Below are 56511 nucleotides of genomic sequence, written 5' to 3'. Positions count from 1 at the left end.
GCGACGGCGGAACACCGCTGCGCGGTGGGGAACTGGTCGATCTCACCGGTGCGGGCCGGGTGCAGGACGTGACCATGGGCAAGCTGCTGCGGCAGCTGTCCACCACGGCCACCGACGTTTTCACCCCGCAGCTGGCCGAGCTGCTCACCGACTCCAGCGCGGATCTCGCCGCCTTCACCCCGCTGATCCGGGCCATGGTCACCGTCGGCCGAGCGGTCGCGGACAGTCAGCGCTACCCCTCGTCGTTCCTGATCGAGCAGTACGCGTCGTTCCTCAACGGGGTGGGCAAATTCGCAGACGGCACAGTGGAATTGGTGAACGACGTCTACCACATGGACGTGCTGCGCAATGATCGCGCCAAGTTCGACGTCGGGGTCGGGCTGGTGGTCGATCAGCTGTTCCCGATGATCGCGAACCTGGGCTGGACGGCCCAGAAGAACCTCAACGGCTGGAGCGACGGCCTCGCGCCGATCCTCAGCGGGTTGGCGGCGATGGTGCCCAATCCGCAGCAGAGCAGCGCGGATCTCACCGAGCTGCTGACCCGCCTGGACGCCTCGTTCCGCAACACCCCCGACGGACCGCAGCTCGGGCTCGACGTGGTGCTGCGCGGGGTGCCCGCGCTGTCGGTGCCGCTGCTGGGCGGTAGACCGCTGCCCATCGCCCAGGCGGGCGGCCACTGATGGGGGAGAAGACGTCGCTGCGCGGAATCGCCTGGCGTTTCGGACTTTTCGCGGTGATCATGATCGTGCTGCTGGTCGGCGTGGTGCAGGCCATCCAGCGGCCGGTGGCCGGTGGCGGGCGCACTTTCGAGGCGCTGTTCACCGACGCGGGCGGTCTGAAGACCGGTTCGGACGTGCGCATGTACGGGGTGGCGGTCGGCAAGGTCACCAAGATCGAACTCGCCGGTGCGAACGCCCGGGTCCGCTTCAGCGTGCAGTCCGATCGGCCGGTGTACGACACCAGCCGATTGGCCATCCGCTACCAGAACCTCACCGGCCAGCGGTATGTCGACATCCAACAGCCCGACAAGGCCGGGAATCCGGCCACCGCATCGACCATCATCGGCCTCGAGCACACCACCGGATCCTTCGATATCACAGCGCTTTTCAACGGACTCGAACCCGCGCTGAAGGAGTTCTCGCCCGAGGCGGTCAACCAACTGGCCGTCAACGCGCGCGCCGTGCTGGAGGGCGACGGCAGCCGCATCGGGGCGACCCTCGACGCGGTCGGCACGCTCAGCGCCTACGCCACCGATCGGCAGGCGGTGATCTCGTTGCTGCTGCACAACTTCAGCTCCATCGCCGACCAGATCGGCGGCAAGTCGCCGGAGGCCGGGATGCTCATCCAGGGTCTCTCGGATGTCTTCGTGAACCTGCAGAAACAGTTCGACGGGCTGATGGACGCGGTGAACGTGGCCCCGCCCATTCTCGGTGCGCTGAACAATCTGCTGGCGGCCCTGGGCTTCACCCAGCCCGGCAATCCCGATCTGGATGCCGATGTGCGGCAGCTGTTTCCGGATCCGCAGCAGGCGCTCGACACCCTGGGCAAGCTGCCGGCACTGCTGCAATCGCTGATCGCGGTCATTCCCTCGCGTACCGGCGGCGTCAACCTGAGCTGCGCGCACGGTGCGGCCGAGCTGCCGCCGATCGCGAATATTCTCGTTCGGGGGCAAAGGATTTCGGTATGCAAGAACGGCTGAGACCGGCCTGGCGGGGGTTCGTCGACTTCCTGCTGGGCAACGACCGGCACGAGGGGAACGTGCGTAGGCGGCAGCTGGTGCTCGGCCTCGGCGGCCTGCTGACCGTGCTGGTGCTGATGGCTGCCAGCGCCGTCATCTACTTCCTGCCCATCGGAAAGTCCACCTACACCGCGATGCTCACCGAGGCCGGAGCGTTGAAGACCGGCGACGAGGTCCGCATCGCGGGCATCCAGGTGGGTTCGGTGACCTCGATGGAGCTGTTCGACGACGCGGTGCGGATGAAGTTCACCGTCGACGACGGCATCTTCCTCGGCGACCAGACCACCCTGAACGTCCGCATGCTCACCGCCATCGGCGGTCACTACGTCGCCGCCTTCCCCGCCGGTCGGAACGCACTGGGCGACAAGCCGATTCCCGCCGACCACGTCACGCTGCCCTACAGCCTCGCGCAGGCGCTCCAGGATTCCGCGCAGCCGCTGGCGGCCATCGACGGAAACACGTTGCGCGCCAATATCGACGCCCTCTCCGCCGCCATGGCCAAGAGTCCCGGATCGATCGGTGAGGTCACCAATGCCATGGCCTCCTTCGTGGATGTGGTGAACAAGCAGAACACGGAGGTCAACCGGGCCCTGGACGTGGCCGACGAGTACATCGGGCTGCTCGGCGACTACCGCAAGACCATCGGCGCGATGCTGTCCAAGATCGGGATCATGGAGACCACGGTGCTCGACCGCCGCGCCGAGGTGACCGACGCGCTGCGCATCGTCACCGAATTGCTCTCCCGCATCGCCGCCATCGAACCCACCTGGCGTTCGCAGCTGGAACCGTTGCTGGACAAGCTCTTCGAGGCCAAGCCGCAGCTGGATCAGCTCGGGCAGCGGCTGGGGGAGGTGGCGGGTTCGATCCACGATCTCGGCGCTCGCATCCAGGGACTGGCCGCACCGCAGGGTGGTCTGTCCATCGACCAGTCGGGGCAGACGGTCTCGGCCGACGCCGCGTTCTGTATTCCGGTGCCGGGGAAGGACTGCTGATGCTGCGAAGATTCGTCGCCTCGCGCGCCTTCGTCTCCGTCCTGGGCGGTGCGCTCGCCGTGGTGCTGGCCGCCGTCGGCGCGGTGTTCTTCCTGAACCCCTTGCAGAGGACCGTCGGCTACTGCGCGCTCATGCCCGACGCCATCGGCCTCTACACCGGCAATGACGTGAAGGTGCGCGGCATCAAGGTCGGCACGGTCACCGCGCTGCGTCCGGAAGGCACCGGGGTGCGCGTCGACTTCACCGTCGACGCCGCGCATCCGCTGCGCGGCCAGGTCAGCGCCACCACGGTTTCGGACACCATCGTCGCCGACCGTGATCTGGCGGTGCTCGGCACCAAGGGCGCGGACTGGAATCCGGGCTCCTGCATCACCAAAACCGTGACGCCCAAGAGCCTTACGCAGACCTTCAGCGCGCTGTCGAAGGTGGCCGACGAGATCCAAGGCGGCGACGATCCGGCGCAGCGCGACCGCGTCAAACAGGCGATCACCCTCTTCGATCAGGCCACCGCGGGCACGGGTCCGAAGATGAACGACACCATCCAGCAACTGGCCGCCGCACTGCGCAGTCCGGACGCGGCGATCGGGCATATCGGCTCGCTCATCGACAAGGTCAACGATCTGACCACCAGCGTCGCCAACGGCTGGGGCGGCCTGCGCGAGATGCTCAACGGGTTCGCGCCCATCCTCCAGGTCGTCAACGACGTGTGGGATCAGGTGGTCGAGATCGTCAATGCGATCAAGACCATCCTGCCGTGGCTCAACGACATCACCGTCAAATACGGCGGGCCGATCCTGCGACTGCTCGACGGCAGCGTCCCGTATGTGCAGCTGCTCGGCGCGAATGTCGGCAGCCTGCAACAGCTCATCGACATGATCCCCTCGATCGGATCGATCTTCCGGTCCGTGACCGACCCGCAGACCGGGCGGGTGGCGGTGGCGTACGCGCCACCGCGTGTGGCATTGCCCGACGCGGAAGCCGAGCAGGTGTGCGCGGCATTGAACGCCCTCGCACCCGGGCACTGCGACGCCCCCGCGAACGGGATGACCGGCGTGGACCTGATGCCCATCGTGCTCGGATCGGCAGGTATGAAATGAGATTCGCCGTGAAGACATCGCGCCGTGGTCGGCGTGCGCTGGCCACGTTCGCCCTCGCGCAGGCCGCACTGCTCGGCGTCGCGGGCTGCGCGGTGGATCCGGCGCGGCTGACCCTGCCCGGAGCGGGTGTCACCGGACCCACCTATCGCATCGATATCCAGTTCGCCAGCGCTCTGAACCTGCCCTCGGGCGCGAAGGTGGTCGCCAACGGCGCGAAGGTCGGGCAGCTGAAGAAGATCACCATCGCCGACCCGACGGCGAACGGCCCGGGCTCGGCGACCGCCGAAGTCGAGATCCGGCAATCGATTTCGCTCCCGGCCGCGACACACGCGCAGCTGCGTCAGGACACCGTGCTCGGCGACATCTACATCTCGCTCGACACCAACGCGGCGGGCGCGGCCGGAACACTGCATCCCGGCGACACCATCCCGGTCGGGCAGACGGTGCCCGCCTTGCAGATCGAAGACATCATCTCCGGGCTGGCCACGTTCGTCTCCGGTGGGGCGTTGCGTTCGGCGCAGAAGATCGTCGATCAGATCAACTCCGCGCTGCCCGCAGATCCCGCCGACACCGCTCGCATCGCGGGCGTGCTGAAGGAGGACCTCATCGACGTCTCCGGACACCTGGATCAGTCCGACGCCTTCATCGCGGCGCTGGAGTCGAATATGTCTGCGGTGCAGAACAATCGGGACGCACTCGCCGAGCTGCTGACTCCGAAGGGCGCGCAGGATCTGACCGAGATCGCCAAATCGCTGATCCACACCGTCGGGATCATCGGCGCGATCGGTGGCGTCGCGCACGCACTGATCTGGCTCACGCCGCTCATCGAAGGCGGCAACAAGGCGGCCCGCGCCTTCCTGCCGCTGGTGCTCAACGCCGGACGGCCGCTGAATCTCAGTGCACCATCCAACCTCAACAACCTCGAACAGTTGTTGCGCGAGAAGGTGATTCCGTACTTCCAGCAGGGCCCGAAGGTGGGGCTCGACAACCTGTCCGTGGAGGGCGCGCCCGCCGCCACCGATCAGCAGGTGGTCTCCATGATCTCGACCCTGCGGATGATCGGGATGGTCCGATGAGAATACGCGCGAGTTCCGCACTGTCCCTGGGCGCGATCGTGGCGATCTTCGCGATCGGCTCCGTCTACCTGACCTTCGGGATCGCGAAGGTGCACTGGTTCCAGCACTACACCACGGCGTCCATGGAGATCAACGATGCAGCCAACCTGGTGCCGCGGTCGCCGATTCTGTTGTCCGGCCTACGAGTCGGTGAGGTCACCTCGGTCACGAACTCCGCGAGCGGGGTCCGCGTCGACTTCCGGGTGCAGAGCGACTACCGGATTCCGGTCGCCAGCATCGTCACCATCGAATACCTCTCCGCGCTCGGCGAACCGTACGTCGAGTTCCAGCCGCAGCGCGCGGGCGCGCCGTATCTGGAGGACGGCGCGAAGGTCAGCACGAAATCGATCCTGATGCCGGTCTCGATTCCGGAGATGGCCGACACCGTAACCCGGCTGCTCGGGCAGTTCGATCCGCAGGCCATCAGCTCGCTGGTGACGACGTTCTCGCAGACCCTGCGCGGCACCGACGCGGTGCTGCCGGACCTGACCCGCGCCTCGGATCTGCTGGCCGCGACCCTGCTCAGTCGCTCACCGCAGATCAGCAGCCTGCTGAACAACGCCCAGGTGCCGGGCCCCGATGTCGCCAAGGCCGGAGCCGATATGGCCGAGGCCGGACCGAAGTGGGGTGAGTTCGGCGTCAAGGTGCAGGGTGTCGTGGACTCCATCGCGCAGCTGCTCTACGCGCGGCCGGTTCCGGACGCGTACACCACCGGAACCGGTCTGCTGCAGTTCCTTCCGAAGGTCACCGACTACCTCGCCAAGATCGGTCCGGATCTCGGCGCGGTGTATCCGGTGGTCGCGCCGCTGCTCACCCAAGCCTCCGGGTCGCTGCCCGGAATCGACCTGTCGGCGTTGATCGCCCAGGCCCTGCAATCAGTGAAACCCGAGGGCGGTCTGCGCCTGCAAATCGAAGTCAAATAGGAGAAGCCATGACCACCCTCGAGAAGACCGAAGAGATCACCCCGGAGGAGAACGCCGAAACCGTTGTGGCAGTCCGGGATTCGAAGCGCAGGCCCGAGCGCCAGGCAGTGACCGTCTCGTTGCCCGCCTCCACCCTGATCGCCGCGGCCGTCGCGGTGGTCGCCGTGCTGGTGTCCGCGACGCTGGGCGTGCTGCTCTGGATGTCGCACGGCAGCCTCGCCGACCGGGACGCGGCCGCCGCCGACGACAAGCACGCCGAACAGGTCGCCACCGATTACGCGGTCGGCACCGCCACCATCAACTATCAGGACTTCAACTCGTGGGTGGCGAAGCTGAAGACCAATACCGTTCCGCAGTTGGCCAATACCTACGACGCCACCGCGTCGAAGTTGCAGCAGCTGGTGGTCCCGCTGAAGTGGATGTCGACCGCCACCCCCATCGCGGCCAAGGTCGACTCGGTGTCGGGCAGCAGCTACAAGGTGGACGTGTTCCTCAACCTCACCACCACCAACGCGCAGAACCCGGACACCGTGCAGACCACCGTCACCTACAGCATCACCGTCGACAAGAACTCGGACTGGAAGGTCACCGATGTCGGCGGGACCAATGCGGCCCTGCCGTTGAAGTAGGCGAGCTGCCCCTCATCGGCAGCCCGCCCGGGTAGGACGCTACGGAGCGCTGAACGCCTCGGTGCCGCTCGGTGTTTCGGTCTCGGTGACCACGTCGGAGCGGCGGTGCGCACCGGCCTTCGCCGACGACCGGCTACCTGCCAGGCGGCTGCCGAGGAATCCGACGTAGGCGAGCAGTCCGATCACACCGAGGGCGCGGGTGCGGCGGAAGAAGATGGCCAGGCCGAGCAGCAGTTCGGTGAATCCGTTGCTGTAGGTCCAGTTTCGGGTGGAGCGCGGGAACGCCTGCTTGGTCAGCGGGTCGAAGGCCTGCGGTGCGGTGAAGTGCGCCGCGCCCGATCCGGCCAAGCCGAGACCGAAGATCCGGGCCAGCTTGCTGTCGGGAGTGCGGGCGGTGATCACCACCGGATGCTTGGGGGTCTGTCCCGCGACCAGTGCCTGGCTCGCCTGCCGCTTGCGCTTCCTATTGCCCATTGTCGCTCCTGACGGTCCGGGATACGTTTGTCTGGGACAGTCTGTCACATTGCCGCTGTCCTCGGGAAACACAGCATTTGCACAGGTTAAGCGGGTGCAGTTGCACGGGTTTCCGACGTTGAATAGAGGAGTGCTGACGCGCAGCACCCGTGCCGCTGAGTCCCAGGAGGGCCCATGTACACCTCTGCTTTCGAGCTCGTAGACCCCATGTCCACCGGGATGGACCAGGGGCCGCGGTTGGGGGCCGTGGCGGGGGCGGCGGTGAGCCGGGTCGGACTGCGCGAGATCAATGCCGACGCCGTGGCCACCTTCACCGACGAGCGCACCGGACGCGCGGCCTTCGTGGTCGCCGACGGGGTGGGCGACCATCTGGCCGCCGCGCGGGCCGCGCGACTGGTGGCCCGCACCGCGGCCCGAGTAGCGGTGTTCGCCGGGGCCAAGGAGGGAATCCTTGCCGCGCAACGAGAATTGTTGCGCGAGCTCCCGGAAGCCGCCGCCGACAGTGTGCTCGTGGTCGCCGTGCTGCCCGCGGCCGGACAGCCGGACGGGCCCGTCGACATCGCCTGGGTCGGGGATTGCCGGGCCTACCGGTGGAACGGCCGGGCACTGCAGCTGATCACCACCGACCACACAGTGTCGGAATACTTCCGGGCCCGCGGCCACGAACCCCTGCCCGGCATGGCGCATCTGGTGACGACCTCTGCGCGGACGGTGAATCCGGACGACATCGGTGTGGCCGCGACCGGTTCCAGCGACGGTCGACTGCTGCTGTGCTCGGACGGCGTGGGCAAGCGGCTGGAGATGCCCGAGATCAAAGCGATTCTCGCCGCCGAGGGTTCGGCCGGGCACGCCGCCGAGGAATTGGTGACTGCCGCACTGGCGACTGGCGGCAGGGACAACACTTCGGCACTGGTGGTCGACGCCCACGCGGTGCGCGGCGTCTGACGACGAGAGTGCGCGGAGTCTGGCGACCAGAGTGCGCGGAGCCCCACGACTAAGGCGCGCAGCGTCCGATGACAGGGTGCGCAGAGCCTGAGGATCAGGACGCGGGGTCCTACGACCAAGGCTCACGGGGTCCGACGACAGGGCGCACGGCGTCTGAAGACCAGCGGTACTCGGAGTCCACGGGGCGCGATGGGTTGTGTCCGGCGGGGGTGATGCGTGGGGTCGTCGAGGCCATGTGCGCTGCGCGCGGCAGACTTGTCGTCGATGAAACTGCCCGAACTTCCCGATCTGCCAGTGCGCGCGGCCCTCGACGAGATCGCGCGGACGCTGCACGCGCGCGGTACCGCCGTGCTGGTCGCGCCGCCGGGTACCGGTAAGACGACGCTGGTGCCGCTCGCGCTGGCGGCGAGCACGTCGGGCCGGATCGTGGTGGCGGAACCGCGGCGGCTGGCCGCGCGGGCGGCGGCCGGGCGCATGGCGGCGCTGCTGGGGGAGCGGGTCGGCGAGACCGTCGGCTACGCGGTGCGCGGTGATCGCAAGGGCGGACCGCGCACTCGAATCGAGGTCGTCACTTCCGGACTGTTGGTGCGGCGGTTGCAGAACGACCCGGAACTGTCCGGAGTCGACGTGGTGGTCCTCGACGAGTGCCATGAGCGGCACCTCGACGCGGACCTGCTGCTGGCGCTGCTACTGGATGCCCGCGCCGGGTTGCGGCCGGACCTGCGGGTGCTGGCCACCTCGGCAACCGTTGCGGCGGATCGACTTTCGGTCTTGCTGGGCGGCGAGAGCTCGGCCGCGCCGGTCCTGGAGGTCCGGGGCCGCGCCTATCCGGTCGAGATGGCCTATGTGCCCGCCGCGGCCCGCGAGCGGATCGAAGCCCACGTGGCGCGGGCGACCCGAATCGCGTTGCGGGACAGCGACGGTGACGTGCTGGTTTTCCTGCCCGGTGCGGCGGAGATCCGGCGCACCGCCGAGCAGCTGTCGAATGTGCCGGGGGTGGATGTGATTCCGCTGCACGGCCGGTTGGCGGCGGCCGCCCAGGACGCCGCGCTGCGGCCCGGCACCCGGCGTCGTGTCGTACTGTCCACGGCCGTCGCGGAATCCAGCCTGACCGTGCCCGGTGTCCGGGCGGTGGTGGATTCCGGCTTGGCGCGGGTGCCGCGCATCGATCACCGTCGTGGACTGTCCGGCCTTGCCACGGTGCGGGTTTCGGCCGCCGTCGCCGAACAGCGGGCCGGGCGAGCGGGCCGTGAAGCGCCCGGCTGGGCCTGGCGCTGCTGGCCGGAGTACGAGCACGGCACCCTCCCCGCGTATCCCGAACCGGAGATCCGCACCGCCGATCTGACCCGGCTGGCACTGGAACTGGCCTGCTGGGGCACCGCCGACGGCGAGGCTCTGGCGTGGTGGGATCCGCCGCCCGCCGGTGGTCTCGCGGCCGGGCGGGCGGTGCTGCGCGCACTGGACGCGGTGAATGACGAAGGGGCCGTGACTGATCGGGGTCGCGCCATGGCGGCGGTCGGGCTGCATCCGCGCCTGGCCCGGGCCCTGCTCGACGGCGCGGCCGAGGTCGGATCCCGGTCGGCCGCCGAAGTGGTGGCCCTGCTCGACGACGATTCGCTCGCCTCCGGTGTGGACCTCGTGTCCGCCCTGCGGAGCCTGCGAGCCGAGCGCCCCACTCGCTGGTCACGTGAGGCCGAGCGCCTGGCGCGCCTGGTTCCCGGCGGCGGCTCCGGCGACGACCCCGCTCTTGTTGCGGCACTGGCTTATCCGGAACGGCTGGCCCGCCGTAGATCCCCCGGATCCACCAGCTACCTGATGGCGGGCGGCACCGCGGTGATGCTGCCCCCCGGCAGCGGCCTGACAGACGCCGAATGGCTGGCCATCGCCGTCGCCGCCCGCGACCCCGGCCAGGCCGAGGGCCGAATCCGCTTGGCCGCCAAGGCCGATGAGCAACTAGCCCGCCGCGCCGCCGCGAACCTCCTGGAACGAGCCGACGAAGTCGACTGGAGCAACGGCACCCTGGTGGCCCGTTCGGTGCAGCGGCTGGGCGCGATCACGTTGTCGGAGCGCCCGTTACCCAACCCCGACCCCGCCTTGCGCACCCGAGCCCTCCTGACCGGCCTGCGCACCGAGGGCCTGGACCTGCTGCGCTGGACCGACGACGCCCGCAGCCTGCGCACCCGCCTCGACTTCCTACACCGCACCCTCGGCGCCCCCTGGCCCGCCGTCAACGACGAAACCCTCCTCGAAACCGCCGAAACCTGGCTGGCCCCCGAACTTTCCATCGCCCGCCGCCGCACCGACCTCGAGCGCATAGACGCGGGCCAAGCCCTCCGGCGCCTCCTACCCTGGCCCGAAGCAGCCCGCCTGGACGAACTGGCCCCCGAACGCCTGGAAGTCCCCTCCGGCAGCCGAATCCGCCTCGACTACACCACCGACCCCCCGATCCTCGCGGTGAAGGTCCAGGAGATCTTCGGCTGGACCGAGACCCCCCGCCTGGCCTCCGGCCGCATAACCCCAGTCCTGCACCTACTCTCACCCGCCCAGCATCCGGTAGCCGTAACCGCCGACCTCCCCTCCTTCTGGCGCACCGGCTGGCCCCAAGTCCGCTCCGACCTCCGCGGCCGCTACCCCAAACACGCCTGGCCCGAAGACCCCACCACCGTCCCCGCCCACCGCGGCACCGCCCGAAACCCCCGCCGCGCCTGACCTCCGCCGAGGAGGCGCGGTATCAGGAGCCCTCGCGAAGGGAGATCAGTTCGCCTGCCCGCGTAGGCGGCTCGGCCAAGCCAACGCGGGTAAGGCGTAGCCCACCACCGAGACCAGGTAGAGGATCAGCGCAGCGATGGGCACAACCAGCCCTATCGCCGCGATGGCGGCGAGTGCCACGAATGCCACGATTGCCTGACGAGTCTCGCCCCGTACGACGTCGACCGGATAGCCAGGCTTCAGCACCAGCAGATTCCCGACCTGGAGCAGCCCATTCACCTGTCGGATACGGGCGAAGAAAGCGTGGTGAGACAGCCAGATAACCCCGATGGTGCCGAAGGATCCCAAATATGCCAGGTAACTCGGCCACAGCCCCAGCAGCTGCTTCAGCAGGTCGCCCTGGCTCTCCGGCAGCCGGATATCGATTACCAGCAGGGTGATCGCGATTGCCATGACGCCATCACTGAACGCTTCCACCCTGGAAGCGTTCAGCGGCCGAACGGGGACTTCCTCGGTCGACGCGTCGGTCATTGTCAGGACTCTACGAGAACCACTCCGCTCCGCGAGTCCAGCCGCGCCGCGCAGTCCAGCCGAAAGCCCGTTCGACCCTGTCCGCAAAGCCAATCCGAGGCAGTGCGGGCTCAGACGGCAGTCCCTTCTCCCACCACCGCCGGGCTGTTGGTCGACGTGAACGCGCACCAAGGATCGTCATCTGGCCGAACGCGCGGGTCGCGGGATGAGCGGACGATTGACGCCTACCCGTCTCTGGCGCTGTCCTGAGATGACTTGTGGCAGTTGCTATTTCTTGCCGCCTTCGTTCCGCTCCGCCGATGGGCGCGATACTCTACTATGGTTTGTAGTAGATGTTGCGGCATGGGGAGTGGCGATTAACAGTTACCGAAATCTTCGACAGCGAGTGCAGCCGCTGGTCCGGGCCACCGCGTGGTCGCACGCGGCAACGCGAACCGCAATCGGAATCGGTGCCCTCGCCAGCCCCTCCGTCGCGGACACTTGGGTAGGCCCGACCGGGGCCGGTTCCGCGACAGTGCTACGTCCCGCATTCGCGGTCCGCGATGCCGTTCTCGGCGTCGGTACGCTCTGGGCTCTGTCCACCGGTAAGCCCATTCGCCACTGGTTCGTGATCGGCACCGCGATCGAAGCTGTGGAACTCGCTGCGATCACGCGCAATCGCAGCGAATTACCGCCGACGATGACCAGCAAGGCCTGGTCCCTGGCAACTGCGGCAGGGCTTCTCGGCGGTGCTCTCGTTGCCACGTTGCTCGACGAGCGCATCTAGACGAGAAGGTAGGCACCGGCCGGTCGGTACCGGCCTATCGGCGGGCCGAGATGGTCTCGGCCCGTTGGGCTTCGGCTTCAGTCGAGGCAGAACTCGTTGCCTTCGATGTCCTGCATCACCAGGCAGGACTCGTTGACTCCGTCGGCGCGCAGTAGGTGCACGCGGGTCGCGCCGAGTGCGGTCAGTCGGGTGCATTCGGCCTCGAGGGCCGCGACCCGCTCATCGCCGACGAGGCCGGTGCCGACTCGGACGTCGATGTGCACTCGGTTCTTGACCTGCTTCTCCTCGGGGACCCGCTGGAAATACAACCGCGGTCCCACGCCGGAGGGATCGACGCATGCCGTGCCCTTGTGCTCGTACCCCAGCACCTCGGACCAGAATTGAGCAACGCGTTCAGGTTCTACGCAATCGAAGGTGACCTGAACCTCTCTGACCACTGCCATCGGTCCACCCTAAGGGTGAACCTTCACCGCGAATCGGTGCGGGGTCTAGAGCGATCCCGTCAGCCCACCCGTGCACACGAGTGGTCCGCCCATCCCCATGTGCGTCTGCCCACCGGCGAGTAGGCACACCATCCACGCCAGCTCGCCGACAATGGAACCCTGGTCCGCCACGGCCTGCTCGAAACTCCCGGTATTCGCGACCGAACCAACCTGTGGTGATGAGCTCGCCACTGCGGTACCCGGGATCGAGAGCGCAATCCCGGTCGAAACCAGCACTGCCGCAGCCAGTTTCAGTGACACCCGGACCATTTGACCACCTACGTTCGAGACAACTTGTCGGTCGGACAATACGCCTGCATCCACTCTCTGAAACACGATTACTTCATTTTCCTTCTGTGTAACTGGGCATGAGCCGTTCCATGGTTGCGCTAGCTGTACGAGCGGCTGATGAAACCGTCGGGACGCACCAGCACTGTCCCGTAGGGCCAGCCGTCCACGAAGTGCACCGGAACATCGGCTGCAACGCCGGGATCGGCTGTGAGGACGCACCATTGGGACTTCACGAGATCCAGCGTGGATACTCCGTCGGCAACCCACAGGTGCGGCAGGCGGGATCCCGGTGACCCGTCGAGGTCTAGGGCGACATCCTCGGTGGAGGGGAGCTCCGCGCCGCCGTAGCGGTAGCCCAGGTGTACTACCGGTGCGTTGATCGCCCCTGCGGCCCGGCGCGCGTCCGCCATGTCCTTGCCCCAGTGCAGGGTTGGATCGTTGAACCGCAAGCGGGCCTGTTCCATTGTCATGAGGGCGACGGGGTGGCGTTCGGTGTGATAGCTCTCCAGCAGTTCGGGTTCGGCCGCACCGCGCAATACGTGCGCGAGCTTCCAGGCCAGATTGTGTGCGTCGGCGATACCGGTGTTGAGTCCGAACGCGCCCAGTGGGGGAATGGCGTGGGCCGCGTCGCCGACCAGGAAGACTCGTCCCACGGACAGTCGATCGGCTACTTGGCCGCGTCCTCGGAACGTGAGCACGCTGCGTATCCGCACCTCGATCGACGGGTCACCGAGTGCGGTGCGGAGGAGGTCGGGGGTCGGTCGGGTGTCGGCGGCGGTGAGGAACACCCATTCGCGTTCGCCGTCGACGGTCACCAGCAGACCGGTCGCGTCCGGATGCTCGATATTGCACATGGCGAACGGCTCGCGTGGACGCAGATCGGCGTCGAACAGGACACTCGTTGTCTCCCTGCCCATTACGCCGGGCCCGGTGACGCCGACACCCAGGACTTGCCGAACCCGGCTGCGCACACCGTCGGCCGCCACCAGATAGCGCGCTCGCACGACCCGCCCGTCGGACAACGTCGCGGTGACGCCGTCGCTATCTTGCTCGAACGAATCGAGGGCGACGCCGAACTCGACATCGCCTGCCCTGGTGATGGTTACGCGATCGAGCCGGTTCTGTGCGCAGGTGCCGCGGAGCCGGGCCGGTGTGTAGGTGGGCTCGATGGCGCGGGTCGTCTTCCACTCCTCGGATTCGGTGAAGTCGGCCTCGGCGAGGGTACGGGCTCTGATCTTGCCCGCCCGCAGGTCGACCGCGGCCTCGTTGACCGCTTGCGCCAAGCCGACCTCGCGCAGGATCTCCACCGTCCGCGACCCGATGCCGGTGGCTCTGGGGTGGGGCGAGAGCTCCGGCTTCTCCTCGATGACGAGGGGTTCGACACCGTGGTGACGCAACAGCACCGCGAGCATCAGCCCGACGGATCCTCCCCCGACGATCAAAACATCTGTGGGTACAGTGTTCCCGTTCATGGGCACACTGTACCCAGTTCTGTAGACTCCTCGCCATGTCGCTGATCTGGGACCGTGACCCCTACCGGCCGAAAAGCCAGGCCTTGAGTGTGGAACGCATCGTGGACGCGTCCATCGCCATCGCCGACACCGAGGGCCTGGACGCATTGTCGATGCGACGCGTCGCCACCGAGCTGTCGACCGGCACGACCACCCTCTACCGCTATGTGGACAGCCGCGACGACCTGCTCGACCTGATGGCCGACGCGGTACACGAAAACCAGGTGCCACTGACCGGAGTGTGGCGCACAGACCTCGAGGCCTACGCCCACCACGAACGCGAACTGTGGCTGCGGCATCCGTGGCTGGCCCCGCTGCTGGCGACCCGTCCATTGCTCGGCCCCAACTGGCTGCGCGGCCTCGAACACGCGCTGACCGCTGCCACCCCGCTCACCTCCGATATCGCCGACGCCGCCGCGGCCGTCGGACTGATCAGGGACTACGTCCGTGGCGCGGTCATGCGCGAACTCGCCGAGAAGGAGACCCAGCGCCGCACCGGCCAGACCGAGGCCCAGTGGCGCGCAACCGTCGCCCCGTACCTCAGCAAGGTCATCGCCAGTGGCGCCTATCCTCAGGTTGCCCGCTTCGCCGAATCCGTCGATCTCAGTGCGGCAGAACAGTTTTCGAACGGCCTCCGTCGCATCATCACCGGGATCGGGGACTCCCACCCGGCGGGGAAGTGAGCGCCGAGCTTCCGTTGAGCCGAACGCTATTCGGTCGCAGCGGTGATCAGCGGTGCCATGGACGAACCAGGATCGGCGGGCTAGCGTCCGGCCAGCTCGGCGACGACCGGGGCGAATTTCTCGGCGAAGTCGGCGCCGAAGATGAAGTAGGAGAAGCCCATTTCCTCGTGTCGCCGCTGAATTTCCTCGGCGGCGGCTGCCGGATTGGCCGGAAGCACGGTCATCGCGTCGGCCTTGTGGAGGGCGGCGGTGTCGGTGGCCGGGTGGGCCATGTGCGCTGCCACGGTGTCACCGATCACCGGCACCGCGAGCGCGAGTTCGACATCCGCGACAGCACGGAAATCGCTTGCCATCCTTGCGACTTCGTCCCGAGGATGATCGCCGAGAACGAAGGTGACCGGATCCGCGACCTCGGCGGCCAATGCCCGGGCCTTCGGACCGAGTACGGCCATCCCCACCGGCGTATGCAGGTCCGGGCCGTCGAGTTCCCGTAGCCGCGTGACGGTTTCGCGAATCTGCGTCAGTCGCTCGCGGGGCGGTGGCACCTCGGAAACTCCCTTCTCGCGCAACTCGTCCTCGATGCCCGGCCTGCCGGTACCGATCCCCATCTCGAACCGTCCACCCGTCAACAGCGACAGCGAATGCGCTTCCCACGCCGTCAACCACGCCGGGCGCAGCGGCGACGCGTACACCCACGTGCCCACTCGCAGGTCGGTGAGAGCCGCGACGGTCGCGAGCATCGGCGCGGGTGCGGGCTGCGTCAGCGGGAAGTCGGGCACCAGCAGCGTCGAGTACCCGAGGTCGCCGATGCGTCGTGCCCGATCCCGCCAGTCCGGCACGTCGGTCATGAGCGGGGCAACAACTCCGAAGCGAAGCGGTCTGGTCATGCCTGAATCCTCTCGACGATGGCGAGATCATTCGACAGCTGCACCTGATGGAAGTACCCGATGATCTCGTTCGGTATCCGGAGACTTGGACGACGGGTCCGCGCGAAATTCATCGGCCGCGGCGAGATCGTGTCAGTGAAGCCCTTCACCTCGCCTATTCCTCCCTCGGTTCTCGAGCCATCGACGTGCACGGCAGACCAAGTGGCTGAATGTCAGGTGGTAGTGCTCTCGACAGTCAGATTGCCGCCGAGGGAGATCCAATAGCGCCGTGCCGGACCGTGTTCTGTGTCCTGAATTGCTTCGAGGATTCCACCGTTGCGCTCGATCGTGCTGGCCGAGGCGACATTGTCCGCGGCGCAGACGAGCAGAACACGGTTCATGTCCAGATCTTTTGCTTCGCTGAGCATCTCGCCCAATGCCCAGGTGCCGATGCCCTGTCTGCGGGCGCTCGGCCGGATGCCGAAGCCGATGTGCCCGAGGCGCAGCACGGATTCGCCGGATCCGTGGCGGAGCGCGATTCCGCCGAGAACCCTGTCTCCCTGGACAATCCAGCGGTGCCGGGTTCCGCGATCGGTCTTGTCGGCCAGGCGTGCGACCCAGGCGGCGAAACCGGTGGGCGAGTGGACCTCGTCGGTTGTCAGGAGGCCGAAACCGTCCTCGTGCAAGCCCGGACCCCATTCGGTGTGGGCCTCGAGCCATGCTGTGTGCAAATGCGTGGAGGGCGCGATCAGGTCGGGCACAATCCCACCCTATCGAGGTGTTCGCGGCGTTCGGGATGAGTGAGTGAGAAGTATCGCAACACCTTCTGGGCTCATCGATCGGATTGCGATGATCCAGATCAGCGGTAGCCGTATCCGGTCGAGAGAAGGGCCACGATGAGCACCTTTGTTCTGATTCCTGGCGCATGCCACGGTGGTTGGTGGTTCGAGCCGGTGGCGCAGCGGCTACGCGAACTGGGGCACACCGCCTACGCGGTGACGCTCACCGGGCTGGGGGACCGGGCGCACCTGCTCGGCGCCTCGGTGAATCTGGAGACCCACATCCGCGACGTGCTCGCACTGCTCGAGAACGAGCGCCTGGAGAACGTCATCCTGGTCGGCCACAGCTACGCGGGCATGGTCGTGTCCGGCGTAGCCGACCGAGCCCCCAACCGCATCGACGCACTGATGTATGTCGATGCCTTCGTCCCCGGCAACGGCGACGCCGCCTGGAACCTCACCAACGACGACCAACGCGCCTGGTACATCGACGGAGCCTCCACCGACGGAATCGGCATCGCCCCCCTCCCATTCTTCGACCCCCGCGCCACTCCCCACCCCCTCGCCGCGATGATCCAACGCCTCACCCTAACCGGCCCCGACCACACCTTCCGCCGCCGCGACTACGCCTACGCCGCCCAATTCGACAACAGCCCCTTCACCCCCACATTCCAACGCCTACAAGCAGATCCGACCTGGCACGTCCACGAACTGGCCGCCCGCCACAACGTCCTCGCCGACGGCCCCGACCTCTTCCTCAACCTCCTTCTGTCCACCATCCCCACTCCGACAGGTTCTTCCGACGACCGATAACGACGACACGTTGTCAGATGTCCATGCCGATGGCTCCAAGGCAGGTCAGGCAAGCGGCGGACGGTACCGTGGGCCGCATGATCAGGGCAGTTGTGTTCGACGTTGGGGAGACGCTCGTCGACGAGACGCGCGAATACGGGACCTGGGCGGATTGGCTCGGGGTGCCGCGGCATACGTTCGTTTCGGTGTTCGGCGCCGTGATCGCCTCGGGTAAGGACTACCGCGAGACCTTTCAGATCTTCCAGCCCGGATTCGACCTGGCTGAACAGCGTGAGGCACGAGCCAACGCCGGGCTGCCGGAGACCTACGGTGAGGAAGACCTGTATTCGGATGTGCGACCGGCACTTTCGAAGTTGCGTGACATGGGTGTGTGGGTCGGGATCGTCGGAAATCAGACGGTCCGATCAGGTCGAATCCTGCGAGGTCTCGACCTTCCGGCCGACTTCATCGCCACGTCGGACGATTGGGGTGTCGAGAAGCCGTCCACCTTGTTCTTCGAGAAGGTGGTCGAAGTCGCGCCCTGTGCGGCTGGCGAGATCGTCTATGTCGGTGATCGGATCGAAAACGACATAGCCCCGGCGAAAGCAGTCGGGATGCGGACCGCGTACATCCAACGAGGACCCTGGGGATGGATTCAGCGCGACAAACCGGAGGTCGCGGAGCTGTCCGATTGGAAGATCCACGACCTCAACGAGTTGTCTGAAATCGTTGTCGCAGTGAGCAATTAGACGGTAAGCGACTTGATCATGGTGTGCCAGTTGTAGAGTTGGTCGTCGAGTGCACGAACTGTGGGAAGTGAATCCCAGTCGCGGAGTTTCTGTCTGACCGCTTTCACTCTGACCATCGCCGTGGCGTACCAGTGCTGGCCGAGCAGCTTCAAGGCTTCATCCAGATAGCCGCACGCGGGTTCCGGCTCACGCTCCAGCACTGCGGCTGCCGCCAGATCCGCGAGCACAACAGCACGTTGCTTGATCGCCTCGGCGGGCAGATCGGCCAGCACGCCTAGCAGAGTTTCGCGTGCGGCTGCGCCCTGCCCAGCCGCGATTTGGGTGTTCCCCTTGAATCCGGCGAGCCGGGCGGGCGAGAACCAGTCCAATCATGCGGGGCTCGGGTCCTGCTCCGCGTCATGGTCTCGATAGGCGGCTTCGGCATGGTCGAGTAGTTGGAGGGCACGGCGGGTATCGCCGAGTCGGGTTTCCACCTCCGCCTCGACCGCATCGAGCCAGGCCATCATCTCCCCATTCGCGTTTCCGCGACGCGCGAATGTCCATGCTCCGCGGATCTTGTCGCGAGCATCCTCCGCGCGCTCTGGGTCGCCTTCGAATGAGAATGCGGGGGCAAATGCCATGTGCGCCAGCGCCGCAGCGCCCAGCAGTGCATCATCGGCCATGCCTGCTGCCTGCAGCGAGAGAACGAGGCTCGGCTTCGCCAAGTCGGGTTGTTGTAGGTCGAAGAACTCCAGACGTCCGGCCAACAGGCTCGACTCCGCAACAGCGCGTGCCATCACCGTTCTCGACGCGCCGGGCAGCTGGGGCAGGAGATCCCAACCCAGCCCTGCGTGCTCGGCCACCAACCGCTGAAGTCGAACAGCGGGAACGGACCAGTACATCCGTCGGTAGGCCGCGGTCGACGACGCGAAATCGAATGCCACAGAAGGAGGTAGCTCGCCTACCCCTGCTCCCGCATGTCTTGACGCCCAAGTCTCTCGACGGCTGCTCGACTGCACACGATGCGACTGCTCACCGCCGGATCTGCGTGCGGAACTGAAGCCGAGCTCACTGACTGGCCGTTGGAAGAAGTCCTCCAGCACCTGAACGTGCTCCGGTTGTGGAAAGGGTGGTGTGTCAGATTCCCAGCGCCGCACAGTTCTTGGGCTGATCGCAATTCGCAGTCCGACCTCACGTGCTGCCTTGGTCAGGGCTTCCGCCAGTGCGGCCTGCGAGTTGTACCCGAGCCCGACCCGGGCTGCCCGCAACGCATTTTCGTGGGGGGTCACAACAACCAGATTAACTCCGGCGGGACGTGAATGTCCTTGATAGGCCACAAAATGGCCGCACGATGTCCTATCAGATGGCCTGTTTTGGGACATCAATCGGTGAGACCGTAGTGATGGCACCCGATTTTGGGAGCTTTGCCCCACGGGCAGCTGGCCGCCGTCGAACTCGCGTTCGTGCCCAACGCTCCGATCGGCGGCGGCTTGTCCGGAACGCGGCAACCGGCGTGAGTTCGGGAGAGGTGAACCGTGACCAGGGTGGAAGCGCAGATAGTGCGAGCTCTCACATCGGGTGGGTGTCTCACTGTCAACCAAATCGCCTGTAGCGCACAAGTGTCCAGCGACTGCGCGCGAGCCAACGTCAGATCGCTCGCCCGGCGTGGGCTTGCTGTCAGCGGTACCGGTCTGCGGCGCGACGTTTGGTCGTTGACTGCCCGTGGCGCACGATTCGCAACCACCCGTCACGGCCGCGCGGTGCTCGACTTGGAGGTTCGATGACCATGCGGCGGGCGATCGGCTTCATCCTGCGCCCCGAATCCGGTGAGAACGTCAGTCGGCATGCCAATGAAATGGAACGAGAGGCGACGCAGCTCGGGTTCTCTTGGATAGCAACCTTCTACGCCGACCTCCGAGCCGAGGCCAATTACATTCGCATGATCAGCCGACTGATCCGCGAGGATGCGGACGCCGTGTTCCTGCCCAGCGCTGTGCATCTCGATGAGCGAGACATCCAGGTTCTCGCTACCCACACCGACGTCTACTGCCTCGGCGAGAGGCTGCGGCACACGGTTCACCGTGAGGATGACGCGGGGGCGGAAAGCTCCCGCCGCGTTGTCGCCATGGATAGCGGAACGGCGAGTTGATACCGATCGGAACTGCCGACATCGAGGTACTACCACCCCTGCGATGGATCGATGGGGCAGCTGCCCAGGATTGGCGATTGTGTTGTCGGGCGGGATGGTCGACGTTGTTCGGCTCGGCGGGTGATATCCGACCCGATTTGGCACATCTCGCCAATCCCGTTACGAGGCTGGCGGCAGGAACTGTATTCGGTGGTTCGGCGGATGGATCCGCCGGGCGGGCCGCCAGCGCATGACGCGGCGTTGGAGGCGCACGTCGGCACGTTCGTCGATGACATCGAAAGACTGGTCGGGACAACACGATTGGTTGCCCGGGTTTGGACTCAACCGGAGGGTTACTACGCGAACGTCTGGGATGACTTCGTTCTGATCTCGAACACGCATCTCGCGCGGCTGGCTTTGACCGTCGACGACTGAGGGGTCCGGGCCGATCGGGACATGAATAGGGCTACACGCCAGAAGAATTAGGGGATCGGGATCCACGGCCTTGATCGAGGTGTGGCGGTCGTGGCAGTGGAACCCGATCCCATGGTCGGGTGGCGGCAGGGAGTGTTGCCCCTATCGGGGGGGACTGCCCAGAGTTTGGTTGACTCGCGGGTGTAGTGGTTCAGGCCGCGAGCGCGGGCCGGTTTATTGTCTCAAACTCGATCGGGGTGAGCCGGCCGAGTCGGCGTTGCCGACGAGTGCGGTGGTAGGTCTTCTCGATCCAGACCACGATCGCCAACCGCAGTTCCGCGCGGGTCGCCCAGCGCTGCCGGTCGAGGACATTCTTCTGCAGCAGCGCGAAGAACGACTCCATGGCCGCATTGTCACCACACGCCCCGACGCGGCCCATCGAGCCTCGTAAACCGTTGACTGACAATGCATTCACGAACTTTCGGGAACGAAACTGACTGCCCCTGTCAGAGTGAACGACCGTCGCGTCTGGTGAGCGGAACGCGACGGCGTGATGCAGCGCCGATACCGCGATCGATGCCTTCATCCGAGAATCGATCGAGTAGCCCACGATCCGGTTGGAGAACACGTCCTTGATCGCGCACAGATAGAGCTTGCCCTCGCCGGTGGCGTGCTCGGTGATATCGGTCAGCCACACGGCATCCGGGGCGTCGGCGGTGAATTTGCGGTCGACGAGGTCGTCGTGGACCGGTGGGCCGGACTTGCGGTTCACCCCGCGTTTCTTGGCGAATACGCTCCAGATCCGTTGCTGTGAACACAATCTGGCGACTCGGTTCTCACCCGCGCGGATGCCGCGGGCGGGCAACTCATCGGCGATGAACCGGTAGCCGAACGCAGGGTCGTCGGCATGGATGTCGTAGGCGGCATTGATCAGATGCGCATCGTCCCAATCCCGTTGCGAGACAGGGTTCTTCTTCCATTTGAAGAATGCTTGGGTGGAGAATCCGAGTACCCGACAGGTCACCGCGACAGGAATCTTGTCTGCGGCCAGGTCCAGGACCAGCGGGTACATCATTTTGGGTTCACATCGCGCGAGAAGTAGGCGACCGCACGGCGCATGACCTCGGCTTCTTGTTCGAGTTGCCGGATCCGTTTGCGGGCCTCGCGAAGCTCGGCCGACTCATCACCGGTGACGCCGGGGCGATGTCCATCCTCGATGTCGGCCTGTTTCACCCAGTTCTTCACGCAGCTTTGCGAGATCCCGAAGTCCTTCGCGATCTGGGTCAACGGGATCTCGCCCTTGCGGGCGACCGCGACTACGTCGCGGCGGAACTCCTCGGGATAGGGCTTGGGCATGTCGGTGATCCTTCCACTGCGAGGAGGTCCTCACAGGTCAGGAGTCAACCAAACCGGGGGCAGTCCCGGGAGTTCTCACCTTGCGCTGCGCGCGTGCTTCTTCAGGTGTAAACCCGCGCGTTCCAAGGCGATTTCCTTCGGGTCGCCGAGGAAGGTGTTGGTTTTGACGATGTCCCAGCAGAGGTCGACGTAGGGCTGGTTGGGGAAATCCATGGCGAAGATGCCGAGTCTTACTGCGGGCTTTCTGTTTTGGATCCAGCCGTAGAGTTTGCTGTTGACGCCTTGGCCTACGGGGATGGTGCCGAAGCCGGGTAGGCCGAGGGCGCCGGTGGCCAGGGCTCCGGGGTAGCCCCAGGGGACGGAATAGGCGCTGGTGAAATTGATGTACCAGGTGGTGTCGGTTTTGTCGTTGTTGGCGGCGGTGAGGGCCGCTTGGGTGGCGGTCCATTTCTGGTTGGCGGCGTTGGGGATGGTGAGGCTGTCGTCTACGTGGTAGTAGTCCTGGACGTAGAAGGGGACGCCGCCGGGGGTGGTGAAACCGGCGGTGCCGTTGCCGGGCCAGTTGTCGTAGGCGTTGATGCCGATCGCGGTTTGGTCGGGGTTGACCCTTGCCGGATAGCGGCGCAGGAGAACGCATTTGCGGCGTACGGCGTCGAGGGTGGGGGTGGCGTCGGCCGTGTACCAGTAGTCGGGTTTCGCGTTGATGAGGCTCAGGACCGAGCCTTCGAAGGTGAAGCCGTCGGAGTTGACGGGGTTCGGGTCCTCCTTGATGGAGACGACGATGGTTTCCTTGGCGTGCTCGGCCAGCCAGTTGTAGACCTCGCCGAGCACATCCGCGAGCCGCATCGGCCCGGGGAGCTGGATGTCGCCGTGGTACATGTACAGGACCCCGCCGTCCAGACCGGCGCGCAGGTCGAGGAAGCGGATCCCGTGGTCGAGCTGCGAGGTCAGCGACGCGTTCTGGGTGCTGACCCAGAGACGATTGGAGCTGTAGGTGCAGGTGTCGTGGGTGCCGGGGATGGTGAGCGCGGAAAGCTTTGTGCCCCCGGCGATCTGCGACATCCAGTGGTCAGGGAAGACTCCACCCAGCGGCTTCTGCGCCCATTTGAGCTCCCCGGTGGTCTTGTCGGACCACGCGCAGTTGACGGTATTGGCCAGCGTCGCCAGGCCCGGAGCGGTGCCGGAGTACTGCCCGCCGATGTCGTTGTCGGTCTGATACCACTTGTTGTAGGCGAACGTGCTGACCAGAATCTGGCCGCTGCCATCGGATTTGAGGTAGCCCAGGTACGCCTGGTCGGCCATGCCCGCGGCGCTGATGGTGTCGCGGGCGCTGTCGGACGGCTGCGTCCCGGCGCGTGTCCAGCCCCGGTTCGCTTCGCTGTAGATCAGGTCGTACACCTTCTGGGTGCCGTACTCGCGGTAGAGCATGTGCAGCGCGCCGTTCAACGGGTACAGCGCGGGCGCACCGTAGCAGCGCGCGTCGACCTTGACCAGCGGCGACCAGTTGCTGGCGTAGCCCCCGGTCGGATCCCAGATCGTGTAGGAGATGTAGTCGCCGCCGCCCTCCGGGGAGAACGCGCAGAACAGCTGATTGTCGAAGGCGCACAGGGACACATACGCGTTGGTGTGCATCGTCATGCCGCCGCGCCAGGCCCACCGCTCCAGCTCGTCCTCGTAGACGTAGTGCACCAGATCCCGGTGCCCCTGCGCGGTCACGATGACGACGGCGTGCAATACATCGGAATCGTCATTGGCCAGCGCGACCTGTGTCGGGGTCTGCAACCCGGCCGAGATCATCCACTGCGGTTTGCTCCACGGTGCCGGATGGCCGGCCTCGTCGACACCGTCGCTCACCGAGTAATACACATTGTCGGCGGCGTTCTTGTCGACGAACGCGCACCACAGTTTTCCGGCGTGCATCGCCAGTGCGGGTGCGAATTTCGAGTATTTCTTGCTTTCCGGAAACATACTTCCGATGAAGGGCCACGGTGTAACGCCCTGGACCTGTTCACCATTGGTTTCCGAAATGTTCTCCATCATGATTCTCCTCGGGACATGCGTAATCACGCCACCGCGACCGAGCGCAATACCCAACGCTGAACCGCTGGCGTGGCCATGCCGTGAGAATTCTGTGAGCGGCCCGAATATGTTGACTGCCATTGCGTTTGCGGAGGCACCGTCGAGTGTATTGCTGTCCGGTGTCCACGTCAGCGATTTGGACGCACGTTTATTTCGAATGCGCCGAATAAATAGAAAACATTGCGGTCGGATTCTTCTGCGATCGGATCGTGCCGACGCATGCGAATACCTCCATTCGGAATGGCGTGAACGGTCTCCCGAGTGGCACGAACTGCTGCCTGGCGCAAGCGATTTGATCATTTACAATGCCGTGGCGCGTCCGGTCAGGTTGTTGTCGTGAATTGTCCCCCGGGGAGGGTGTGGCGCGACCCTAATGTCTAGCTGTGTCGACGGTCGGTGGGCCGTCGTGAAGTTCAGTGGAGAGGGATGCCATGTTTGCTCCAGTGCAGGATCATCCGTTGTTCGACGAGGTGCAGCGACGTATGGGCCGGGTGCCGAATATGACCAGGGTGATGGCGAATTCGTCTGCGGTGCTGGAGGGTTACCTCGGGCTGATGGGTGCGTTGAAGAAGGCTTCGCTGCCGGGGCCGACGTCGGAGCGGATCGCGTTGACCGTCGGGGCGTCCAATGACTGCGGTTACTGCGTGGCGGCGCATACGTTCGCGGGCAAGCGGGTGGCTCGGCTCAGTGATTCCGAGGTGGAGGCCGCCAAGGAGGGCACCTCGGCGGATCCGAAAGAGGCTGCGGCGGTGGCGTTCGCGCGTGAGCTGACCGAGTCGCGCGGTAAGGCCGATCCGGCGGCGGTGCTGGCGGCCGGGTGGAGCGAGGAGCAGGTGCTCGAGATCGTCGCACTGGTCGCGTTGCAGACGCTGACGAACTACGTCAACAAGGTCGCGCAAACCGAGAACGATTGGCCTGCGGCATGACCCGGGATGCCGGTATGCGCGCTTGAGAGGTTCGGTACGAAACCGAACGGTTTGAAATATTCGTTATGCTCCGGCGGTGATCGACGGCACCATCCCCACGCGCACGGCCGTGGTACTGCAACGAACGGCCTCGAGGCTCGGCGCGCCGCGCTGGCAGATCGACGGTGCCGTCGGCGTCGACGAGCGGCATCTCGGTGACGAGCAGGTGCGGATTCCGATCGAGTCGGCCTGGCGCATGTGGGAATTGATCGGATCGATCGGAGGCCCCGGCGCGGGTCTGTGCGCGTCCGCCACGGCCGCGCGCGGGGTGCTGGGCGTATGGGACTACCTGTTCACCAGTCGGCCGACGCTGGCCGACAGCCTGCGCACGGTGATGGAACTACGGTCGGCGGTCACCGATCCCACGGTGGTGTGGGAGGTGCTCGAGGACGGCGCGCTGCTCACCGTGCGGGTCGGCGTCGCGGTGGAGTCCGACCCGGTGTTCGTGCCGGTCGAGGAATTCGTGCTCTCGCTCATCCTGCGCCGCATCCGCGAGGCCACCGGTGCGGAGATAGTCCCGATGCGGGTCGCCTTCACCCATCGCGTCACGCACCGCCGACGTGAGCTCATCGACGAATTCGGCACCAGTCGAATCGATTTCGGCATGCCGTTCTCCGAAATCACCTTCCTGGACGCGGGCCGACTGCCCACCGGGGGCGACCCGGCACTGGGCGAAGTGTTCTCCGGCTACGCCAAACTGCTGCTGTCGACGTCCCGTCCGGTCGCGGGCTGGCGGGAACGACTGCACCTCGCGATCTCGGAAGCGTTGACGGACAACGACTTCGGTCTCGACAGCGTGGCCCGGCGGCTGTCGATCAGCTCACGGACCCTGCAGCGCCGCCTCTGCGAGATGGACAGCACCTGGAGCGACGAACTCGACCGGGTGCGTCAGGAGCAGGTCGACAACCTGCTGCGCGGCACCGAACTGCCGATCGAGTCGGTCGCCGCCCGGGTCGGCTACGCCGACGCCCGCTCCCTGCGCCGCGCCTTCCACCGCTGGACCGGTCAAACCCCGGCCGCCTACCGCAGGGACCTGGAGGACAAGCGCGCGGGCTGACCGACATCGATGGAATACCTGCCCGCCGCAGCGGGCTGCAAGGCGACAGGCCCGGTCTGCGGGCAATGGTTCGACCGGTCGAGGACGGCCGGGAAGTGGAGTTGGTTGGTATGAGAGCGATTCGGTTCCAGGAGTACGGCGGACCTGAGGTTTTGCTGCCGGTCGAGGTCGAGGTGCCGGAACCCGGTGCGGGGCAGGTATCCATCGATGTCGCTCACGTCGGCGTGAACTTCGCGGACCTACAGGCGCGGACCATCGGCTACCGGGTGCCCGCGCTGCCGTTCGTGCCGGGGCTGGAGCTTTCCGGGCATGTGCGGGCCATCGGCGCGGGTGTCGAGGGATTCACCGTCGGTCAGCCGGTGGCGGCGATCAGCGACGGCGGGGCGTACGCCGAGGTGGTGGTGGTGAACGCGGCGACGGTGTTCGCGGTGCCCGAGGGCGTCGATCTGCGCACTGCCGCAACGCTTCCCACCGTGCTGCCGACCGCCTACGCGCTGGTCAACACCGTCGGCAGGCTGCGGCAGGGTGAGACGGTGCTGGTGCAGGCGGCCGCGGGCGGCGTCGGCACGGTGGCCGCGCAGATCGCGAAGATCGCCGGGGCGGGCGCGGTGTACGGGGTGGTGTCCAGCCCGGCCAAGGCTGAGTACGCGCGTAAGTACGGGTACGACGACGCGTTCCTCAGTGCGACATTCGACACGGATGTGCGCACCGCGACCGGCGGACGCGGCGTGGATCTGGTGCTGGATTCCATCGGCGGCGACACGCTGCGACGTGGGCTGGATTCGCTGGCGCGATTCGGGCGGCTGGTGTCCTTCGGCAATGCGGGCGGGGAGGCGGCCTGGCAGGTCGGCGCGGCCGAACTCTTCCCGCAGGGGCGGACCGTATCGGGCTTCTCCATCCTGGGCTTGAGCATCGCCGCGCCGGAGGTGTTGCAGGACATCGCCGCCGAGGCGTTCGCGCTGACCACCAGCGGTCAGGTCGAGCTGCCGATCACCGCCGAGTTCGCACTGGCCGAGGCGGCCGACGCGCACCGGCTGATGGAGGGCCGGACCTCCACCGGCAAGCTGATTCTCACCGTCAATCCCTGAGGACCGAGAAGCTATCCTCACTGCCCCGCACGCAGGGGCAGGCGTGGGGTGATCGCCAGCAGCACCGGGCCCTCGGGTGCGCGGGTGGGGCAGGCTCGGGTGACGCAGGACCCGCAACCTGCTGCGGGGCAGCCGGATCCGAGCCGCTCCACCGACAGCCGGCCCTTGCGCTGCCAGTAGTCGACCATGGACCGGATTTCGTCGCGGGAGACCCCGACGCGGCGGGCGATCTGATCCAGATTCAGTTCGCCTCGCGCGCCGGTGATCTCGGCGAGCACCTGACGCAGCGGGCTGAGCGCGGCGGTCACCAGAAGACCCGGCCGATCTGGAAGACCGCGACCGCCAGCACCCACGCCACACTCAGTTGCAGGGCGACGCTCATCAGCGTCATGCGGGTGCCGATCGTATTGCGCAGCACCGCGAGGGTGGCCATACACGGTGTGTAGGCGAGCAGGAACATCATGAAGGCGAGGACCGCGGGCATGGCGTGGCCGCCGGACGAGTCGGTGAAGGTGTCACGCAACGACTGCGACAGGGGTTCGTCCGGTGTGTGACTGGCAGGCGCGTCCATGCTGTAGGACTGCGAAATCGTCGCCACCACAGCCTCTTTCGCGACGAAGCCACTGATCAGCGCCGCCCCGGCATGCCAGTCGTCGAAACCGGCGGGCGCGAAGACCGGAGCCACCACCGAGGACGCCGCGCCCAGCATGCTGTCGCCGGGCTCGACCTCCCCGAAAGTGCCGCCGTGCAAGGGAATCGAGGCGAGCAGCCAGATGGCGGTGACGGTGGCCACGATGATGCCGCTGGCCGTGGTGAGGAACCCGCGCATCTTCTGCCAGGTGTGGGTGCTCAGCACCCGCAGGCTGGGACGGCGATACGGCGGCAGATCCAGCACCAGCGGCTCGTCGGCCAGGTCGCGGAAAAGGATGTTGCGCAACAGGAATCCGACACCCACCACCAGCGCGATGGAAGCCAGGTACATGGCGAACACGACCGTTCCGGCATTGCTGCCGAAGAAGATCCCCGCCAGCAGTACATAGACCACCAGGCGCGCGTTGCAGCTGGTGAACGGGATCAGCAGGGCGGTGAGCATGCGGTGGCGCGGATTCGCCAGCACCTTGGTACCCGCGATGGCAGGCACATTGCAGCCGAAGCCGACGATCAGCGGCAGCACCGCCCGGCCGGGCAGGCCGATGGATCGCATCAGGCGATCCGCCACGAACGCCGCGCGCGCCAGATAGCCCGAATCCTCCAGTAGGGCGAGCAGAATGAACATGATCAGCATCAGCGGCACGAAGCTCAGCACCTGGCCGACGCCGTTGATGAAGCCGTCGTGCACCAGCCCGATCACGGGTATCGGCGCGTGGATCGAGGTCAGCAGGTGGGCGGCCGCGTCGGCGACCGGGCCGCTGATGAAGCCGCCCAGCGCGTCCTGCAACGGTTTCGCGACGGTGGTGGTCAGTTGGAACACGAGCCACATGACGGCCAGGAACAGTGGCACGCCCAACCAGCGGTGGGTCACCAGACGATCCACCCGGTCGCTCATGGTCAACCGGGCCGAGCTGCCGGAGACGGCGGCGGCGCGCACATCGTGGGCCCACGCGTAGCGGCGTTCGGCGATCAGAATGTCGGCGTCCTCATCGGAATCGATGGGCTCGCAACAGCATTCGGCCAGCACCGTGCGCGCCGTGACGGTGAGCTCGGCGGGGATCTCCGGCGGTGCTTCACCCGCCAGCAGGGTCAGCGCCAGCCAGCGTGCCGGATAGCGCTGCGGCAGTAGAGGTTCCAGCGTCGTGATCGCGACTTCGAGATCGTCACCGAGATGCGGTGCGATCGGCGCCGCATGGGCACTGAGTGCGGCATCGACGGCCTCGGCCAGCTCGGGCACCCCGGTGCCGCCGCGCGCGACCATGGGGATCACCGGGACGCCGGTCACCGCGGCCATCCGCTCGGCATCCACGTTCGCGCCCCGCGACGTCGCCACATCGGTCATGGTCATGGCGACCACGGTGGGCAGCCTGGCTTCGAGCACCTGCGAGAGCAGGTAGAGGCTGCGCGCCAGATTCGCGGCGTCGACCACCGCGATCACCACGTCGGGCCGGTCGGCCGCGGCATCGGTGAGCAGGGCGTCCCGCGTCACGGCCTCGTCGGGTGCGGCGGGCAGCAGGCTGTTGGTGCCGGGCAGATCGAGCAGGCGCACGGTGCGGCCCCGGCCGAGCCGCCAGGAACCCTCGGTCAACTCGACCGTGGTGCCGGGCCAGTTCCCGACCCGCTGACGCGCGCCGGTGGCGGCATTGAACAGAGTCGACTTGCCGACATTGGGATTGCCGACCAGCACCACGGTGCCGACCGCCGCGAGGGTGGCGGCCCCGCCGGAACTCACCGGCCCGCAACATGATTCATTCACGGGCCGACTCCCGTCGCACGCCGATGGATCGCGCGGTGCCCGCGTCCACCGCGATCCGCGCGTCCCCGATGCGCACGATGCGCCCGCCGAACGCGCCCACGCCCGCGACGGTGATCGCGGTGCCGGGCAGCAAACCCATCTCGAGCAGTCGTCGGCGCTGCCGCCCGAGCAGCCCGATGCGTCCGATGCGGAGTTTCTCTCCTGGTTTGCCGTCGATCAGCGAGCTCATCCTGCCTCTTCCATCAGGGTCACTGGAACCTCGCGCCGGGCCCGGTAGAACCGAACCGTCACTCGCGTGAGGGCAACCTAATAACTGATCTTAAGAGGCAACTGAGAAATAGCTAGATCACGCAAATCACGTCGGCCACGGGCCATTTGTCCCTATTCATCGGACTTGTCCCCGTCTACCTCGGAAGCCGCGTCGACCCGCCCGGACTCGATGGCCGCCAGCAGCGATTCATGGTCGGCCACGGTCTGATCCGCGTACGCGAGCGCGAATTCGCCCATCGCCCGGTCGAATACGTCGTTGCTGCCGAGATAGCTCGCGATCGCCACCCGATCGCCGGACCGCGCATGCCCGCGCGCCAGCGTATGCCCGCACAGCGCCGCGTATTGCTTCAGCTGCACCGCCGACATGTTCTCGATCGTCAACGAGCCCTTCATGTCTCGCAGCTGCCGCCAGTAGTAGAACAGCCCGTCCGGCCCGGTCGCCCAGCCCAGGAAGATATCGCCCGCCGCCTGCGTCAACCGCTGCCCGTGCACCACCCGGTGACCCTGATGCCGGAACTGGCTGGCCCGCAGATGATTCGACAGCACCGACGGTTCGGCCTGCTTGACCTGTAGGAACAGCGGGTCGCCGGTCGCGCCGCCGGTCAGCAGCGCGATGAAGCAGCGGGTGCCGACGCTGCCCACACCGACCACCTTCATGGCGATATCGCGCAGCTCGTAGCGGTCCAGCAGCACCCGTCGCTCCTCGGGCAGCGTGTTGCGGTAATCCGCGAGCACCGAGCGCAATTCCGGCACCAGGCCGCCCGGCACCGGCATCACCAGCGGCGGATCCGCCTTGATGCGCGGGTTCCCGTCCGGTCCCGGCTCGGTCAACTTGTCCAGCGCCTGCATGCTGGTGCGGCTGCGGGCCTTGTTCATCACCTTGGTGGCCAGCTTGCGATCCTGGCTGTGCAGCAGCTCTTCCACCTGCGCGGCGTCGACCATCTCGTACCAGACGTCGGTCTCGCCGAGCGCGGCCAGCCGTGCCATCGCCTCCCGGTAGGCGGTCGCCGCGGCCACCGCCGCCGTGTTCGCCTCCTCGTCGCTGAAGTCGTTGGCGCGCGCCGCCACCGCGACACTGGCCGCCAGCCGCTTCACGTCCCATTCGAACGGTCCGGGCAGCGTCTCGTCGAAGTCGTTGACGTCGAACACCAGTGAGCGTTCCGGCGAGGCGAACAGCCCGAAGTTCGACAGGTGCGCGTCCCCGCACAGCTGCACGTTCAACGCGGTGTGCTCACCGGCCGCCAGGTCCGCGGCCATGATGGCGGGCGCGCCGCGATAGAACGGGAACCGTCCGGCCGCCATCCGCGCGTACCGGATTCGCACCAGCTCGGGCACCCGGCTCTGCGCCTGCTGCTCGAGAATGGAGACCGGATCCGCGCGGTCCGCAGCCGGTTTCCACTCACCCAGTGACGTGCGAGTGACCCGCTTGCGCGCGGCCTTCCCGTTCTCCGCCGCCGAGACATCACTGACCGCTGACTCCGCCTCCGATGTCGACATAGAACGACTCTAGATTCCGGACCGATGGAGTCACAGCTTCCGCGATAGCTGTGTGTCGAGTCCGGACGGCGGCGCCGATCGAGGCCACCAGTTCGAGTGCCCCTGCTTCTGGGGGTGCGCGAAACCGACTGAAGGGAGTTTATTTCAAATACGCTCCGCGCCATGACACACAACTCGCTTCGCCTCACCGTCACCACGCTGGCCGCGGCCGCGGTGGTGACCGCCGGAATCGGCACTGCGACAGCCGATATCGCGTCGGCTCCCGCCGCTGGAACCGCCGTGGCGGGGGCCTGAGCACCGGCAGTCTCGACACCATGTCCAGTGCCGCGGCGACCGGCAGTGGGATGTACATCTGGGGGCCGATCGAGGACGCGATCTTCGGGGTGATCTGCGCGATCGTTCCCGGCAGCGCCGGATCTTTCATCTGCCCCGCACCGGGCGTCAAGTGACGCGGTGGCCGGTGCGGGACGTGCGAGTCCGATCGGGCTATCGCGTGGGCACGAGCGCGGGCTCGCCGAACCACCGGTGCAGAGCCGTGTGCAGGGAACCCTGGCTCTCGGAGGTGAAATCGTCTGTCGCCCAGGCGATATAGCCGTCTGGGCGGATCAGTAGTGCGGCTGCCGGAGGGGTCGCGGCGGTGGCTTCGACCACGGTGATGCGATCGGTCCAGCCGGTGGCGGCCGCTGTCGGATCGGCGGTGGCTTCGAAGACCAGCAGGACCGGGCGAGCCTCGTTCAGCAGTTCCGCGATACGGGTTGCGCCGCTGGCGGTTTCGATCGACACCTCGGGGGCCAGGTAGCCGGAGAGCGGGTGGGAATCTCCGGTGTCGTAGCGAATGTCGGAGCCCGCCAACAGGTTTGCGATGTGGGCCGTGACGACCGGGAGGTCCAGCAGTTCGCCGAACAGTTTGCGCAGTTCGGTGACATCCGGGCCGGGGGCGATGAGGGCCGACTGCGACAGTGAGTACATGACGACGCGTTCGGCGGCCGGGTGGCGCTCGGATTCGTAGGTGTCCAGCAGGCCCGGGGGAGCCCAGCCGTGGATCTCCGCGGCCAGCTTCCAGCCGAGATTGACGGTGTCCTGGAGTCCCAGGTTGAGGCCGGGGCCGCCCATGGCCGAATGCACGTGAGCCGCATCGCCGAGCAGCAGGATATTGCCTTCGCGGTAGCGCTCGGCGACCCGGGTGTGCTGTCCGACGGTGCGGCGCAGGGCATGTGGGCCGGGGCCGGTCGGCGCGGTCAGGGCGAGGGGCACGCCGAGTACGCGTTCGACGCTGGCGCGCAGTTCGTCGATGGTCAGCGGGGTGTCGTCGCCGAACGCGTCGCCGCCGTCGAATTCGACCGCGCCGACCATGGGGTTGCCGGGTTGGATCTCGGCGTAGACGAACATGCCGCGCTCGAGCCGATGGTGCCCGAGGCCGAAGCGACCGACGCCGGGAATGTCGATCCCGCCGTCGCCGGTGCGGTACCCGTCCGGCACCGTGACGTGGCCGACGCGGGAGACATGGCCGGTCGCGGTGACACCCGGGAAGTCGATCCCGATTCGCTTGCGCACCAGGCTCTTTCCGCCATCCGCTCCGACCAGGAAGCGGGTCCGTAGTCGATAGTCCTCGTCGGGGCCGGACACGCTGACGGTGACTTCGCCGTCCCCGGAATCGATTTCGGTCAGCGCGTGTCCCCACCTCAGATCCACGCCGAGGCCGATGGCGTGGTCGGTGAGCAACCGCACCATCTGCGGCTGCGGTCGCATGATGAGATTCACCGGATTCGGTTGCACAGCAGTGAGATCCAATGGCATCGCACCGAAGATGTACCGGTTCACCGGAGTCGGCGGACCGGGTACGCCGCTGAACGTGTCGTAGAGGCCGCGCAGATCGAGCACCCGCGCCACCTGCCCGACCAGGCCGTTGGCCTTGGGTTCGGGGCTGGGTTCGGGCAGTGCGTCCAGCACGATCGGGCGGAGTCCCGCGAGCGCGAGCTCGCAGGCGAGCATGAGGCCGTTGGGCCCGGCTCCGGAAATGACTATGTCGGCAAAGTTTTCGGGCATGGCGAAGACACCTCTTGTCGCTGAGGGGTTTTGGAGTATCCGGCGGCAGCGGGTCGCTACGGCGCCGGTTGCGGCAGCCCTGCCGCGAACGTGGCCAGGGCTTGGCGGATCAGAGTGTTGACGGGCACGGGCGGCTCTGCCCGCACATAGATTTCGATGGCGGCCTGCTGGGCGATGAACACCGCACCGGCGACCAGCCGGGGATACATATCTCGCTCGGGATCGGTGCCCGTGCGGGCCGCGATGGCGGCGATCAGGTCGTCCTCGACGCCTTTGGACAGCATCGCGCGCATTTCCGGTGCGGCGATCAGCTTTCGGGTCTCGCCGAGTTGTTCCGGGGTGGGTATGCGCAGTTCCGCATTGCCGTCCGCGAGGGCGTCGGCCTCCATCGGCCCGATCACGGCGGCCGTAATCGCTTCCCACAGCGGCTCTTCCGCCGGGCGGGATCCCAGGATCTCGATGGTCCGGCGCACCCGGTCGAGCTGACGGAAGGCCAGCGCGTCGAACTTGCCGGAGAAGTAGTTGTTGAAGGTCCGGACGGAAACCCCTGCGCGCGCCGCGATGTCCTCGCGTACCACGTTCTCGAGTCCGCGCTCGAACATGAGCTCGAGTGCGGCGTCGCTCAACGCCCTGCGGGTGTCGAGCTTCTTGCGTTCGCGAAGCCCGAGGGGCTGTCCGTCCGGCATGAATCAAGTATGAGCAAAAAGTGCCCGGCGGGCAATGTTTCTCGGTGGGAAAGTTTTTGAGCTAGTCGGCGCTCAACTGTTCGAGCACCCAGCGGGTCGCGTCGGGCTGCATGGGCAGGGTGGCGTGACTCGCCACTCCCGCACCGGGATAACGGTCCTCGAAGAAGTCGTTCACCACGCCGGGCTCCCGGATGAACGAGGCGGTCCCGACCGGCGTCAACACCTGATCACCCCGCGTCGCCAGTACCGAGTAGGTGACCCCGGGCACGGTGACCCCGCCGCGCAGCAGCGCCCGCGTCACCCGCGAACCGGCCAGACAGTCCAGCGCACCCTGCACTCCCCGGAAGACGCTGTCACGCAAGGGATCCGCGACATTGGTGAGCACCCCGGCCAGCCCCTCCGGCGACCCCGGCAGATCGAGTCCGCCGATCAAGGTCGCGGCCGTGGTCCCGGCGGTCACCGGCGCGAGATACACCGCGTGATCGACCTGCGGTCCGCCGTGCAGCATCTTCAGGTAGTAGTTGGCCACCAGCGCTCCTGACGAGTGCGCCACGATATCGACCTGTTTCGCCCCGGTCGCGGCGAGCACCTCGGAGACGAAAGCGCTCACCTGCCCGGCAGATTCGGCGACCGGCGCGGCGGCCTGCATCGGCCCGATGATCCCGTACCCGAAGATGAACGCGCAGCCGCCGCGATCCCGAATCCCGCCGGTGATCCCGGCCAGCTGCTTGTCCAGCGCGGCCCGAATGTCCCCGACCGCGCCGAAGCCGCCGAGCAGCACCACCGGATTCGGCTGCTGCGGTGCGGGTTCGCAGTCCAGCGCCGGTTCGAGGCTGCCGGAGGCGGGTAGCGGCCCGGCCGCCGGAGCGATGCCGGGCGTCGCGTTCGCGGACGGTGCGGTGAACACGGCCGGAGTCGCGCACAGCACCAGGAACACCACGGCCAGCGCTCGCACGAGTCCGGTCGCCTCGGGGCGCGGCGCCCGCGATTCGCGTTCGGACCTCCACCGTCGGCGCAGGGGACCGTGCCATATCGAAGTAGTCACCGAAATACTTCGAGCGCCGAGGGCGTTCGGACGACTCGTCCAGCGTGTCGGCGGCGTGGCATACGCTCCGGTTGGCTCGAAAGGAACCAGTCATGTGCTATCGGAACGATCGTGAGGTGCGGCGGTGAGCAAACGCGGCTGGCTGTTGTTCCTGGGGATGGGTGTCATCTGGGGCATTCCGTACGCGATGATCCGGGTCGCCGTGCGCGACTTCGATCCGGTGGTCGTGGCTTTCGGGCGCACCTTCCTCGGTGCGCTGGTGCTGCTGCCGATCGCACTGTGGACCAAGGTGCTGACGCCGGTGCTGAAGCACTGGCGCTGGGTGCTGGTCTACACGCTGGTCGAGATCACCGGCCCGTGGTTGCTCATCGGGAATGCCGAGACCACGCTGACCAGTTCGACCGTCGGTCTGCTGATCGCCGCGGTGCCGCTGATCGCCATCGTGCTCACCACCCGCCTGGGTCACGAGCGCCTCGACGTGCGTCGCGTGCTGGGCCTGGTGATCGGCTTCGCGGGCGTGGCCGCACTGGTGGGCCTCGACATCGACGTCTCGAATGCCGGTGCGCTGGTGGCCATCGCGGTGAGCGTGGTCGGTTACGCGGTGGGTCCCGTCATCATCGACCGCAAGCTGGCCGGGCTGCCGCCGATCGGCGTGGTCACCGCCTCGCTCATCATCGCGGCCGCGCTGTACCTGCCGTTCGCGGTGTGGAATGCCCCGGCGCACTATCCGGCCGGTGCGACCTGGTCGGTGGTCGGGCTCGGATTGATCTGCACCGCATTGGCGTTCGTGTTGTTCTTCGCGCTGATCGGTGAGGTGGGCCCGTCCCGCGCCACCGTCATCACCTACGTCAATCCGGCGGTGGCCCTGCTGATCGGCGTCTCCCTGCTGCACGAGCCGCTGACCGCGGGCATGGCGATCGGCTTCCCGCTGGTGATCCTGGGATCCGTCCTGGGTACCGCGCGGGCCCGGTCGGCGGTGCGCGAACCCGCTCCGGCCTGACTCACTTCGCGGCGCGGGACTGCTTGCGCTGCTTGCGGCTTCGGCTGCGCTCGATGCGCGGATCCTCGGTGACCTGGTAGCGGGGGACGTACTCGCCGAGGAAGGCCTGCAGCGTCGCGGTCGCCGGAATCGCCAGCAGCGCGCCCACCGCGCCGAGCAGCGCGCCGCCGACGATCACCGACAGCAGCGCCACCGCCGGGTTCACGTCGACGGTGCGGGCGGTGATCCGCGGTTGCAGCACGTAGTCCTGAATCCACTGGTACACCACCACGAAGATGACGATCCAGAGCGCGTCGATCGGATTGATGGTGAGCGCCACCAGGATCGGCAGGATGCCCGCGATGTAGGTGCCGATGGTCGGCACGAAGGACGCGATCACGCCGAACCAGACGCCCAGCGCCAGCGCGTTCGGCAGCCCGAGCAGCGCCAGGAACGCCCAGTGCGCCAGCGTGGAGATGATCGCGAGCAGCGCGCGCGAGTAGAGGTAGCCGCCGGTCTTGTCGATGGCCAGGTCCCAGGCATGCAGTACCGCACCCTGTTTCGCGGGCGGCAGCACCGAGCACAGCGCGCGCCGCAGCTTCGGGCCGTCGGCGGTCATGTACACGCTGAACAGTGCGATGGTCACGAACCGCGCGAGCCCGCCGAGCACCGTGCTCGACAGTCCCCAGACATTGTTCGCGGCGCGTTCGGCGTAGGAGCTGATCACGTCGGAGTCCTTGAACAGGCGATCGCGGAGCTGTCCGACGGTGAATTTCTGGTGGAAGGTGTGGTTGGCCCAGTTCACCAATTCGTCGAGCAATCGGGGTAGCTCGCCGACGACATTGGCCACCGTCTCCACCATGAGCACGCCGAGGGTGGCGAGAAAGCCCGCGGAGCAGGCGAACACGATGACGAAGACCAGTCCGGTCGCCAGGCCGCGATTCATGCCGCGCGCGGCCAGGCCGTCGACAGCGGGTTCCATGGCGAGGGAGATGAAGAAGGCGACGGTCATCATGACGGCGATGCCGATGAGCTGGTGCGCAGCCCAATTCGCCAGTTCGAAGAGCCCGAGCAGGGCCAGGGCCAGCACCATGGCACGCGGCAGCCACGCCGGCATGGCGGCGCGCGCGGGCGTGTCGGTGGTGTCGGGCGCTGCGGTCTGATCCTCGGATGTGGTGTCTTCGGCGGCCACGGGGTCAGTCTCGTGTACCGGTCGGCGTTTCCCGCCGCGACGCACCGGCGAGGGCAATAGCAGAACAATCTGGCCGGTTGGTTTTTATTAAGCGAAAGGAACCGAGAGCCTTTCGCAGAGAAAGGTTTTGCCCAGGATATTGTGCAAGCATGCGGGTGGGCAGCCAAGATATCCGAGTGCGCACGAAATTCTCCATCGAACTGATGGCGCTTACCGAAGAGCTCGCGCATATGGCGCGGCTGACGCACGAGGCGTCCGAACGAGCCTCGGCGGCATTGACCGGCAGTGACCTCACTGCCGCCTACGAGGTGTTCGCGCTCGAGGAACAGGTGCAGGTCGAGCACGCCAAGTGCGAGGACCGATCGGTGATCCTGCTTGCCCTGGAGGCGCCGGTGGCCCGCGACCTGCGGCACGTGGTGACCGCCATGCAGATCGCCGACGACCTGCTCGCCATCGGCGGTGCGCTCAGTCGCGTCGCCGACGCGGCGGTGCGGCGCTACCCGAACCCGGTGGGGCCACCGCAGGTGATCGAGCTGCTGGCGGAAATCTCCAGTGCCGTCAGTCATCTCGTCCACGAGGCCGTCGGGGTGATCGCCGCGCAGAACCCGCCGCGCGATCAGGTGCTGGTGCCGCGCGACGAGAACCTGGACCGGCTGCGACTGCGGCTGCTGGAGATCGCGGCCGACGACGCCTGGCCGCACGGGTCCGCCATGGCCATCGACATCGCGCTGCTGGCGCACCATTACGAGCGCAGCGCCGATCACTGTGTGCGGATCGGCCGTCTCATTCGCTTCTTCCACACCGGTATTCCGCTCTACGCACAAGTGGAGGCGTAACCACCACCTAGTTTTGGGGCCCCCGTCCAGCGGGAGTAGGCTGCCCGGAATTGCTTCATGGCGAGGTCTTTTCGAGTAGCACCGCACGCACGGGACACCGAAATCCGACAAGGGCCCCAAACATGACGAATACCTCTCTCAAGGCTCCGCTGGCCGCACCGGTGCGAGTCGCCCCCGCACCTGTCGTCGATCCTGACGCCGGAAAAGCGCTGTCGCACCGGCAGATCATGACGATCCTGTCGGGCCTGCTACTGGGCGTGTTCCTCGCCGCGCTGGACCAGAACATCGTCAGCGTGGCGATCGTGCGCATCGCCAACAGCCTGCACGGGTTCGACAAACAGGCCTGGGCCACCACCGCCTACCTGATCACCGCCACCATCAGCACCCCGCTCTACGGCAAACTCGCCGATATCTACGGCCGGAAACCCTTCTACCTCATCGCCATCGGGATCTTCGTGGTCGGCTCGGTGTGCTGCACCTTCGCCACCTCGATGTATCAGCTCGCGGGATTCCGTGCGCTGCAGGGCGTGGGCGCGGGCGGGCTGATGTCGCTGGCCTTCACCATCATCGGCGATATCGTGCCGCCGCGCGAAAGAGTCAGATACCAGGGCTATTTCATGATGGTCTTCGGTATCGCCACCGTGCTGGGACCGGTGCTGGGCGGCTTCCTGTCCAACGCCGACCACATCATCGGGCTGGCCGGATGGCGCTGGGTGTTCCTGGTCAACGTGCCCATCGGCGTACTGGCCATGGTGGTGGTGGCCAAGGTGCTGGACGTGCCCTTCGCGCGCAGCCGCCACCGCACCGACTGGCTGGGCGCGATAACCCTTGCCGTGGGCACGGTTCCGTTGCTCATCATCGCGCAGCAGGGTCGCGAATGGGGCTGGCACTCGCATCGCGCGCTGCTCTGCTACGGCATCGCCGCCGCCGGACTGCTGCTGTTCCTGCTGGTGGAATTCCTGATGAAGGACTCCGCGCTGATCCCGCTGCGACTGTTCCGCAGCGGCACCTTCAGCATCGCCATCGGCGGCGGATTCATCGTCGGCATCGCCATGTTCGGCGCGATCGTGCTGGTGCCGTTGTACTTCCAGGTGGTGCGCGGCTATTCACCCACGCGCTCAGGGCTTTTCATGCTGCCGCTGGTGCTCGGCATCATGGTCGGCGCGCAATTGTCCGGCCTGGTCACCAAATTCACCGGCCGCTACAAGGCGCTGCCGGTGGCGGGCTCGCTGGTCATCGCGGCCGGGTCGCTGCTGTTCGGGCTGGTGCACTACGACAGCCCGCTGTGGCAGCCGCTGCTGTACTGCGGCGTCATCGGATTCGGGCTGGGCGGCTGCATGCAGACGCTGATCATCGCCGCGCAGAACGCGGGCCCGCGCAGCGATATGGGCGTCTCCACCGCCGCGGCCACCTTCTTCCGGCAGATGGGCGGCACGCTGGGCGTCGCGGTCTTCCTGACCGTGCTGTTCAATCTGCTGCCGCACAAGATCATCGACGCGTTCGGCGGCACGCTGCCGCCGGGACTCGATCCCAGTCGGATGAGTCAGCTCGAGACCAACACCACCGGTATCGCCGCGCTGCCCGACGAGCTGCGCACGCCCATTCTGATCGGCTTCACCCACGCCATGGGCGGGGTGTTCTTCGTGGCCGCCGCGGTGGCGGTGCTGGCCGCGTTCGTGCTGGTGTTCATGAAAGAGATTCCGCTGCAGGACGGTCCGGCTCCCACCATGGAGGCCGAGGCCGAGGCGGAACCGGAGATCGAGTCGGAGCCGGAGGTGAAGCTCGAACTCGAACCCGAGCCGGAGTTACAGATCGTCAACCCCGCTGCCGTTTCACTCTCGGGCTGCGTGCACCGCGAGGACGGCCAATCAGTGCCCGACTCGGTGCTGACCCTGATCGACCAACGCGGACGCCAGGTTTCACGCGCGGTCGGCGAACCCGACGGGGCCTACCGGATCGGCGCACCGCGCGCGGGCAGCTACGTGCTCATCGTGTCGGCCTTCGGGTATCAGCCCGCGGCCGTCAGCGTGACCGTCGGCAGTCGCCCGCACCAGCTCGATATCGCCCTGCTCGGCTCGGGTGAGGTGTCGGGGGTGGTGCGGTCGGTCGGCCGCGGCGCGCCCCTGGGTGATGCCACCATCACCCTCACCGACGCGTTCGGCGACGTCGTCGGCTCCGCGATCACCAGCCCGGAGGGCGCGTTCGCCTGCCGCGGCGTGCTGGCGGGCACCTACACCCTGGTCGCGGTGGCCGATCACATGCGACCGGCCGCGACCACGCTCACCGTGCCGGACAGCGGAATGCTGCGTCACGACATCGAATTGGCGCCGCGCGCGGTGCTGGCCGGATCGGCGTGCAACGACCGCGGCCACGGTATCCCGGACGCTCAGATCACCGTGCTGGACGAGGCGGGCGATCTGATCGCGGTCACCCGCACCGACGACACCGGCCGCTACGTGGTGCCCGATCTGGCCGAGGGTCGCTACACCGTGATGGCGCGCGGGTACCCGGCCGCCTTCAGCCGGGTCGCGGTCGAGGACGGCGAGGTCGCGCACGATGTCCTGCTCAGCTACGACCGGATCGATTCGATGGAGCGGCTGGAGGCCGTGGATCGGGTCTGATCCCGTTGCGGAGTGCAGTCTTCCGGTTCGACGGGCGGTCCGGTGCCGGGAGTGTTAGTTTCGGCTCTGAAACCAGTCCAGCACTCGGTATTTGGGCTGCTCCAGGGGAAGACAAAGAACAATGAAGATCTCTCGCGCCCTGCTCACCGCCACCGCTTTCGCGACCCTGCTGCCCACCGCGGCCGCCGCCCACGCTGAGCCCGGAGACTCCGGCTCGATCAACGAGTATGTGGCGCTGGGCGACTCGTGGGCCGCCGACGCCACCCTGAGCCAGGTCACCACCGCCTTCACGCCGCTGCCCTGCGTGCAGAGCATTCGCGACTACGCCAAACAGGTCGCCGCGGCCCTCACCGTCCCCGTGTTCCAGGACGCCACCTGCGGTGGGGCCGAGACCAAGAACATGACCGCACCGCAGCACACCAGCGCGGGCGACAACCCGCCGCAATTCGACCGGCTCACCGAGAACACCGACCTGGTCACCCTCGAAATCGGCGGCAACGACGCGGGATTGGCCGCGACCGTCACCGACTGCCTCACCCTCGACCCGACCGTCAGCCCGTGCCTGAACGCCAAGATCGTCGACGGCGTGGATCAGATGTCGCAGCACATCGCCGCGACCGCGCCGCGGGTGCAGGCGACCATCGCCGGAATCCGCGAGCGCGCACCGCATGCGCGCATCCTGCTGCTCGACTACTTCGAGGGCATCGGGCTGGACGGCGGCTGCTGGCCGGAGATCCCGATCTCCGACGGCGACGCGATGTGGCTGGGGCACAAGCTGATCGAACTGCACGACATGCTCGCCGGAGTGGCGAGCGCCACCGGGGTGCAGTTCGTCGACACCTACAACGGCAGTTCGGGGCACGACGCCTGCAAGCCGATCGGCACCCGCTGGGTCGAGGGCCTGCTGCCGTATTCGGGCAGTCCGATCGGCCTGGCGGTGCCGTTCCATCCCAATCAGTTGGGCGCGGACTATCAGGCGCGACGCGTGCTCGAGGCGATCGGCTGACCGATTCGGCTCCGGAGAGATTTCTCGCCGAGGGTGAAAGGCGTGATCAGACCCCGTTTTCAAGGGCGACACGCCTGCCGCGTCATGTGACGACACGCGGTCCCGCTGCGGTACTCTCTGCCCCGCGGCTAACCAGCCGCAACAGGATTGCGGGGGGCGGAAGTGCGCGGTGGAAAGGGAGATTCATGATCGCCCCCTACCGGAGGATCGCCGGTGTCATCTCGGGATGCGCGGCGCTCATGACCGGCTGCTCCCATACCAGTGAGCCCGCTGTCGAGGTATCCGCCGCCGGCACCGCCGAAATGCAGCGCAGCGCCTTCGTGACCGGCTGCGCGGGCACCTCCGCGGGCTGGCAGGCCACCGCCGTGGTGAGCAACCGGGACGTGGTCGAGCACCGGTATCTGGTGGTGATCAGTTTCATGACACCGGAATCGACGGATCTGGAACGCACCCGCACCGAGGTGCTCGTCGCGCCGGGCACCACCCAGGATTTCACCACCGAGACCCGGCTGGATCCGCAGGACCGTCCGCAGACCGTCCGCTGTGTGCTGCGCGGGGTCGAACAGCTCTGACGCTTCGGGCGCGGGGCTGAGGCTGGTGTCCTCGAAATTTGGGGACAGGGGTGCACGCTTACAGCCTGTTTCGAAACCGCGGTTGATGGGGTTCGTCTACAGCACCCTTCTCGGGTGTCCCCCTCACACCCGGACCGGGTGCGAGGGGGTTCCCGCGTCATCCGCGATGGTTTCACCAACACCGGGGTGTCGGTCAGCGCCTTCGCGTCGGCGGGCATTGATGACCCGGCCCCCTGCTGGGAGGTCCGGGGATCGCAGAAAGTCTTGCTGGTGGGTGGCCGCCCACAGCGCCAGGTTCACCGCCGCGTTCAGATCACGATCGGTACGAAAACCACACGCGCACACGAACAGCCGGTCTGAAAGGGTGAGCTTCGCGTTGATTTCCCCGCAGGCACTACACCGTTTACTGGAGGGATACCAGCGATCGGCGCAGACCACGACCCCACCACGCCACCGCTGTTTATAGGTGAGCAGCCGCGCGAAATCCGACCATCCGGCATCACTGATCGCGCGCGCCACACAACGGTTACGGCAACGAGAAACGCCGACAAGCCTCGATCCAGCCCGACCCAACCATTCTGATCATGGGTATCACGGTGGGGATGCTGGCGGGTGGGATGCAGATCAGCGGCCTCACAGGTGAGGTTGATGAACCACCGGCCTGCCCGCTGCACAACCGTGACCGACAGAATTTTCGCGCGCCCGCCAGCGAGCATCCGCCGCAATCTACGGGTGTCCTCCCGCACCGCGATCACACCGAGACCAGGCAGGGTGATACTGCGGACACGGCCGCCGTCACCGACCCGGAGGGGTGGGCGGGCACCGGTTTTCGAGTGTTTGTTGCGAATCCGGAACGACGGCGTCGCCCGCTTCTTGCTTTTGAACTGCGGGAACCCGACCCGGCGGCCCTTGCGAATCCCCTTGCGGGAGTCAGTGAACGCCGCGAGAGCCCGCCCACAATCGACAGCGGCTTCCTCGAACACCTGCTGGCTCACCTGATCCCGCCACGCCACGCCGGTGACCTGTTTATCGGCGACCCCACGAGTATCGACGACGAACACGCGTCCAGCGGCCTCGGTTTTCTTCCACCGATTGAACTCGTTGATCAAATCAAAGCCGGTCCAGGGCACTTTACGTTGTGGATTCCGATCACGTTGGGCGAGAGCCGTCTTCACCATCGCCAGGCATTGGTTGTAGGCGAACCGAGCCGCCCCGCCATGACGTGCCAACCCCACGGCCTGTTCGGCAGTGGGGTCGAGGCGGTACCGGAAGGTGGTGTGCCTGCTCATCATCGGCGAGTATGCCAGCGGGCACCGACAAGAATATGACACACGCAACACTGCCTGCTCGGCTATCCTTGCCCACCGGAAACGATCAGTTCTGTCACAGGTATTAGGATCACCAGCGCCGGCCATGCTCGGTGGGCCGTCACAACGGGGCTCGGTGAGCCAGGCTCGAATAAGTTGCCAAAAGTTCACTGACCTGCGCGGCGGTGCTGGTGCGCTGTCTGCGGATGTGGATTTGTCGGTGCCATGGTGCATGCTCTTGGCACGCTGATGTCCGCCCCGTCCGCCCGGAGTGTCCCCATGTCGACCCGTACCAAGCCACAACCCTTGTCGGATACCGAAATTCGGCAGATCGCCGCGGCAATCGACGCGGGCCGGCCACCGATGGTGTGGTTCACCGCATCGGCGGTCGGCGTGCCGGAAGGTCGTTCCGGAAAGGTGATGTCCCTCGGTGATCCGTCCGAGGGAGATTTCCTGCAGGTGAAGCCGACCGGTTCGAAGGACGTGCTGTCCTTCGGCCCGACCGAGGTGACCCTGAACAAACCGGCACGACAAGGCGCACCGAAAGCGGCCGCCCAGACCGCGGCCGCCGCGAAACCCAGAACGGCAACCAGGAAGGAACCCACCGTGACGATGTCGTCGACCGAGACGACGCCGGCCGCCCCGCCGAGCGTTCCGAACACCCAGCCCTCCGCTCCTGTCGCGAATCCCGAAGCCGCACAGGCTCCGGCGGACCCCGCGGCCGACGCCGCCAAGGCCGCCAAGGCCGCGTCGCGTCCGGCCCGCAATGCCGCCAACGCCGGTGCCGCCGCCAAGAAGCCCAAGACCCCCGAGGTCGTCATCACCCTCAACGGCACCGCCGACGGCGAGTGGACCATGGATGTGGTCAACGGCAAGAAGCGCGCCCTGCGCGGTCTGGCCGTGCCGACATCGGCGGTCTCTCAGGCCGCCAAGCTGCTGCACCCGGAGGTCGCCGAGGTCGTCGACTCCATCGTCGAGTCGGTGCGCGCCAGCCAGCGCGCCAAGGTCGAGCAGCTGCAGGCCGAGCTCGAGTCCGCGCGTCGGCTACTCGACGACCTGGACTGATCTCACCCGCTGACCGGACATCCCGCGCTCAGGGCGGAGCTCCTGCGGATGTCCGGTCGTCCCGCGGATTCGGTGGTGCAGACTTCGAATTCGCGGTTCAGACCGCAGATTCACGATGCCAGGTGCGCGGCCCGGTCTCGGGCCGTCCCCGGCGGATATCGTCGTGGAAGATGTAGCCGAGTGAGTATTCCTTGGCGTGATACATCGCCGAATCCGCTTCCCGCAGCAGCTCGTACACGGTGGTGTCCGGTTCTCGTGCACTGCTGCAGGCGATTCCGATACTGGCGGCGATGCACACTTCCGCCGCACTGAGTTCGAACGGTTCCCCGAGCGTGGCCAGTAGTCGTTCGGCCAGCTGCCGAGCCTGCGGTTGCGCCAGCGGCGCGAGCACCACGAACTCGTCACCGCCATAGCGCGCCGCGGCGTCGTCCCGGCGGATCACCCGCCGAATTCTGGCCGCGGCGTTGGCGATCAACTCGTCACCCACCGCGTGGCCGTAGTTGTCGTTGACCCGTTTGAATCCGTCCAGGTCGATGAACAGCAGCGCCAGCGGCTGTCCGGCCCAGCGCTCCCGATTACGATGCAGCGCCCGCAGCAGTGCGGCGCGGTTGAGCAGTCCGGTCAACATGTCGTGATCGGCCTGGTACTGCGCGCGACGTTCGCTGCGGGCGCTGCGTTCGATGGCACGTTCGCTGCGTAGCAGCACGCCCGAGAGCAGCGTCGCGAACAGTGACGACACCACGATTCGATCCAGGGTGTCGAGACTGGAACCGACCACCGGCACCAGCGAGGCCACGATCATCACGATGGCGATGGCACTGGCACGCTGCCGGGAACGGTGCGCGTGGATGTCGCGCGGGCCGCCGAGGACCACCATGGTCGGATGCAGGGCGGCCGCGCCGATCAGCGTGAAGCCCAGTTGCAGTGGCAGCAGCTGGATCTGGCGTCCGAACACCGCCGAACCGGCCGTCTCCAGGTTGTAGGCCAGGTCACCGACGAGGATCACCAGCATGGCCAGATACACCAGGCGCAGTGAGGTTTCCGAGCGCGCCGAGGTGATCACCGAATGCACCACCACGGTGAGCAGCAGGGCGTCGACGATGGGATCGGCGACGGCGGTGACGGTCGCCAGGTGCACGCCGTGCGACATGTGCAGCACCGGCGAGATGAGGAAGGTCCACGACAGCAGCAGCGCGCCCAGTCCGATCAGGCCGGAATCCAGCAGCAGGTCGTGGTCGGTGCTGTTGTGGCGCGGGCGCAGCCACAGGAACGCGGCCGCGCCGACGCAGCAGTAACCGCTGAGGGTGAACAGATCGTCGAAGGGGTGCCGCTGCGATTCGCTGACGTGGCGCAGTGCGGTGCCGATGGCGAATTGCACGGCGGCGGCGGAGAGGAGATACCAGGGCAGCGGATGGCTGGGGCGATAGCGCCGCATGCCGATGCCGATCATGATCAGGCTGAGGATCACCGAGACGAACAGCGTGCCCAGCGCCACCGCGCGGGATTCGTCGATGAGGGGGAGTACCAGAATGAGGACCGCACAGCCGAACACGACGGAGCACATGCCGATCCTGAAGCGCGGACCAGACCGTTCGGCCGGTTCTGCGTCTGTTCCCACCAGCCCCCCTAGTCCGAGCAGTACTCGAAAAGACACCGCCGATCATCAACCGAGTATGTTGCCGTACGAGCATAGGTCGCCGTACAGCGGTGGCAGAGTGCCCGGTCGACAGAGGCGCTGCCACATATTGGGCAACCGATCCGATCATGACATGAACCACACCGCCGCGGAGCGGACTTCGATGAACCCGTAGGACCGCTTTCCGGATGACTCGCTATGCTCGCTGCGATTTCGAACCGTTCGGCCCGCACGACTCTTCGAACAGGAGCGCAGTGGAATCGACAGCGGGACGATGGTGGGCGCCCGGGCGAGTCAATCTCATCGGCGAGCACACCGATTACAACGAGGGCTTCGTGCTGCCGCTGGCCCTGCCGCTCGGCATGACCTGCACCGCCGCCGTGCGCCCGGATGGCCTGGTGCGGTTGCGATCTCGGCAGGCGCCCTGCGACGCGATCGACGCCACCACCATCGCGCTGGGCACCGCCGGATGGTCGGAACTGCCCGCCTGGACCCACTATCCGCTCGGCGTGATCCGGGAATTCGAGCGCCGCGGCCACCAGGTGCCCGGCGTCGAGATCGACCTCGACTCGACGGTGCCGATCGGCGCGGGCCTGTCCTCGTCGGCGGCGCTGTCGTGCGCGGTGGCCATCGCACTGCGGGACCTGTTCGCGCCCACCGTCTCCGCCGCCGAGATCATCGATATCGCCCGCACCGCGGAAAACGTCTACGTCGGCGTCCCCACCGGCATCCTCGACCAGTCCGCGTCCATGTTGTGCACGGCAGGCCACGTGCTGTTCCTCGACACCCGCGACAGCGCCTACGAACAGATCCCTTTCGACCTCGACCGCTTCGATCTGTCCCTCCTGGTCTTCGACACCGGTAGCCCACACCACCTGATGGACGGCGAGTACGCGCTGCGCCGCGCCGAATGTGCTGCCGCCGCCGAACAATTGGGCGTCGGATTCCTGCGCGACATCACCGATTCCGCGCTGGTCGACCGCCTCGCCGACCCCCTGCTCCGGCGACGCGCCCGGCACGTCGTCACGGAAAACGCCCGTGTCCTGCGAATTGCCGAACAATTGCGAGCCGGTGCCGACCCGCGTGTGATCGGCCCGATCCTCACCGCGGGCCACGCCTCCCTGCGCGACGACTACGACGTCTCGGCCCCACCCTTGGACACGGCGGTCGCCGCCGCCGTCGCCCACGGCGCCCACGGTGCCCGTATGACCGGCGGCGGATTCGGCGGCAGCGTCATCGCCCTCGTCGACTCCGAACGCGCAGACCGGGTGGACGCCGCCGTCCGAGAAGCTTTCGCCAGCAAGAACTTCGACGCCCCACGTACCTTCACCGTGACCCCCGTCGCCGGGGCGCACCGCCTGTCCTGACCGAATTATGTTGCTGCACAAGATAGTTCAGGAGCGCGGGCGGAAGGAAAGGCAGCGCACCTCTCGGGCGTCCGGCGTCCGCTGTGGGGCGCGAGAATGGGGACGACCGAAAGGGGCGCTGCCGGGGATCTGGATGAACGAGAACTGTGCGGTATTCGGTGCAGCGGCTCGGATGTCGGGGAACTAGTCGAGGACCGGGTAGTTGCTTCGGAAGAGGTTGTTCGGATCGCGGGTGTGTTTGATCCGCCGCAGTTCGGTCAGGGTTCCGGGGGTGAAGGCGTTGGTGGCGGATTGGCCTGGGGCGAGGAAGGTGAAGGGTGTGCGGGGGTCGAGGTGTGGGGCGAGAGCTGTCAGGAATCGCTGAATCCGGTCCTGGACAGCGGGTTTGGATTCCGGTGTGGGGGCAGCGCCCTGGAAGGTGATCTGGTAGGGCGCGGTGATGGCATCGGCGGGGCCGTTCCACGGGGTTGTGAACGCACCGGCGAGATGACGGATCTGCACTCCGATCAGAGGGTCGATCGGTTGCTCGAGCAGCATGTGTACGACGGAGTCGTCGAGCGTGTCGAGCAATTGCGTATAGGCGAGGCTCGGGGTTGGTGCGGTCGGTTCGGCGGTGATCGATCCCAGTGTGGAGACCGATTGCACCGCATGGGTATTGCTCAGGCAGCCGTCGATGGTTGCGAACGGTGCCAAGAGCCGCTCGGCTTCGGCCGTGCCGCCCAGGTACGCGGATTCGATGCCTACCAAAGGTTCTCGGCCGGGCGGTCGTGCGAGCTGGATCCAGACGGCGAGTTCGTCGGGGGCGGTGGACGTGATCTCCCGGTAGGCGGCGAAGACGGAGAGTGCCTGTTTCGCCGGCCACAGCATCCGTCCGCCGTAGATGTCGGGGGCGGGGACGAGTCCGAACTCGATTGCGGTGACCAGGGCGAAGTCGCCACCGCCGCCACTCAGAGCCCAGAACAGGTCCGGCTCGGCGTTCGCGGTCGCGCGCACCTGGTTGCCGTCGGCGGTGACGGCTTCGACAGCGGTGAGTTTCTTTGCCGCCCAGCCGTGTTTGCGACCGAACCAGCTCGAGCCGCCGCCGAGGGTGTAGCCGACGACGCTGACGGCGGGGGAGCTGCCCACCAGCCCGGTCAAGCCGTGTGGTTCGGCCGCGCGCTGCACTTGATCCCAGGCCACGCCCGCGCCGATGCGCGCGACGCGTGCGGCGGGGTCGATCGTGGTCTCGTCGAGGTGAGTCGTACGGACCAGGATCGTTCCGTCGACTCCCGGGGCCGCGCCGTGGCCGTTGGGCTGGACCGAAATCGGCAGGCCGGTCCGGCGGGCGTAGTCGACCAGGGTTGTCGCATCCGCCGCGTCGGCGAGCTTGACCACCGCGAGCACCGGCTGATCGACGGTGCGGTTCCACGGCATTCGCGCCGCCGCGAACTCCGGATCGTCCGGCAGCAGCACTCGCCCGCGAATGGCCTTGCGTAGATCGGTGCCGACGGCCTTCTGGATAGGGGTGGCGGCCGAGCACGAAGCCAGAACCGCGGTGACCATCAGCCCGCCGCCGAAGGCCAGAAACCGGCGGCGGTCGAACCCATCTTTCGGACGAATCTTGTTGTGGGAGATAGGAGGCGTCATGACTGGCTGTCCAATTCTCGTCCTGCTTCCAGCGGCGAACGAGCAGTCGCGGGTGGGTTCATCGGCTTGATCACGACCAGCGCGATGATGATGCACAGCACGTAGAGACCGGCGGCTGCCAGAAACCCGGCCGAATAGCCCTCGGTCAGAGCATCTTTCGGACTCGTCATGGCGGCGGCGTGCCGGGTCGCCGTGGTGGCGATGGTGGCGAGCACCGCCAGGCCGAGCGCGCTGCCGACCTGGCTGGAGGCGGTCAGCAGCGCCGAGCCGACTCCCGCCTCGGAATCATCTATACCCCGCACCCCGATGCCGGTGCTGATCACGGCGGTGATGCCCAGACCGATGCCGGTCGCCACACTCGCGGGAAAGACCAGCGTCCAGATGCTCGAATGCGGTGTGAGGAGACTGAACATCACGCTGCCGAGCGCGACGATGCCCAAGCCGATCGACAGCGCGGCCCGCTCCGAAGTTCGCGCCTTCAGCTGCGGCGCGATGCCTGCCGCGATCCCGAATCCGATTGCCAAGGGCAGGAACACCAGACCGGTTCGGATCGCCGAATAGTTCAATACCTGCTGGCAGTTGAGGGTGAGGAAGAAGTAGGTGGCGACCGAGCCCGAGTAGTACAGGAACGTCACGATATTCGCGCCGATACGTCCGGGATCCGCGATCACCTGTCGCGGAATCATGGGCTCCGCGCTGACCCTCTGAACGACTGCGAACACCGCGAGCAATGCGACGCCGACCAGGAGGAAGACGATGGTGAAGGTGTTTCCCCACCCCCGATCTCCGGCCCGATCGACGGCATAGACCAGTGCGCCGATACCCAGCGTCGAGCTCACCGCCCCGGGCAGATCTATCTTGATCCGAACCCGCGCACCCTCCCGGAGCACACCCAGCCCGACCAGGATCGCCAGCACCACCGGAATGTTCACGAACAGCACCCAGCGCCAATTGGCGTAGGTGGTCAGCACGCCGCCCAGCAGCAAACCCATCAGCGCCGCCAGACCGGTTGCGGCACCGTATATTCCGAGCGCCCGGGTGCGCCGCTTCTCGTCGGGGAAGGTGCTGACCAGTAGGGACAGTGCGCCGGGCGTCGCGATGGCGGCACCGATCCCCTGCACCGCGCGAGCGATGATGAGCTCGGTGCCGGAACCCGACAGGCCGCCGAACAGTGATGCGACTCCGAACAGGATCAGCCCCGCGCGAAATACGTTCTTACGCCCCAGTGCGTCGCCGACCCGGCCCGCGACCAGGAGGAAGCCGCCGAAGGTCAGCGCGTAGGCGTTCAGCACCCAATTGAGGTCGGCCGCCGAGATGTGCAGTGACCGATCGATACTCGGCAGCGAGACGATCATGATGGTGCCGTCGAGTACGACCATGAAGCGCGCCAGCGCGATGATGACCATGGCGACCGTCGCCTGCGCGCTGCCGGCAGACGAACCGGTGAGCGTGGTCTCGGATCTTTGATCTGACATGACGAATGGTTCCTTCGATGAATCGGTACTGCGCTACCGCGAGTTCTGCTGGGCGAGAAGCTGATTGGCCTGTTCGAGAACCGTTTGCAGCACCGAGATGGCGACGGCGATGCGCTCCTGATCGATGCCCGCGCTGGCCGCGTCGGTCACTGCGCGAGCGTGCGCGTAGACCTTCGCGAAGTGCTCGGATCCGGCGGCGGTGAACGCCACGCTGGTCGCCGGACCCTCCCCGTCGCAGGTGACGAATCCGTCCGCGAGCGCTCGTTCGAGCAGCCGTGCGGTTTCGGGTCCGGTCAGATCGATGCGCTGGTTCAGCTCCGTAGTGATGTCCGCTTCCGGTAGCGCGGAAGCGTTCTCCCGCAGCAGCTGGAACAGCATCCAGGTCGGAAAATCCACATCGAAGTCCGCGGTGGCGCGCCGATGCAGCTTCTGGACTCGGGAGGATGCCTCGCCGAGCGCGCGGCCGAGGGTCATAGGGGGAGTGGGGTTCGTCATGAGCGGTGCACCTCGATATGTTGGTGAGACCAATGTAGGTAGGTCCAACATACATCGCAATGATGGTGACACCAACACTTTTGTTAGCCTGGAGAGATGGACGACGCCGCCAACCTCCACCCCGCCCGCCTACGCGCCCTCCCGAGCTGGGTCATCAACCAGGCGGCGATCACGGCCAACCGCCTGACCGACCAGGCCCTCACCGGAACAGGTTCGCGCCGTTACCATTTCGCCATGCTCGCGGCGCTCGACGAGTTCGGTCCGTCCAGTCAGGCGGATCTGGGGCGCTGCACCGGGATCGATCGCAGCGACATCGTGGCGGCGATCAACGCGATGGTCGAGCAGGGCTATGTCCGGCGCAGTCCCGACCCGAACCACGGCAGGCGCAACATCATCACCCTCACCGACGCGGGCAAGAAGCACCTCGAGAGCCTGGGCGATCTGCTGGCCGAGGCCCAAACCGAATTGGTGCGCGGCCTTTCCGCCAAGGAGGCCGAAACCGTGATCGATCTGCTCAACCGGGTCCTCGACAACCACTGAGATCGGCGGTGTCACTGCGGCTGTCGAGGCCGGGGGCGGCTGTACTATTGCCCGTCACCAAGCGTGCCCGCGTCATCTCGTGATCGTTTCGACAGGAGAGCCGTATGCCGTTCGCCGCCCTACCCCCGACCGTGCGTCCCGCGACCCTGTGATCAGCGTCCAGGCCGGTGGCGAGGTCCTCCGGCTGGATGCCGATCCCGTCGACTATGCCCTGGTCGCACTGTATTTCGCGGTGGTGCTGGGGATCGGCTGGGCGGCCCGGCGGCGAGTGTCGACCAGCCTCGACTTCTTTCTCTCCGGTCGGTCGCTGCCCGCCTGGGTGACCGGGCTGGCGTTCGTCTCCGCCAATCTGGGCGCGGTCGAGATCATGGGCATGTCCGCCAACGGAGCCCAGTACGGCATGGCCACCATGCACTACTTCTGGATCGGTGCGGTCCCGGCCATGCTGTTCCTCGGGCTGGTCATGATGCCGTTCTACTACGGGTCCAAGGTGCGCAGCGTGCCGGAATTCATGCTGCGGCGCTTCGGGCCCGGCGCGCATCTGGTGAACGCGCTGAGTTTCGCGGTGGCGCAGGTGCTCATCGCCGGGGTGAACCTCTACCTGCTCGGCACGGTGGTGAATGTGCTGCTGGGCTGGCCACTGTGGGTGTCGGTGATCGTGGCCGCGCTGATCGTGCTGTCGTATCTCACCCTCGGCGGATTGTCAGCGGCCATTTACAACGAGGTGCTGCAGTTCTTCGTGATCGTGGCCGCGCTGGTTCCGCTGACGCTGATCGGCCTGCATCAGGTCGGCGGCTGGGAGGGGTTGCGGGTCAGGGTGATCGAGGGACCCGGCGGTGTCGACCAGTTGCACGCCTGGCCCGGTACCGAGCTGACCGGGTTCGGCAACTCGTTCCTGTCGATGATCGGCATCGTGTTCGGACTCGGGTTCGTGCTGTCCTTCGGCTACTGGACCACCAACTTCGTCGAGGTGCAACGCGCGCTGGCCACCAACTCCATCTCCGCCGCCCAGCGCACGCCGATCATCGGGGCCTACCCGAAGATGTTCATACCGTTCATCGTGGTGATTCCCGGCATGATCAGCGCGATCATCTCGCCGGAGATCGACGACTACAAGACCCACATGACCCTCGACCCCGGGTACAAGAGCGACGTCACCTACAACCAGGCGCTGCTGTACCTGATCAAGGACACCCTGCCCAACGGGCTGCTCGGGGTGGCGCTGGCCGGACTGCTGGCCTCGTTCATGGCGGGCATGGCCGCCAATGTGTCCGCGTTCAATACCGTTTTCAGCTACGACCTGTGGCAGCGATACATACGCAAGGACCGGCCCGACGGCTACTACCTGACGGTCGGCCGCTGGGCCACCCTCGGCGCGACCGTCACCGCCATCGGAACCGCTTTCATCGCAGGCGATTTCGCCAACATGATGGACTACCTGCAAACACTGTTCAGCTTCTTCAACGCACCGCTGTTCGCCACGTTCATCCTCGGCATGCTCTGGAAACGCATGACCCCCGCGGCTGGCTGGATCGGCCTGGTCGCCGGAACCCTCACCGCCATCCTCATTTTCGTGCTCAGCCGCCTGCACGTCTTCGAACTCTCCGGCCAGGGCGTGAGTTTCGTGGCCGCCGCCTTCGCCTTCGTGGTCGACATCGTGGTCAGCGTCTTCGTCAGCGGCTCGACCCGCCCCAAACCCCGCGCCGAACTCGTCGGCCTCGTCTACTCCGAGACCCCGAAGGAAATGCGCACCGACCCGGGAGCCGACACCCTCCCCTGGTACCAGCGCCCCGGCCTCCTCGCCGCCATCGCCCTCGGCCTGGTCATCACCCTGAACATCTTCGTCGGATAGGAAGGCCCCCAATGCTTTTCGACATCCGAGGCCTGATAGCAGGCCTACTCGCCTGCTACGGCATCATCCTCATAATCTGCTCCGTCACCTACGACCCAGCCAAAGAAGCCGCCAAAACCGACGGCATCCACCTCAACCTCTGGTCCGGCCTCGGCATGCTCGCCGTAGCGGCGGTGCTGTTCGCCTGGATGTGGCTCCGTCCGGTCACCCAGCCCGAGGATCCCTCGGCTGACGAGCCTGATCGAGATGGAACTTCAACGTGAACCGCTCGCCGGTGGATTCGTATCGCCGACCTTCGACGGTGACTTATTCGATCAAGCTTTCCGTCGGGTGGTATGAAGCATTCGCAATTCTGAAATATGCTGCATAACAATATAATTCGATCGAATTGGCGGCTTTCTCGGCGTAGAATTGAGGGATGACTCGGGGAGGGGAAACACTTGAAGCGGCTGCCGCAATCCATGTGGCGGCCCTCTCCGATGAGGTGGATTTCCTGGCCGAGGACAACCTCGATCCGATGTCGGATTCCGAGGTCGTGAAGCTGTTGCAGGACATGGAATCCTGCACGCGCCGGATGGCAGCGGTACAGCATCGGGTGCTCCATCAGATCGAAATGCGTGGCATCCCCGCACAATCCGGGTTGAAGTCGATGCCGCGCTTCCTGGAACACACCCTGCACCTCGGTGCTGCCGACGCACGCGCCCGGTGTCGGGCCGCGACCCTGCTGGGACCGCGGGAACTTCCCGGTCAGACCCTGCCACCGTGGCTGCCCTGGACCGCAGCGGCGCAATCCGTTGGCCTGGTCTCCGCTGAGCATGCTCGGGTGATCGGGCGGATAATGGACCGGCTGCCGGTGAAACTCGATGTCGAACAACGAGAAACAGTCGAATTCCAACTCGCCGAATTCGCCACCAACACCACTCCGGATGATCTCCCGAAGATCGGTGATCGGATCCTGGCTTACCTCGACCCGGACGGCAGCCTCACCGACGACGAAGACCGTCAACGCGGGCGCGGCGTCACGTTCGGTAAGCGGCGTGTGGGTGGGATGTCGCCGCTGAGCGGTGAGATCACTACGACACTGCGTGAACTGCTCGAACCCGTTCTCGCCAAACTCGCCCGGCCCGGCATGTGCAATCCTGCCGACCCTGAAAGCCCGTGGGCTCCCGAACACGTCGACCGCGATATCCTCGACGCCGCCGCAAACCGTGACCGTCGCTCGACCGCACAACGTAATCACGATGCGCTGGTGGCATTCTTGCGTCCGGAACGCGGCCCCGGCCGACTCGGCGAGCATCGCGGCCTGCCGGTCTCCACGATCCTCACGATGAGCCTGGCCGAGGTCGAGGCCCGTGCCGGTGTCGCTACCACCGCATCTGGCGGGAGTGTCCCTCTGCCGGAAGCGTTGCGGCTGGCCGAGAAGTCGACCCCGTTCCTGGCGATCTTCGACCACAACGGCATGCCCCTGCACCTGGGCAAAGTGCACCGCCTCGCCAACCCGGCTCAACGGCTGGCGTTGATCGCCGCAGAACGTGGCTGCACCCGCCCCGGTTGCAACGCGCCCGCGACTTTGGCTGCGGTGCATCACATCACCGACTGGTCCAAGGACGGTCCGACCGACATCGAGAACCTGACTTTGGCGTGCGATGCCTGCCACGCCCTGGTCAACGACACCCCGAATGGCTGGAAAACGGTTGTCATGCCCCCGGATTCACCATTCGCGGGCCGAACGGGTTGGATAGCGCCACCGCCCCTGGATCCGACTGGTATCCCGAAGGTCAACACCCGACATCATGTGGGTGAGTTGGCCGTGGCCACCCTCACTGACCTGCGCACCCGCACCACCCATCGCGCCCGGAAGCGAGCCGGACCCACTCGCGAATAGCGTTCGCAGGCAAGGGGGACGGACCGCCGCCGGTCACTGCCCCTAACCGCTCGTCGCAATATTGCCGCATCCCGGCGTCACCCGAGTCCTCCCCTGTGAAGAGCCGTTCGAGTGGCACCCGGGTTCTCGTTCTGGGGTGTGCTGTTCGGGAGCAGGGCGGCGCTGGCGATGTCGACCTGCGGCGAATCTCGGCGAACCCTCTGGGCATGGTTCCGATGGTGGCTGACGCATGCCTCGGGCGCCGCTGTACTTCAACGGTTTTCGCTGAGGTTGGCTACTTCGAGATGAAGGCTTACGGCACGGTCCGGGGGCCATGCCGGTCAGCGATGGCGAAATGTCAGGCGGCGGTGCGGAGGCGAGTCCGCACACCCAGCAGGACGTCGATGATCAGGAAACCCAGGAGGGGGAGGCCGATCATCGGGGCGAACCAGCCGACTGCTGCGGCTGCTATGGCCAAGGGAGCCAGGATGATCGGTGGGGTTTGGGCCAGGGCGCGGCGGGGGGCCTTGCCCGCGCCGAGCTTCGAGTCCTTGGTGGGGCGGCGGCGCCACCACATCAGGTAGCCGCGGACGATCACTGTCAGTAGGCCGATCATGGCTGCCAGTAGCAGGAGCTGGTTGGCGAGGCCGAACATCAGGCCCATGTGGAACTGGATGCCCCAGTTGGTGAGTTTGGCCATCAGGCCCCAGTCGGAGTACGGGAGCCGGTCGGTGACGTTGCCGGTGGTGCCGTCGACGGCGATGGCGTCACGGGTGTACTGGCCGGGGAGGCGCAGTTCCTGGGCGACGAAGGCGGTGCCGTCCTGGGCCGGGATGCTGATCTCCAGGGGGCCGGTCAGGTTGTTGGCGCGGGCTACGCCGTAGACGGTGTCGACCAGGGCGGCCTTGCTGGCGGCGGGCATCGGCGCAGGAGTGCCGCCGCCCATGTGCTCGGCGTGCTCGCCCGCGGGCATGTTCGGCATGGTCGAG

General features: G+C 66.6%; 55 protein-coding genes and 1 pseudogene (2 of these 56 only partly in view). 31 read left to right on the top strand and 25 right to left on the bottom strand.

The window, feature by feature from the left end:
* The 7 genes in view from OG300_RS23455 to OG300_RS23425 are tightly spaced (at most 8 nt apart) and all read left to right on the top strand, a layout consistent with a single transcriptional unit that may run on beyond the window.
* Positions 1-680: the 3' portion of an MlaD family protein gene (locus OG300_RS23455; protein ID WP_405484980.1), read on the top strand. 370 nt of this gene lie to the left of the window's left edge; 680 of the gene's 1050 nt are visible here — the last part of the coding sequence; its start codon lies beyond the left edge, outside the window; the stop codon is at positions 678-680.
* Entirely contained in the window at positions 680-1699 is a 1020-nt protein-coding gene (locus tag OG300_RS23450) for an MlaD family protein (protein ID WP_405484978.1), read from the top strand. The genes OG300_RS23455 and OG300_RS23450 overlap by 1 nt, the downstream gene beginning before the upstream one ends.
* Positions 1684-2730 carry an MlaD family protein gene (locus OG300_RS23445; RefSeq protein WP_405484976.1) on the top strand — a complete coding sequence of 349 codons (1047 nt, stop codon included), beginning with the start codon at positions 1684-1686 and terminating at the stop codon, positions 2728-2730. The genes OG300_RS23450 and OG300_RS23445 overlap by 16 nt, the downstream gene beginning before the upstream one ends.
* Complete coding sequence (locus OG300_RS23440) at positions 2730-3827, top strand: MlaD family protein (protein WP_405484974.1); 1098 nt, start codon at positions 2730-2732, stop codon at positions 3825-3827. Before OG300_RS23445 ends, OG300_RS23440 begins: the two co-directional genes overlap by 1 nt.
* A gap of 8 nt (positions 3828-3835) precedes the next feature.
* Positions 3836-4903, top strand: coding sequence for an MlaD family protein (locus OG300_RS23435; protein WP_405484972.1), 1068 nt, complete (start codon positions 3836-3838; stop codon positions 4901-4903).
* Positions 4900-5865 (top strand): MlaD family protein, encoded by a 966-nt coding sequence (locus tag OG300_RS23430; RefSeq protein ID WP_405484970.1) that lies wholly within the window; start codon positions 4900-4902, stop codon positions 5863-5865. Before OG300_RS23435 ends, OG300_RS23430 begins: the two co-directional genes overlap by 4 nt.
* A gap of 8 nt (positions 5866-5873) precedes the next feature.
* Positions 5874-6494 carry a hypothetical protein gene (locus OG300_RS23425; protein ID WP_405484968.1) on the top strand — a complete coding sequence of 207 codons (621 nt, stop codon included), beginning with the start codon at positions 5874-5876 and terminating at the stop codon, positions 6492-6494.
* Positions 6495-6533: 39 nt separating this feature from the next.
* Here the strand turns inward: OG300_RS23425 and OG300_RS23420 are convergent, their stop codons facing one another.
* On the bottom strand, positions 6534-6968 hold the full coding sequence (locus tag OG300_RS23420) for a hypothetical protein (protein ID WP_405484967.1): 435 nt from the start codon (positions 6966-6968) through the stop codon (positions 6534-6536).
* Positions 6969-7142: 174 nt separating this feature from the next.
* On the opposite strand from OG300_RS23420, the gene OG300_RS23415 reads away from it, so the two are divergent.
* The gene (locus OG300_RS23415) at positions 7143-7913 is read left to right on the top strand and encodes a PP2C family protein-serine/threonine phosphatase (RefSeq protein ID WP_405484965.1); all 771 of its coding nucleotides are present in this window, start codon (positions 7143-7145) and stop codon (positions 7911-7913) included.
* Positions 7914-8177: 264 nt separating this feature from the next.
* Complete coding sequence (gene hrpB / locus OG300_RS23410) at positions 8178-10622, top strand: ATP-dependent helicase HrpB (RefSeq protein WP_405484963.1); 2445 nt, start codon at positions 8178-8180, stop codon at positions 10620-10622.
* Between the two features lie 45 nt (positions 10623-10667).
* On the opposite strand, the gene OG300_RS23405 is transcribed toward hrpB, so the two are convergent.
* The gene (locus tag OG300_RS23405) at positions 10668-11153 is read right to left on the bottom strand and encodes a TMEM175 family protein (protein WP_405484961.1); all 486 of its coding nucleotides are present in this window, start codon (positions 11151-11153) and stop codon (positions 10668-10670) included.
* Positions 11154-11760: 607 nt separating this feature from the next.
* Between OG300_RS23405 and OG300_RS23400 the strand changes: the two genes are divergently transcribed.
* Positions 11761-11919, top strand: coding sequence for a hypothetical protein (locus OG300_RS23400; RefSeq protein ID WP_405484959.1), 159 nt, complete (start codon positions 11761-11763; stop codon positions 11917-11919).
* A gap of 77 nt (positions 11920-11996) precedes the next feature.
* On the opposite strand, the gene OG300_RS23395 is transcribed toward OG300_RS23400, so the two are convergent.
* Together OG300_RS23395 and OG300_RS23390 are read right to left on the bottom strand one after the other, a co-directional pair.
* A complete protein-coding gene (locus tag OG300_RS23395; protein WP_405484957.1) occupies positions 11997-12362 on the bottom strand; it encodes a VOC family protein in 366 nt (121 codons plus the stop codon).
* A 428-nt stretch (positions 12363-12790) separates the two neighbouring features.
* Positions 12791-14164, bottom strand: coding sequence for an FAD-dependent monooxygenase (locus OG300_RS23390; RefSeq protein WP_405484955.1), 1374 nt, complete (start codon positions 14162-14164; stop codon positions 12791-12793).
* 35 nt (positions 14165-14199) lie between these two features.
* Between OG300_RS23390 and OG300_RS23385 the strand changes: the two genes are divergently transcribed.
* Entirely contained in the window at positions 14200-14886 is a 687-nt protein-coding gene (locus tag OG300_RS23385) for a TetR/AcrR family transcriptional regulator (protein WP_405484953.1), read from the top strand.
* An 80-nt stretch (positions 14887-14966) separates the two neighbouring features.
* Here OG300_RS23385 and OG300_RS23380 read toward each other — a convergent pair whose 3' ends face one another.
* Both OG300_RS23380 and OG300_RS23375 read right to left on the bottom strand, forming a co-directional pair.
* Positions 14967-15773 (bottom strand): LLM class flavin-dependent oxidoreductase, encoded by an 807-nt coding sequence (locus OG300_RS23380; protein ID WP_405484951.1) that lies wholly within the window; start codon positions 15771-15773, stop codon positions 14967-14969.
* A 212-nt stretch (positions 15774-15985) separates the two neighbouring features.
* Entirely contained in the window at positions 15986-16513 is a 528-nt protein-coding gene (locus tag OG300_RS23375; RefSeq protein WP_405484949.1) for a GNAT family N-acetyltransferase, read from the bottom strand.
* 135 nt (positions 16514-16648) lie between these two features.
* Between OG300_RS23375 and OG300_RS23370 the strand changes: the two genes are divergently transcribed.
* Together OG300_RS23370 and OG300_RS23365 are read left to right on the top strand one after the other, a co-directional pair.
* Entirely contained in the window at positions 16649-17344 is a 696-nt protein-coding gene (locus OG300_RS23370; protein WP_405484947.1) for an alpha/beta fold hydrolase, read from the top strand.
* A gap of 77 nt (positions 17345-17421) precedes the next feature.
* Positions 17422-18072 carry an HAD family hydrolase gene (locus tag OG300_RS23365; RefSeq protein WP_405484945.1) on the top strand — a complete coding sequence of 217 codons (651 nt, stop codon included), beginning with the start codon at positions 17422-17424 and terminating at the stop codon, positions 18070-18072.
* Here OG300_RS23365 and OG300_RS23360 read toward each other — a convergent pair.
* The gene (locus OG300_RS23360; RefSeq protein WP_405484943.1) at positions 18069-18344 is read right to left on the bottom strand and encodes a hypothetical protein; all 276 of its coding nucleotides are present in this window, start codon (positions 18342-18344) and stop codon (positions 18069-18071) included. The genes OG300_RS23365 and OG300_RS23360 overlap by 4 nt on opposite strands.
* A 96-nt stretch (positions 18345-18440) precedes the next feature.
* Entirely contained in the window at positions 18441-18995 is a 555-nt protein-coding gene (locus tag OG300_RS23355; protein ID WP_405484941.1) for a hypothetical protein, read from the bottom strand.
* An 836-nt stretch (positions 18996-19831) separates the two neighbouring features.
* Here OG300_RS23355 and OG300_RS23350 point away from each other — a divergent pair.
* The gene (locus OG300_RS23350; RefSeq protein WP_405484940.1) at positions 19832-20200 is read left to right on the top strand and encodes a hypothetical protein; all 369 of its coding nucleotides are present in this window, start codon (positions 19832-19834) and stop codon (positions 20198-20200) included.
* Positions 20201-20401: 201 nt separating this feature from the next.
* Positions 20402-20614 (top strand): hypothetical protein, encoded by a 213-nt coding sequence (locus tag OG300_RS23345; RefSeq protein WP_405484938.1) that lies wholly within the window; start codon positions 20402-20404, stop codon positions 20612-20614.
* 190 nt (positions 20615-20804) lie between these two features.
* Here the strand turns inward: OG300_RS23345 and OG300_RS23340 are convergent.
* Both OG300_RS23340 and OG300_RS23335 read right to left on the bottom strand, forming a co-directional pair.
* A protein-coding gene (locus tag OG300_RS23340) for an IS3 family transposase (protein ID WP_331722933.1) occupies positions 20805-21949 on the bottom strand; the annotation gives its coding sequence in 2 pieces (ribosomal slippage) (positions 20805-21670 and positions 21670-21949; 1146 coding nt in all).
* 75 nt (positions 21950-22024) lie between these two features.
* Positions 22025-23989: a phosphatidylinositol-specific phospholipase C gene (locus tag OG300_RS23335; RefSeq protein WP_405484935.1), complete on the bottom strand. Its 1965-nt coding sequence runs from the start codon at positions 23987-23989 to the stop codon at positions 22025-22027.
* 470 nt (positions 23990-24459) lie between these two features.
* Here OG300_RS23335 and OG300_RS23330 point away from each other — a divergent pair, with 470 nt between their 5' ends.
* The 3 genes from OG300_RS23330 to OG300_RS23320 all read left to right on the top strand — a co-directional run bounded on the left by OG300_RS23330 (position 24460) and on the right by OG300_RS23320 (position 27138).
* Positions 24460-24954 (top strand): carboxymuconolactone decarboxylase family protein, encoded by a 495-nt coding sequence (locus OG300_RS23330; RefSeq protein WP_405484933.1) that lies wholly within the window; start codon positions 24460-24462, stop codon positions 24952-24954.
* A 76-nt stretch (positions 24955-25030) separates the two neighbouring features.
* Entirely contained in the window at positions 25031-26050 is a 1020-nt protein-coding gene (locus tag OG300_RS23325; protein ID WP_405484931.1) for a helix-turn-helix domain-containing protein, read from the top strand.
* Between the two features lie 110 nt (positions 26051-26160).
* The gene (locus OG300_RS23320; RefSeq protein ID WP_405484930.1) at positions 26161-27138 is read left to right on the top strand and encodes a zinc-binding alcohol dehydrogenase family protein; all 978 of its coding nucleotides are present in this window, start codon (positions 26161-26163) and stop codon (positions 27136-27138) included.
* Between the two features lie 17 nt (positions 27139-27155).
* Here OG300_RS23320 and OG300_RS23315 read toward each other — a convergent pair whose 3' ends face one another.
* From OG300_RS23315 to OG300_RS23300, 4 genes are all read right to left on the bottom strand, one after another.
* Positions 27156-27446, bottom strand: coding sequence for a FeoC-like transcriptional regulator (locus OG300_RS23315; RefSeq protein ID WP_405484928.1), 291 nt, complete (start codon positions 27444-27446; stop codon positions 27156-27158).
* Positions 27443-29521, bottom strand: coding sequence for a ferrous iron transport protein B (feoB, locus tag OG300_RS23310; RefSeq protein ID WP_405484926.1), 2079 nt, complete (start codon positions 29519-29521; stop codon positions 27443-27445). The genes OG300_RS23315 and feoB overlap by 4 nt, the downstream gene beginning before the upstream one ends.
* 16 nt (positions 29522-29537) lie before the next feature.
* Positions 29538-29774: a ferrous iron transport protein A gene (locus OG300_RS23305; RefSeq protein ID WP_405484924.1), complete on the bottom strand. Its 237-nt coding sequence runs from the start codon at positions 29772-29774 to the stop codon at positions 29538-29540.
* A gap of 152 nt (positions 29775-29926) precedes the next feature.
* Positions 29927-31312, bottom strand: a complete 1386-nt coding sequence (locus OG300_RS23300) for a DUF2252 domain-containing protein (protein ID WP_405484922.1) — start codon at positions 31310-31312, stop codon at positions 29927-29929.
* A 162-nt stretch (positions 31313-31474) separates the two neighbouring features.
* On the opposite strand from OG300_RS23300, the gene OG300_RS23295 reads away from it, so the two are divergent.
* Both OG300_RS23295 and OG300_RS23290 read left to right on the top strand, forming a co-directional pair.
* Positions 31475-31606, top strand: coding sequence for a hypothetical protein (locus OG300_RS23295; RefSeq protein WP_405484921.1), 132 nt, complete (start codon positions 31475-31477; stop codon positions 31604-31606).
* A gap of 20 nt (positions 31607-31626) precedes the next feature.
* Positions 31627-31761: a hypothetical protein gene (locus OG300_RS23290; RefSeq protein ID WP_405484919.1), complete on the top strand. Its 135-nt coding sequence runs from the start codon at positions 31627-31629 to the stop codon at positions 31759-31761.
* Positions 31762-31798: 37 nt separating this feature from the next.
* On the opposite strand, the gene OG300_RS23285 is transcribed toward OG300_RS23290, so the two are convergent.
* The 3 genes from OG300_RS23285 to OG300_RS23275 all read right to left on the bottom strand — a co-directional run bounded on the left by OG300_RS23285 (position 31799) and on the right by OG300_RS23275 (position 34999).
* The gene (locus OG300_RS23285) at positions 31799-33358 is read right to left on the bottom strand and encodes an FAD-dependent monooxygenase (protein ID WP_405484917.1); all 1560 of its coding nucleotides are present in this window, start codon (positions 33356-33358) and stop codon (positions 31799-31801) included.
* Between the two features lie 56 nt (positions 33359-33414).
* Positions 33415-34044 (bottom strand): TetR/AcrR family transcriptional regulator, encoded by a 630-nt coding sequence (locus tag OG300_RS23280; RefSeq protein ID WP_405484915.1) that lies wholly within the window; start codon positions 34042-34044, stop codon positions 33415-33417.
* 61 nt (positions 34045-34105) lie between these two features.
* Complete coding sequence (locus OG300_RS23275; RefSeq protein WP_405484913.1) at positions 34106-34999, bottom strand: esterase/lipase family protein; 894 nt, start codon at positions 34997-34999, stop codon at positions 34106-34108.
* Between the two features lie 214 nt (positions 35000-35213).
* Here OG300_RS23275 and OG300_RS23270 point away from each other — a divergent pair, with 214 nt between their 5' ends.
* On the top strand, positions 35214-36089 hold the full coding sequence (locus OG300_RS23270; RefSeq protein WP_405484912.1) for a DMT family transporter: 876 nt from the start codon (positions 35214-35216) through the stop codon (positions 36087-36089).
* A gap of 1 nt (position 36090) precedes the next feature.
* Here OG300_RS23270 and OG300_RS23265 read toward each other — a convergent pair whose 3' ends face one another.
* Positions 36091-37260, bottom strand: a complete 1170-nt coding sequence (locus tag OG300_RS23265) for an AI-2E family transporter (RefSeq protein ID WP_405484910.1) — start codon at positions 37258-37260, stop codon at positions 36091-36093.
* A 176-nt stretch (positions 37261-37436) separates the two neighbouring features.
* On the opposite strand from OG300_RS23265, the gene OG300_RS23260 reads away from it, so the two are divergent.
* The 4 genes from OG300_RS23260 to OG300_RS23245 all read left to right on the top strand — a co-directional run bounded on the left by OG300_RS23260 (position 37437) and on the right by OG300_RS23245 (position 42295).
* Positions 37437-38096 carry a phosphate signaling complex PhoU family protein gene (locus tag OG300_RS23260; RefSeq protein WP_405484908.1) on the top strand — a complete coding sequence of 220 codons (660 nt, stop codon included), beginning with the start codon at positions 37437-37439 and terminating at the stop codon, positions 38094-38096.
* 122 nt (positions 38097-38218) lie between these two features.
* Positions 38219-40717: an MFS transporter gene (locus OG300_RS23255; protein ID WP_405484906.1), complete on the top strand. Its 2499-nt coding sequence runs from the start codon at positions 38219-38221 to the stop codon at positions 40715-40717.
* Between the two features lie 121 nt (positions 40718-40838).
* On the top strand, positions 40839-41723 hold the full coding sequence (locus tag OG300_RS23250; protein ID WP_405484904.1) for an SGNH/GDSL hydrolase family protein: 885 nt from the start codon (positions 40839-40841) through the stop codon (positions 41721-41723).
* Positions 41724-41908: 185 nt separating this feature from the next.
* Positions 41909-42295 (top strand): hypothetical protein, encoded by a 387-nt coding sequence (locus OG300_RS23245; RefSeq protein WP_405484902.1) that lies wholly within the window; start codon positions 41909-41911, stop codon positions 42293-42295.
* A gap of 123 nt (positions 42296-42418) precedes the next feature.
* Here OG300_RS23245 and OG300_RS23240 read toward each other — a convergent pair whose 3' ends face one another.
* A complete protein-coding gene (locus tag OG300_RS23240) occupies positions 42419-42733 on the bottom strand; it encodes a zinc ribbon domain-containing protein (RefSeq protein WP_405484900.1) in 315 nt (104 codons plus the stop codon).
* Between the two features lie 725 nt (positions 42734-43458).
* Positions 43459-43584: pseudogene (locus tag OG300_RS23235) on the bottom strand (helix-turn-helix domain-containing protein); the annotation flags it as partial.
* A 297-nt stretch (positions 43585-43881) separates the two neighbouring features.
* Between OG300_RS23235 and OG300_RS23230 the strand changes: the two are divergent.
* On the top strand, positions 43882-44667 hold the full coding sequence (locus tag OG300_RS23230) for a DUF6319 family protein (protein WP_405484898.1): 786 nt from the start codon (positions 43882-43884) through the stop codon (positions 44665-44667).
* Between the two features lie 97 nt (positions 44668-44764).
* Here OG300_RS23230 and OG300_RS23225 read toward each other — a convergent pair whose 3' ends face one another.
* Complete coding sequence (locus OG300_RS23225; protein ID WP_405484896.1) at positions 44765-46231, bottom strand: diguanylate cyclase domain-containing protein; 1467 nt, start codon at positions 46229-46231, stop codon at positions 44765-44767.
* A gap of 326 nt (positions 46232-46557) precedes the next feature.
* On the opposite strand from OG300_RS23225, the gene galK reads away from it, so the two are divergent.
* On the top strand, positions 46558-47670 hold the full coding sequence (gene galK / locus OG300_RS23220) for a galactokinase (protein ID WP_405484894.1): 1113 nt from the start codon (positions 46558-46560) through the stop codon (positions 47668-47670).
* Between the two features lie 183 nt (positions 47671-47853).
* On the opposite strand, the gene OG300_RS23215 is transcribed toward galK, so the two are convergent.
* From OG300_RS23215 to OG300_RS23205, 3 genes are read right to left on the bottom strand one after another with little or no spacing between them, the layout of a single operon-like run.
* Positions 47854-49296, bottom strand: coding sequence for an FAD-binding oxidoreductase (locus OG300_RS23215; protein WP_405484892.1), 1443 nt, complete (start codon positions 49294-49296; stop codon positions 47854-47856).
* Entirely contained in the window at positions 49293-50771 is a 1479-nt protein-coding gene (locus tag OG300_RS23210) for an MFS transporter (RefSeq protein ID WP_405484890.1), read from the bottom strand. Before OG300_RS23210 ends, OG300_RS23215 begins: the two co-directional genes overlap by 4 nt.
* A gap of 33 nt (positions 50772-50804) precedes the next feature.
* On the bottom strand, positions 50805-51266 hold the full coding sequence (locus tag OG300_RS23205; RefSeq protein ID WP_405484888.1) for a MarR family winged helix-turn-helix transcriptional regulator: 462 nt from the start codon (positions 51264-51266) through the stop codon (positions 50805-50807).
* Positions 51267-51362: 96 nt separating this feature from the next.
* Between OG300_RS23205 and OG300_RS23200 the strand changes: the two genes are divergently transcribed.
* The 4 genes from OG300_RS23200 (at position 51363) to OG300_RS23185 (ending at position 55543) form a co-directional block, all read left to right on the top strand.
* Positions 51363-51806: a MarR family winged helix-turn-helix transcriptional regulator gene (locus OG300_RS23200; protein WP_405484886.1), complete on the top strand. Its 444-nt coding sequence runs from the start codon at positions 51363-51365 to the stop codon at positions 51804-51806.
* 148 nt (positions 51807-51954) lie between these two features.
* Positions 51955-53658, top strand: a complete 1704-nt coding sequence (locus OG300_RS23195) for a sodium:solute symporter family protein (RefSeq protein WP_405484884.1) — start codon at positions 51955-51957, stop codon at positions 53656-53658.
* Between the two features lie 11 nt (positions 53659-53669).
* On the top strand, positions 53670-53921 hold the full coding sequence (locus OG300_RS23190; protein ID WP_405484882.1) for a hypothetical protein: 252 nt from the start codon (positions 53670-53672) through the stop codon (positions 53919-53921).
* Between the two features lie 155 nt (positions 53922-54076).
* Positions 54077-55543, top strand: coding sequence for a DUF222 domain-containing protein (locus tag OG300_RS23185; protein WP_405484881.1), 1467 nt, complete (start codon positions 54077-54079; stop codon positions 55541-55543).
* Between the two features lie 337 nt (positions 55544-55880).
* On the opposite strand, the gene OG300_RS23180 is transcribed toward OG300_RS23185, so the two are convergent.
* On the bottom strand, positions 55881-56511 hold the end of the coding sequence (locus OG300_RS23180) for a PepSY-associated TM helix domain-containing protein (RefSeq protein ID WP_405484879.1). 821 nt of this gene lie beyond the right edge of the window; only the last 631 of its 1452 coding nucleotides appear in the window; its start codon lies beyond the right edge, outside the window — the gene reads right to left on this strand; the stop codon is at positions 55881-55883.

It is taken from the genome of Nocardia sp. NBC_00511 (assembly GCF_045161165.1).
Classification (GTDB): domain Bacteria; phylum Actinomycetota; class Actinomycetes; order Mycobacteriales; family Mycobacteriaceae; genus Nocardia.
Note: the sequence above shows the minus strand (reverse complement) of the source record. Positions and strands in the feature narration are given on the sequence as shown.

What these genes read in the sequence shown, in the direction of transcription:
- OG300_RS23450 (WP_405484978.1), top strand. Translation starts at nt 680, where the DNA reads ATGGGGGAGAAGACGTCGCTGCGCGGAATCGCCTGGCGTTTCGGACTT.
- OG300_RS23445 (WP_405484976.1), top strand. Translation starts at nt 1,684, where the DNA reads ATGCAAGAACGGCTGAGACCGGCCTGGCGGGGGTTCGTCGACTTCCTG.
- OG300_RS23440 (WP_405484974.1), top strand. Translation starts at nt 2,730, where the DNA reads ATGCTGCGAAGATTCGTCGCCTCGCGCGCCTTCGTCTCCGTCCTGGGC.
- OG300_RS23430 (WP_405484970.1), top strand. Translation starts at nt 4,900, where the DNA reads ATGAGAATACGCGCGAGTTCCGCACTGTCCCTGGGCGCGATCGTGGCG.
- OG300_RS23425 (WP_405484968.1), top strand. Translation starts at nt 5,874, where the DNA reads ATGACCACCCTCGAGAAGACCGAAGAGATCACCCCGGAGGAGAACGCC.
- OG300_RS23420 (WP_405484967.1), bottom strand. Translation starts at nt 6,968, where the DNA reads ATGGGCAATAGGAAGCGCAAGCGGCAGGCGAGCCAGGCACTGGTCGCG.
- OG300_RS23415 (WP_405484965.1), top strand. Translation starts at nt 7,143, where the DNA reads ATGTACACCTCTGCTTTCGAGCTCGTAGACCCCATGTCCACCGGGATG.
- hrpB (WP_405484963.1), top strand. Translation starts at nt 8,178, where the DNA reads ATGAAACTGCCCGAACTTCCCGATCTGCCAGTGCGCGCGGCCCTCGAC.
- OG300_RS23405 (WP_405484961.1), bottom strand. Translation starts at nt 11,153, where the DNA reads ATGACCGACGCGTCGACCGAGGAAGTCCCCGTTCGGCCGCTGAACGCT.
- OG300_RS23395 (WP_405484957.1), bottom strand. Translation starts at nt 12,362, where the DNA reads ATGGCAGTGGTCAGAGAGGTTCAGGTCACCTTCGATTGCGTAGAACCT.
- OG300_RS23390 (WP_405484955.1), bottom strand. Translation starts at nt 14,164, where the DNA reads ATGAACGGGAACACTGTACCCACAGATGTTTTGATCGTCGGGGGAGGA.
- OG300_RS23385 (WP_405484953.1), top strand. Translation starts at nt 14,200, where the DNA reads ATGTCGCTGATCTGGGACCGTGACCCCTACCGGCCGAAAAGCCAGGCC.
- OG300_RS23380 (WP_405484951.1), bottom strand. Translation starts at nt 15,773, where the DNA reads ATGACCAGACCGCTTCGCTTCGGAGTTGTTGCCCCGCTCATGACCGAC.
- OG300_RS23370 (WP_405484947.1), top strand. Translation starts at nt 16,649, where the DNA reads ATGAGCACCTTTGTTCTGATTCCTGGCGCATGCCACGGTGGTTGGTGG.
- OG300_RS23365 (WP_405484945.1), top strand. Translation starts at nt 17,422, where the DNA reads ATGATCAGGGCAGTTGTGTTCGACGTTGGGGAGACGCTCGTCGACGAG.
- OG300_RS23350 (WP_405484940.1), top strand. Translation starts at nt 19,832, where the DNA reads ATGACCATGCGGCGGGCGATCGGCTTCATCCTGCGCCCCGAATCCGGT.
- OG300_RS23345 (WP_405484938.1), top strand. Translation starts at nt 20,402, where the DNA reads ATGGATCCGCCGGGCGGGCCGCCAGCGCATGACGCGGCGTTGGAGGCG.
- OG300_RS23335 (WP_405484935.1), bottom strand. Translation starts at nt 23,989, where the DNA reads ATGATGGAGAACATTTCGGAAACCAATGGTGAACAGGTCCAGGGCGTT.
- OG300_RS23330 (WP_405484933.1), top strand. Translation starts at nt 24,460, where the DNA reads ATGTTTGCTCCAGTGCAGGATCATCCGTTGTTCGACGAGGTGCAGCGA.
- OG300_RS23320 (WP_405484930.1), top strand. Translation starts at nt 26,161, where the DNA reads ATGAGAGCGATTCGGTTCCAGGAGTACGGCGGACCTGAGGTTTTGCTG.
- OG300_RS23305 (WP_405484924.1), bottom strand. Translation starts at nt 29,774, where the DNA reads ATGAGCTCGCTGATCGACGGCAAACCAGGAGAGAAACTCCGCATCGGA.
- OG300_RS23300 (WP_405484922.1), bottom strand. Translation starts at nt 31,312, where the DNA reads ATGTCGACATCGGAGGCGGAGTCAGCGGTCAGTGATGTCTCGGCGGCG.
- OG300_RS23295 (WP_405484921.1), top strand. Translation starts at nt 31,475, where the DNA reads ATGACACACAACTCGCTTCGCCTCACCGTCACCACGCTGGCCGCGGCC.
- OG300_RS23290 (WP_405484919.1), top strand. Translation starts at nt 31,627, where the DNA reads ATGTCCAGTGCCGCGGCGACCGGCAGTGGGATGTACATCTGGGGGCCG.
- OG300_RS23285 (WP_405484917.1), bottom strand. Translation starts at nt 33,358, where the DNA reads ATGCCCGAAAACTTTGCCGACATAGTCATTTCCGGAGCCGGGCCCAAC.
- OG300_RS23280 (WP_405484915.1), bottom strand. Translation starts at nt 34,044, where the DNA reads ATGCCGGACGGACAGCCCCTCGGGCTTCGCGAACGCAAGAAGCTCGAC.
- OG300_RS23255 (WP_405484906.1), top strand. Translation starts at nt 38,219, where the DNA reads ATGACGAATACCTCTCTCAAGGCTCCGCTGGCCGCACCGGTGCGAGTC.
- OG300_RS23250 (WP_405484904.1), top strand. Translation starts at nt 40,839, where the DNA reads ATGAAGATCTCTCGCGCCCTGCTCACCGCCACCGCTTTCGCGACCCTG.
- OG300_RS23245 (WP_405484902.1), top strand. Translation starts at nt 41,909, where the DNA reads ATGATCGCCCCCTACCGGAGGATCGCCGGTGTCATCTCGGGATGCGCG.
- OG300_RS23230 (WP_405484898.1), top strand. Translation starts at nt 43,882, where the DNA reads ATGTCGACCCGTACCAAGCCACAACCCTTGTCGGATACCGAAATTCGG.
- OG300_RS23225 (WP_405484896.1), bottom strand. Translation starts at nt 46,231, where the DNA reads ATGTGCTCCGTCGTGTTCGGCTGTGCGGTCCTCATTCTGGTACTCCCC.
- OG300_RS23215 (WP_405484892.1), bottom strand. Translation starts at nt 49,296, where the DNA reads ATGACGCCTCCTATCTCCCACAACAAGATTCGTCCGAAAGATGGGTTC.
- OG300_RS23210 (WP_405484890.1), bottom strand. Translation starts at nt 50,771, where the DNA reads ATGTCAGATCAAAGATCCGAGACCACGCTCACCGGTTCGTCTGCCGGC.
- OG300_RS23205 (WP_405484888.1), bottom strand. Translation starts at nt 51,266, where the DNA reads ATGACGAACCCCACTCCCCCTATGACCCTCGGCCGCGCGCTCGGCGAG.
- OG300_RS23200 (WP_405484886.1), top strand. Translation starts at nt 51,363, where the DNA reads ATGGACGACGCCGCCAACCTCCACCCCGCCCGCCTACGCGCCCTCCCG.
- OG300_RS23190 (WP_405484882.1), top strand. Translation starts at nt 53,670, where the DNA reads ATGCTTTTCGACATCCGAGGCCTGATAGCAGGCCTACTCGCCTGCTAC.
- OG300_RS23185 (WP_405484881.1), top strand. Translation starts at nt 54,077, where the DNA reads ATGACTCGGGGAGGGGAAACACTTGAAGCGGCTGCCGCAATCCATGTG.